A 53,819-nucleotide genomic window follows, 5' to 3' on the forward strand; every position below is an offset into this window, starting at 1 on the left:
TTTCACAGAAAGTATAGTTAGTGATATAATTATAGCACAAGACAATAGGAAGTGGACGCTTTGCGATTTATTCATTGGTCGGGCATTCATCCCTAAGTTATAGAACGTTAGGGAATTCTGCCCGACATTCGGTTAAAAAAGTTTCTGAAGTAATAGGGTAAATAGTTGGCAACAAAATCGATTAAGCTTCGGGTTTCAGTAGGGTTTACCCAAGGAGTAAAGTAGTTCTGTACTATATTTATTGTGAACATAAAAACGACTAAAGGGATAAAAAGCCGCTTTATTCTTTCCTTAGAGTACTGACGAAGAGATCTCCGTGATAAAGAAATACCGGCACTGTACCCTGCTATCAGAAACAGTAGAGGCATATGCCAGGCTCCAACTTCTATGAGATAGATCTGTAATAACTGGGCGTTTACGCTGGTTGTAGATACATCGGAAAATGGAGGGATAAACATCATCAACCAAACGACATGAAAGGGAATAAGATTAATGATTATTAAGCTTCTAAGCCAGTCAAAGTCGTAGAGTCGTTTTATCATAAGCATTAAATTTGTAAAAAGTATACAAAAGGAGAGAAGTCAGCACAGCCAGCAAAAAAGCTCTTGTCTTGATCATTTAGCTTTATAGAAAACTTGTCAATATCAGGAGTCTCAAACACTGATTCTTTCCTTTAAAAAAATCCAAATCCAAACTCCGAACTCCGAACTCCGAACTCCGAACTCCGAACTCCGAAATCAGTCTGGTTAGTGTTCGTCACATAAACAGGCCAATAACCGCTAAAATCAAAATTAGGTTAGGATTAAGGAGAAAGATTTGTGAGTCGTCAATCAGCCCCAAGTTTGCAACCCTTATTGGGTGGTATTATTGCTGCGTTATTAGTAGTAATTAGTTTCAACTCATTTGTTGTGATTAACCCTGGACAAGCAGGGGTTTTAAGTGTTTTAGGAAAAGCTCAAAATGGAGCATTATTAGAAGGATTACATTTTAAACCCCCTTTAGTGTCTGCCGTGGATGTTTATGATGTTACTGTACAGAAGTTTGAAGTTCCGGCACAGAGTGCAACCAAAGATTTGCAAGATTTAAGCGCAAGTTTTGCCATCAACTTTCGTCTTGATCCTGTGCAAGTTGTAGAAATTAGACGTACCCAAGGAACCCTACAAAATATTGTTTCTAAAATTGTTGCCCCTCAAACCCAAGAATCATTTAAAATAGCAGCAGCAAAACGGACCGTAGAACAGGCCATTACCCAAAGAAGTGAACTAAAAGAAGACTTTGATAATGCCCTCAATTCTCGCTTAGAAAAATACGGTATTATTGTCCTAGATACCAGTGTTATCGATCTCAATTTTTCCCCTGAATTTGCCAAAGCAGTAGAAGATAAGCAGATCGCTGAACAAAAAGCACAACGGGCTGTTTATATTGCCCAAGAAGCCGAACAAGAGGCGCAAGCTGATGTTAACCGCGCTAAAGGTAAAGCCGAAGCTCAACGATTGTTAGCAGAAACTTTAAAAGCTCAAGGGGGTGAATTAGTGCTACAAAAAGAAGCGATCGAAGCCTGGAAAACTGGTGGCGCACAAATGCCGAAAGTTTTAGTCATGGGGGGAGATAGTAATAGTAGTGTTCCATTTCTTTTCAATTTAAAAGACTTAGCTAGTGAGTAAACAGTGAGCAGTAATCAGTTATCAGTGATCAGTTTTTTGAATTATGACGCAAGTAAACATCATAAATAAACTGTGAATGTGTCGGGTGGGCAATATTCAGAAAAATACTCTAATAACTATCTAGAAAATACCTGAAAAATTGCCCACCAAATTTTCATTTTACTTCACAATAGATAATTGATAAAAATTAAAACAAATTAAATTCTAAATTATAAATTTACTTTCATTTTCTATGAAAAATTTTGCTATTAATGTAGATAATATTAGCTTTAGTTGGCACGAAAAAGCCCCCGTTTTAAACTCTTGCTCATTGGCCGTCCCAGAAGGAGAATTTTGGATGCTTTTGGGAGCAAACGGTAGTGGTAAGTCAACCCTGTTGAGATTATTAACTAATTTACTAACCCCCCAAAATGGAACCATTACCATGACTCCTCCAGTGGGTTTTGTCTTCCAAAACCCCGATCGCCAGTTAGTAATGCCCACAGTTGGGGCCGATATTGCCTTTGGTTTAGTAGAAGAACAATTACCCCCTCTAGAGGTACGTTATCGTGTACGAGAGGCTCTAAGTGCAGTTAACCTATTAGAATTAGAGAGAAGACCTATTTACGCCCTCAGTGGTGGACAAAAACAGCGTATCGCTATTGCCGGAGCGATCGCTCGTCATTGTTCGGTATTGTTATTAGATGAACCCACAGCACTACTCGATCCTGATACGCAAATCGAATTAGTGGAACAAGTGCAAAATTTAGTCAAGAGTCGAGGCATTACAGCCCTATGGGTGACACATCGTTTAGAAGAATTAAACTACTGTGATGGGGCTTTTTTATTGGAAGGAGGAAAGGTTGTACAACAGGGAGATCCCCAACTTATTAAAGCAAAAATTTCTCATTAAAATTCCTTGTCTATGTCAGAAAAAGAACCAACACCATCATCTGTTGAGGAATCAGTAACCTCTACGAATATCCGAAGGGAAGCAAGAGAAAAAAGAGTCCAAACTGTTCTAAAATTTTTAAAAATGTTGGGGCTACCAGTTTCGGTAACTGGAGTCACAGGGACAATTATATTACTGCAAAATGGTCAATACAAATTAGCTGTTATTACAATTGTGATTAGTGTATTGGCTTTAGTTATAGCGATATGGGGAAATTTTTTCTTACGAGTAATAAATCGTACTTTAGACTTAATAGAAGAAGAGTTAGAGAACATAGAAGAACCCATAGCACAATGGATTGTTAAGCAATTCAAAACTATTCCTGTACGGTTATGGTGGCAATTCAATCTAAAGTTCAAGGATCGATATTATGAGAGTTTAATTGATACCTTTAGAGAACTAAAAATAGAAGGGTTTAGGATTGGTTTACCAGCATTAGATTTAGAAGATATTTTTGTTTCTTTGCGAGTTAAAACAGGAACACCTGATAAAATTCGAGGCAGAATTATTACAAGACAATCAGATAATGAACAAAGAGAAATTTGGGAATTTTTAAAGAATAATCAGGGGAAATTTCGAGCCTATCGCCGTTTAGCTGTGATTGCTTCTCCCGGCTCAGGAAAAACCACTCTTCTCAAGCATTTAACCCTAACCTATGCCAAAAAGCAACATAACAAATATCAAGCACCCAATTTCATTCCTGTATTATTATATCTGCGAGATATTCGTCATCAACTTGTCACAGAAAATCCTCCTTCACTGTCACAATTGATTCGAGAACATATTGAAAATCTGCCCTCAGAACCTCCTTTAACCTTACCCCCTAATTGGATTGAGGATCAGTTAAGATTAGGAAAATGCCTAGTCATGCTCGATGGACTTGATGAGGTTGCCAACGCCCATGAAAGAAATGCGGTAAGTGCCTGGGTTAACCAGCAGATGAAGGTGTATCGGCAAACAGTTTTCATAGTCACTTCTCGGCCTCATGGGTTCCAAAGTGCGCCAATAGAGCGAGTGGGAACTGTCTTAGAAGTGCTTCCCTTCAACCCACAGCAGGTAGAAGACTTTATTCGTAGTCTGTATCAGCAAAATGAAATTATGAGAACCGGACGGGAAACCCCTGCGGTACTCAGAGAAGCAGAAACCTTATCTGATGATTTAATTACCCGAATTCAAGAGAAACCTGCGATCGCCGATATGGCCAGAAATCCTCTTCTAGTGACCATGATTGCTACAGTACATTATTGTGGCAGTGCTTTGCCCGGTCGTCGTGTGGAACTGTATCAGAAAATTTGTGATTTACTATTGGGTGCGCGACAACAAGCGAAAAAAATAAAAGTGCCATTGACGGGGGAACAAAATAAGTCTGTCTTGCAAGTTTTGGCCTTATCTTTAATGCAAGCAAAAACCCGCGAATTTTCTTTAGAGTTAGGAACAGAAATCATACAAGAAGAACTAGGAAAGGTTGCTGGAAATACCTTAACAGGGAAAGAATTTCTCAAACAAATTAAAGAAATAAGTGGCTTATTAGTGGAAAAAGAACTGAAAACTTATGAATTTGCTCACTTAAGTTTCCAAGAATACCTCGCTGCCTCAGAAATTAAAGAATTGCAACAAGAATCTATATTAATTGACAACTTTCAAGATCCTTGGTGGGCCGAAACAATTCGTCTCTATGCTGCCCAAACTAATGCCACTTCTTTGATTCAAGCAGGGATTAAAACCCCAACAGTTCACTCATTAGTGTTAGCTTTAGACTGTAAGGAAGAACGTTTAAAAGTTGACCCAGAAATCAGAGAACAATTAGACACCATTTTAGAACAAGGGTTAGAATCTAATAACCCTGAAATTGCCACCTTGGCTGCACAAGTTAAATTATCACGACGACTGAGTAATTTAACGACTATGGACGATAATCTTTATATTGATTCTTTCTACATTACCTGTGCAGAGTATCAACTTTTCATGGATGACGATGACTTATTCTATTCAGGAGAGCATTTTGCCCCTGGAAGTGCTAAACAACCCATTACCGAAGTCAGTTGGCTGAATGGGATGCGTTTTTGTCTCTGGTTAACTGCTAAAGCACCATCCTTGACTCGTAAGAGTGCGTCTGAGTCTACTGTTTTCTTTTTCAGACTGCCAACCTTGGAGGAAGTGCAAAATTATCACCCCAGAGAACATGAAGACTTAGGCTGTTTAACCCTAGAGGAAACTGGGGACAGTCATCAGCAAAATCAGGGTATTCGTCTCGTTAAAACCCCAATACGACCTTCTCTGTATGGAGTGGAAACATTCAGTTTCAATGGATTTGAAGGTGTTACCGCTAACGCACAAGGACAAGAAAGTCAACGTCGGCGTGAAATTTATTGGTATTTTACTGAGAATTTAGGAAAAGAGGTCGATTTGGAGCTAGTATATATTCCTGGGGGAGCCTTTACAATGGGTTCTCCTGAAACTGAAAAAGGAAGTCTTAATCGTGAACGTCCTCAACATCAAGTTACTGTTTCTCCATTCTTTATGGGGAAATATCCTGTAACTCAGGCACAATGGAGAGCGATCGCTTCTCGAACAGATTTAAAGGTAGAAATCGACTTAAAACCTAATCCCTCTTATTTTAAAGGGGATGAGCGCCCTGTGGAAACAGTTTATTGGTATGAAGCGGTAGAGTTTTGTCAAAGATTATCTAAGCTAACAGGAAGAGACTATAGACTACCCAGTGAAGCCGAATGGGAATATGCTTGTCGAGCCGTGAGAAAACCCCTAAACCTAGAACAAGGCGAATCTTATCCTCCGTTTCATTTTGGAGATACCATCACCGATCAATTAGCTAATTATTCTGCTTCTAATACTTACGCCAATGAACCCAAGGGAAAAGATAGAAGAGAAACTACCCCTGTTGGTCAATTCCCCCCCAATGCTTTTGGATTATACGATATGCACGGAAATGTTTGGGAATGGTGTTTAGATCCTTGGCATGATGATTACAACGGCGCACCCTCTGATGGTAGCGTCTGGGGTGGGCAAAACCGAACTAATAACTCTACTTCTGTTCATCGTTTATTTGTAAACAATATTCAAAAACAATTGACAAAAGAACGATATTATGCAGGTCGCGGCGGTTCGTTCAACAATGGTCCGCGCTATTGCCGGTCTGCGTCTCGCGACTACGACGGCGCGTGCGTTAACGTCCTCGGTTTTCGTGTTGTGTGTGTTCTCCCCAGGACTGGAAATCAGTGAAAAGTTATCAGTTATCAGTTATCAGTGAGGAATTATGAATAGTATAGTAGATGATAGCAATTTTCATTTGCATAGATTACAAACTCAAAGAAAAATACTCCCCACACTTCCCACCCCTCCTACACTCCCCACCCTCACTAAACCAAGTTCCTTGTATTACCAGACTAGATAGGGTAATTTCTGTGCCGTCTCTTTAATCTGGTTAGGGTTTTGAATTAACTGTCCACAACTGTCCCATGTACCTTCAAGAAGCATCATTCGGGAACCTTCTCCCATAGAAATGTCTCCTAACCAATCATCGCATTTGACTTGCTTAGCTGCTAAATCTAGGGTAATTTCAGCCTGGGGGTTATTTTTTAGTTGGCTTTGTAAACTTTTGACAGCTTCAGGTGATGCAGTCACACAGGGAACCCCATTAGCGATACAGTTACCAAAAAATATTTCAGCAAAACTTTCGCCGATAATGGCTTTAATTCCCCAACGTATAATAGCTTGAGGTGCGTGTTCCCTAGATGAGCCACAGCCAAAATTCGCATTGACGACCAAAATGTTAGCCCCTTGATATTGAGGCTGATCAAAAGGGTGTTCCCCTTTCAGTTGACTGCGATCATCAGCAAACACCTGTTCTCCTAAACCGTCAAAGGTGACACAACGTAAAAACCTTGCGGGTACAATGCGATCTGTATCGATATCATCTCCTGTTAGGGGAATACCTCGCCCTGAAATTAACTTGACTTGGTTCATTAAGACTTGCCTGTTCCTTAACTTTAGCTCTATTTCTATGATAAGCCTTAAGTTCCTGACCAACAGCAAAGGTTAGGGAAAATTAATTTCTAATTATATTTTTTGAATTATCTTAACCAAAATAATCTCTCAAAGCATAAGCGACTTGTTCTTGTTCTTCGGGAGAAATATCGGGGAACATTGGTAAGGATAAAACTTCATTTGCTGCTTGTTCTGTAACAGGAAAAGCTCCCTTTTGATAACCTAAATTTTGATAAACTTTTTGTAAATGTAAAGGAATGGGATAATAAATCATGGAAATAATACCATTTTCCTGTAGCTTCGCTCTCAAGTCATCCCTTGTTGTTTTTTCTTGATTAGTCTTATTTTTTACTAAGATCGTGTATTGATTCCAAACATGATAACCTCCCTGAATTTCTTGGGGAAGTTGTATCTCTGAAATACCAGCTAATAATTGATGGTATCGTTGAGCAATTTCTCGTCTTTGTTTATTCCACTGATCGAGATAACGTAACTTAACTTGTAAAATAGCTGCTTGGATACTATCAAGACGACTATTAATACCAACAACATCGTGATAATATCGTTGTGCCGAGCCATGTTCTTTAATGACTCGAATGCTTTCAGCGATCGCAGGATCATTAGTTGTCACTGCACCACCATCGCCACAAGTTCCTAAATTTTTAGTGGGAAAGAAGCTAAAACAACCAACATGACCAATATTTCCCGTGATATCCTCTTGCCATTTTGCCCCTGTACTTTGAGCGCAGTCTTCGATCACGTACAAATTATGTTTTTCAGCAACATCCATTAAATCAGCCATATTAACCGGTTGGCCAAAGAGATGAACCGGTATAATAGCTTTGGTTTGGGGGGTAATAGCTGCTTCTATGGCTTCAATATCGATGTTAAAGGTATCCCGTTCGATATCCACAAAAACAGGTTTTGCCCCCACTAAACTAACGGTTTCTGCCGTAGCAATAAAAGTGAAGGATGTGGTAATCACTTCATCCCCTGCACCAATATTTAAAGCACGTAAGGCTAAATAAAGCGCATCGGTTCCTGAGTTACAACCAATACAATAAGAACTACCCACATATTCAGCTAGTTGTTGTTCAAAGTCGCTAACAATTGCACCACCGATATAACGACCGGAACGGACAACTTCGAGGACAGCACGATCAATTTCTTCACTAATAAGCTTATATTGACGGACTAAATCTACAGGGGGGATGGTATTCACTGGCATTTTAACAGCATTTTTTAACTGAGTTTATCAAAGGGATGGTTAAAGAAGCAAGTAACAGGGAGATGAGGTTGACTGGGTGATTGGGTGACGGGGAGATAGGGAGATGGGGAAACGGGGAGACGGGGAGACGGGGAGACTGGGGGAGTAAAATATTAATATTGTTTCTAATCTTCCCACACTTCCCACACTCCTCATATCACCTATTATTAACCTTTCGGGGCAAACTTCAAAGAAACGCCATTCATGCAATAACGTTGTCCTGTGGGTTTTGGTCCATCCCCAAATACATGGCCTAAATGACCACCACAACGGCTACAATGTACCTCAACTCTTGTCATAAATAAAGTACGATCAACTGACGTTTCAATGGCACCTTCAATGGGTTGATAAAAGCTTGGCCAACCTGTTCCACTGTTATATTTAGTGTCAGAGGTAAATAAGGGTTGTCCACAACCGGAACAGTTATAGGTTCCTTCTCCATATTCTTTATCGAGAGGACTGGTTCCTGCTCTTTCTGTACCATGTTTCCGCAAAACATTAAACTGTTCTGGGGTTAACATTTCTTTCCATTCTTGTTCGGTTTTGTTAACTTCAAATTTTTTTTCTGAGGTTTTCATGATCTTTTTTTCTAAATAATTAACAACAAATGTCTAGTTTTTTAAACAGTAATCCATTGATCACTGTTCACTGCTAACTGTAAACTGTTCTTACTATTCTATCTCAATGCTAGTAGGTGATTCTTCTTCAGAAGGTTGAGAAGAAACGGGTTTACGATAGTCCATATAAAGGCGATCGCGCCAGAGGAAGAAAGCATCATAAGCAGTATTATCTGCTAACCCAGGAATTCCTTTCCCTTTGAGGTTATCAGGAATATCTAAATAGTCACCGCCAGGTTGTTTTAAAATAATACTTAATCCTGCTACGGCTAAATCAGCTAACGTGATTTCATCTCCCACTAAATAGGGTTGATGCTCTAAAATAAGACTGAGTGCTTCTAAGTCTTGTTTCAATGCTTTGGTAGCTTCTTTAACTGCATCAGGTCCAACCCCAACTCCTGTTCCTAAAGCACTCAAAAGATCCCCAGGAACCGCACTAATAATATTTTTTACCAAGTCAGGTACTTCTTTTGGTAAAACAGAACTACGAAAATTTGGGTTTTGATTTAACGCCCCAATTAAGGCGAGTCTTCCTTTAGTTCCGATAGATTCATCTGCCCATTCTTCTATTAATAAACATTGTCCCCGTTTAAGAGGATCAGCAGGAATTATGGGTTTTTCTGGGTATTTTCTATCTAAATAAAAGGCAATTTCAGTAGAGTCAGCAACAATAGTTTCTCCATCTTTTAAGACAGGAACTTGTCTTTGTCCTGACATTTTATATAAGTCTAATTGTCCCACTCCTGGGGTAACTTCAATTTTCCGATATTCTAACCCTTTATAATCAAGAATTAAGCGCACTTTCTCGGAATATTGAGAAACCTCAAACTGATACAGTTCTAACATTAGGTGTCCTCTCTCCAATTGTCGTTATCAATCTGTTTATACTGTAACGTTTTTTTACAATTCTATCACCAAAAATACTATTTTGTTGCAAATCTGCTATGTAATATTATGTTTTTAAGCAAAAAGGACTAATACTAAATTCGGTTCTCAGGTGAGATTAAGATTCACCCATTAGGATGACTCATTAGGGGGGCGCATGATTCATCAATGTAGCCCTAAACTATAACGTAGGCCAATGAAGAGGATATCATGGTGAATCTTACCTTACCCAGATGGTTACAGCCAACTTTCGACCTTAATAAGCGATCGCAAATTACTGGTGATCGTTGCTTCAAAGAAAAGCTCGTTGATCCTTTTCCCCCTGAAGAAAAAGATTTATCCCAACCAACTCCTTCATTGAGTTATTTAGATGATTATATTCACCAATATTTTTGATTTTGGTTCTCTGGAATTAAGCGTGATCGCACCTTAAATTTAATTGAAGGGGCGATTTATCTTATTTTTTGCTTATCTTGTCTTAGTATATCAAGAATAATGACCAGCATCATCTTTTTACAGAAAAGTCAGCAACAAATTGAGCAATGGGAAGTTGGCGAGCAATTTATTGTAGTATCATAAGAAGATAGAAGATTGTATATACATTATAATTATAGCTAATTATAGCTAATTATAGCTAAACAAATGAAAATAACAGAAATATTTACCACTGATCATCATTTTGAACAAGCTAGGTTTACAATTCTTTTACCACTTAATAAATGATTGCAGTTTAACTTTAATTAGCACTCAAGAAAATAGCGATCGCTATCTATTAGTAAAGGGAGATCGCCACATTTCTCAACTTAAGAATTAGCTTCTACCGAGGATATTGAGTCATTAATTCTCGAACTTGTTCAGCATGATAAGAACTACGGGTTAAGGGAGAGGAAACCACTTGTAAAAAGCCGATAGATTCCCCAAATGTTTGCCACGCTGCAAAGGTTTCGGGGGGAACAAACTCTTTTACCCCTAAATGTTTAGCAGAGGGTTGCAAATACTGTCCTATGGTCAAAATATCACAATCAACGGCCCGTAAATCTTCCATAACTTGACGCACTTCTGCATCTGTTTCTCCTAACCCCACCATAATACCGGACTTGGTATAGAGTTTCGGGGCTAAGGTTTTGGCCTGTTGCAATAAAGTAAGTGATCGCTGATAATCTCCTTGAGGACGAACCCGACGATAAAAACGGGGAACTGTTTCCGTATTATGGTTGAGAACTTCGGGTTTAGCTGCTAATATAATTCCTAATGGGTCCCAGTTACCGCATAAATCGGGAATTAACACCTCAATGGTGGTTTTTGGGGAAACTTGACGAATACCTTCGATACAACGTACAAATTGAGAAGCCCCTCCATCCGGTAAATCATCACGGTTAACGGAGGTAATGACGACGTGATTGAGACGTAAACGACGTACTGCTTCAGCTAGGTTTAAGGGTTCCTGGGGGTCTAGGGGTTGGGGTTTCTTTTCAAAATCAATATCACAGTAAGGACAAGCGCGAGTACAAGCTGGCCCCATAATCAAAAAGGTTGCTGTCCCTGCATGGAAACATTCCCCAATATTAGGACAAGAAGCTTCTTCACAGACTGTATTTAAGCCTAAATCTCTTAATATCTCTTTAACGCTACCAACCCTTTGCCATTGAGGGGCTTTTACCCGTAACCACTGCGGTTTAACCGTCATCTTTACCTAATCTCTATATCTAATCATTTAAACTTATCTTATCATTTACTAGACAGAGAGTCTCCCCACCCATACCTGTTTCAACAGAGATTGAAAGTTAACCCATTATTATTGCGATGTGACTGCTATCACAGGGAATTATTGAGGATACTATTATCATGTTATTGATCGTGATTATAAACTTAAGTAAAGATTAAGAGTGTATTATTAAATGTTTACTTTTGACAATGTTTAACCTTTTCTCTGTACGAGCAAAATTAACTTTATCTATAACATTGATTATCTTAGGAATAACTGGTGGATTAACCTTTCTCTCTGTTCACAAAGATCAAAAGTCTCACGAACATGATATGACAGAAAAAGGGGAATTATTTTTAGATTCTATCGATGTTTTATTGCGTAACTCTCTCTATTCTTTGGATGTAAATACGGTTGTTAGATCAGTAGAACAATTCAGAGAACATCAAACTTTGATCGAAACGGTCTGTGTTTTTGATGCTGATGGTAGACTGTTAATAGAATCAACACAAGGCAATTTAACCTTAGAAGCTCAACCCGATATTTTTGGAGTAGAAATTATCAATCATCAAGGATACATTTATCAACAATATGATGATTATTTGTTGGCAGCTAAACCAATTAGATTTGGAGAAAAAACGGTAGGTGGTATTGCAATTAAACTTTCAAAAAATAATTTGCAAGAAAAAATTAATACTGTGCGCGTTCAGGGTTTATTAATTGCTATTTTTGCTGTTTCTGGTGGTGTTATTATTACTTTGTTTATTAGTTATTCTGTAACTGTTCCTCTCAATCAGTTAGTTAAAGCAACTAAACGTATTACTGAAGGGGATCTCAGTTATCGAATTGATTTAAAGAATAAGAGTGAGTTCTCTTTGTTGGCTAAAGAATTCAATAAAATGAGTGATTGGCTAGAAGAAACATTACAAAAATATCAAGAAAGTAATACACAATTGCAACATGATTTGTTCCACGATAACTTAACTGGGTTGTCTAATCGTGTTCATATTATTCAGGAAATTGAGAAGGCAATTAACAGGAAAAAAGGTAATAATGATTATAATTTTTCTCTTCTTTTTTTAGACTGCGATCGCTTTAAAGTGATTAATGATAGTTTGGGTCATGATGTAGGAGACCAAGTTTTAGTTAATCTTGCTGAAAGACTCAATTTATGTATTAGAAAGGATGATATTGCTGCCCGTTTAGGAGGAGACGAATTTGTTATTTTGATTAACAATATCAGTGATGTTGAGCAAGTAACACAAATTGCTGATCGCATTTTAGAAAAGATGAGTCAACCTTTAATATTAGATAATCAACAATTAGTAATTACCATGAGTATTGGGGTTGTCATGAGTCAGGAAAACTATAAAGATGCCGATGATTTGCTAAGGGATGCAGATGTTACAATGTATCATGCTAAACAAAAAGGAAAGGCTCAATATGCTATTTTTAAGCCGATCATGCACACCGAAGCATTAGAAAGATTAAAAGTAGAAAATGGACTGAGAAAAGCCTTAGAAAAAAAAGAATTTCATCTTTATTATCAACCTATAATTTCTCTTACAACATCTCAATTAATTGGCTTTGAAGCATTATTAAGATGGCACCATCCCACTCAAGGTTGGATTTCTCCGGGTAGCTTTATTCCTGTTGCGGAAGAAACAGGGTTAATTGTTCCTTTGGGAGAGTGGGTTTTGCAAGAAGCTTGTCGTCAAATTAGTGTCTGGCAAAGTCATTTTACTTTCTCTAAACCCTTAAAAATTAGTGTTAATATTTCCAGTTATCAACTTAATCAATCTGAGTTTGTTGCACAAGTACAAAGAGTTTTAAAAGAGACTGAAATTAAAGCTAGTCAATTAAATTTAGAAATAACAGAAACCGTAATTATGGATAATATTGAATCTGTTTGTTTTAAGTTACAGTGCTTACAAAAACTCGGAGTTAAAGTATCTATTGATGATTTTGGTACGGGTTATTCTTCCCTTAATTATCTACAACAATTACCTATAGATATTTTAAAAATAGATCGTAGTTTTGTGAGTAGACTAGAATCTCATCCTACTGAGTTTCGGATCATTGAAGCTATTATTAAACTCGGTAATATATTAGGGATGGAAACCTTAGCAGAAGGAATTGAAACTTTAGAGCAATATAACTTAATTAAATCTTTAGGAGTTAATTATGCTCAAGGATATCTATTTTCTAAACCTCTAAATGTGAACTCGGTTGAACAAATTCTTTACTCTTTATTTGAATCTGCTTCTTTAGCTTGGAAAAGTGATGATTACCTTCCTTCAATATTTCGGTAAAACCATTAGCTTATTAACAGTACCAATACTGATTAGTTGTCAGCAAAAATCTCTTGAGACTCCTACCCCAAATCTTACTTTCAAACCTTCCTCTAGCTCTGTTATTTTAGGAGAAATTTCTGATGATCCAACGGAAGTTTTTGAAAGCTTTCAACCATTAGCTGATTATCTAACTAAACAATTAAGTGGAGAGGAAAATATAACCGCAAAAGTTGAAGTTGCTCCGAATATGGAGACGATGGCAAAATGGCTAAAATCTGGCAAAGTAGAATTATATTTTGATAGTCCTTATCCTGCTTTTTTAGTTAGTGAAGCATCCGATGCTGAAGTAATTTTAAGTCGCTGGAAAGGAGGGGTTTCTGCTTATAATAGTGTGATTATTACCCTTCGTGATCAAGGGATGAAAGAGATCAATGATCTACGGGGGAAAACTATTGCTTTTGAAGAAAATTTTTCCACATCAGGATATATGCTTCCCTATAGTTATTTAAAACAACAAGGGTTAAATTTGATAGAAAAAACCTCTGATAATCAATGGATTTCTGAAAATGAAATTGGTTATGTTTTTAGTGGCAATGATAATAATTCTTTACAATGGTTAGTTAGTGGCCGTGTTGCTGCAATGGCTATGGGTTCGGTTGATTTTGAAAAATTGCCAGCAGAAACCCGCGAACAATTTATCATTATTGGTGAAACAAGATCAGTTCCTCGTCATATGGTTGTTATTTCTCCTACTTTATCTAAACATAAAATAAGGAAGCTGAAAAAAATTCTTTTAGAAATGAATGAAAGCAAGTCAGGAGCAAATATTTTAGAGCAATTTGAGGAAAGCACAAAATTTGCTGAAATACCCAAACATAAAAGCGATATTTTTCAAGAAATTCGTCCTCTTATCAATGCTAATCTTAAAAACATTGAGGAGTAATTAATCAATTTAACTGGTAACTGATAACTGATAACCAATAACTGATAATATAGTGTGAAAAATTCTAAGGATTTATATGGCTTTTACTCAAAATCCGATCAAGTTTGGAACCGATGGCTGGCGTGGGGTAATAGCAGCCGACTTTACCTTTGAAAGAGTGGCACTGCTGGCTCCTTTGTGCGCTAAGATTTTAGAAGAAAATTACGGCACTTCTAGCAGCGAGCGCAAAATTATTGTTGGTTATGATCGCCGTTTCTTGGCAGAAGAGTTTGCTGAGGTGACTGCCAACGCAATCATCGAAGCAGGTTACGATGTTATTTTATCGGAGTCTTATGCCCCTACTCCGGCTTTTAGTTGGGCAGCCAAAGTGCAAAACGCATTAGGGGCGATCGTTTTAACAGCTAGTCATAACCCGGCCAAGTATCTAGGGTTAAAGGTGAAAGGGGCTTTCGGGGGATCAGTAGCACCAGCAATTACCCAACAAATAGAGGAATTGCTTCCTAACCCACCTCAGTTTTCCGCCTCCCCTGGCAGTTTAAGCCATTTTGACCCCTGGGAAAGCTACTGTCAAGGCCTACGTCAAAAAGTAGATATCAACGCCATTCAAGGGGCAATTAAAGCGGGGAAATTAAGAGTTTTTGCCGATGTGATGCACGGGGCTGCGGCCAGTGGTTTGGAAAGGCTGTTGGGTTGCCCTATCGAAGAGATTAATGGCGATCGCGATCCCTTGTTTGAAGGGGGCGCGCCTGAACCGTTACCCCGTTATCTCAGTAAGTTATTCCATACCATAAAAACCGCTATAAGTCAAGGGGATAATAGTTTAAGAGTAGGGTTAGTTTTTGACGGAGATAGCGATCGCATTGCTGCGGTGGATGGACAGGGAAACTTCCTTAGTTCTCAGATTTTAATTCCCATCTTAATCGATCATTTAGCTAAGCGAAAAGGGTTTACAGGAGAGATTATTAAAACGGTCAGTGGTTCTGATTTAATTCCCCGTTTAGCTGACGTTTATAATTTGCCTATTCATGAGACTCCTATTGGTTATAAATATATCGCTGATCGGATGTTAAATGCTGAGGTTTTAATTGGTGGTGAAGAATCAGGAGGAATTGGTTACGGAACCCATATTCCTGAAAGGGATGCCCTTTTGTCTGCATTATATGTTTTAGAAGCAGTTGTGGAAAGTGGTAAAGATTTAGGTCAATACTATAGTCAACTACAAGAAAAAACAGACTTTTTTAATGCTTATAATCGCATCGATTTGCCTTTAGCTAATATGGAAGTTAGAGCTAAATTATTACACCATTTAGAGACGAAACCATTAACAGAGATTGCTGGTCAAAATGTAGAAATTTGTGATACAAAAGACGGTTATAAACATCGTTTAACCGATGGAAGTTGGTTACTAATTCGCTTTAGTGGAACGGAACCTGTTTTAAGATTATACTGCGAATCTTTGACCATGAAACAAGTTCATCAAACTTTAAACTGGGCAAAAAATTGGGCTAATTCTATTTAAGCTTTTCAGGTTTTTAACTATTAGGGATAATTACTAAATTATCCCTATAAATCTATTTAAAATTCGTCGTTAATGACGGAGTTTTCAGCAGTCCAAACCACATTATCACCTTGTCCCCAGAAACCGTCGTATTTAGTTAATTTTAAATCTCCATACACTTTAGTTTGACAAGCTAAACGAAGATTTTTTTCTAAAGAATGGGGAGGTAGAGAACGTCTTGTTTTATCTTTCCAGTTAGCTTCAGACACTGTACCTTCTATTTCTAAAGAACAAGTACCACAGGTTCCAATACCCCGACAATTGATAATTTTCGCTTGACCATTATAGAGATCAATATTGTTCTTAAGAAGAACACGGCGTAAATTTTCCCCTTGATTACAGGTTATAATTTTTCCTTGTGCTGTAATTTTAAACATAGAATGATAAACTATTATGTTTTTATCCTAATTATACCCTATTTTAATCAATAAAAATCAACATCGTCGGGTGGGCAAATCAAAACTTATAGTCGTTTCAAATAAGTTTGAAACAGAGTAGTGTGAGCAGGATGCTCACTATGTTTACAATATAGTAGCCACGTTTTGTCTCATTTATATTTGAATTAACTATATCTAAATCTATTGTAATACTAGAAATTTTTGACCACCTAAAAAACTTAAATCAATCATCTTTTAAGTAATAAAGATAATACAATTAAAATAATTACTATAACCCCAAGACTCAGTAACATTTTTGTAGTTCTATTGCTTTTAGTTAAAATTTCTGAATAAGATAATTGATGATTTTGAATCAGCACAAAAGAATGAGGACTAAACATAAAAGGTAGGAAACGACTCAAAAGTAAACGAGCAAAAAAGTTAACACTCCATAATCTTTTTTGTAAAATATCTTGATTATATTGCCAAGGATAACTAATCTGAACTAAACGAATTAATGCTTTAATATCTTTCTGTCGTCGCTTTTGATAAATGGGAAGTGCTTGAGAAAGATTATCTTGAGTTTCTGTTAATATTTCCTGGAAAATATAAACATCTTCTAATGCAGAATTAACCCCTTGTGCAAGATCAGGAGGAAAACAATGGACAGCATCCCCTAATAAGATAACAGCAGTTCCCTGATTATTATCAGGTTTTCCCCAGATTTTATAGACTCCCGAACAATATTGAGGGATGGGAAATGTTCCTCCTTGACTAAAGGTAAATCTTTCTATTTCTTCATGAGAAAGAATTTTTTCTATAGGAATTTGAGGAAAAGCTTTTTGAAAATATTGTCCAACATCTTCGGGTGTTTTTAATTGCCAAATGTGATGATCTGCATAAGTAATAATATTAGCCGTTCTGGTTTTATTAGGATTTTTAAAGGGTAATAAACCCAAAGAAATAGCCTTATTTTTTTCTTTAAAACTTGAACGAATAGCATAGGCAATTGTTGATGTGCTGATATCGTTTTCTTCTTCTGACAAGGGAAATTGAGGGGGCAAAGTAAGCACTTTATACCTCATTCCAGAACTAGGAGAAGGAAACCTTTGCATCTCAAATAAGTGGGATTTATCTTCACTTTTTTGAAGAGTTTGACGGACAAGAGAATTTAATCCATCACCTCCTATTAATAAAGTAGGAGTCAAGGTTATTGGTTGATTATCTTCACTTTGAGTAATGATTTTTAAATGGTTTTTGATAATTTTAATTTCCAGACAATTGGTGTTAAATAAGACTTGAATACTATCTTGCCAATACTGTTTTATTTCTTGATAAAATAATTGTATCAACTCAGATCTAGGTAAGAAATAGGCTGTTTTTCTCTCAGGATCAATAATCGGTAGTTTTTTGGTTTTGCGTGTTGTGTCGGGTTTAATTACTGTTAAGTAAAAGTCTGTATTGGCAACACTCAAATCAGCTACTTTATCTGTAAGATTTAATGAATCTGTTAATTTTTGTCCTCTACCATCAATTTGATAACTAAAAGATTTATCGGGTTCATAATAATCAGAAGAGGGTATTTTCTCAATGACTGTAATATTTTTCCAGCCTCTTTTTGCTAACATTAATGCTGTACCTAAACCTGTAGGTCCGCCACCAATAATAACAACACTTTTTTTGTCAAAGTTACTCATAATCGATAATATTTATTCCCTAAAATACAGTTAACTATAACATATTATTAAAAGCCCGTCGTTAACGCCGGTGTCTTATTCTTTTAAATTTTTTATGCTATTATCTATAATAGTAAGGTATTATGGGAGTTTTCTGTGTCTTCAAAACCCAAAAAGTCTTTAGATATAATTAGATTGGGCCAGTTTATGAAATGGCAAAACTTAGTACAGAGTGGTGGTGAAGCAAAAATAAGAATTCAAGGGGGAGAAGTGATGGTTAATGGTTGTGTTGAGACAAGAAGGGGACGACAATTAATCAGTGGAGATAAAGTAACTTTTAATGGTAAGCATTACGAAGTCAATTTATAGTAAGCTGTTAAGCAGTTAAATCACTCCGCAGTGACTGACAATGAGACAGTGAGGGGGTTTTAAGGTTTGTTTACTAATTTGTCAATACGTTGTTTAAATTCCTATTAGCTTAAGGGTTCGCCTCGTTTTTCTAAGAGAAATTTGTTAATAACTTAAATATTAAATATTTCTTTGTTATACTACTGCAATAAGTAGTTATATGATCTAAAAATATGTCTAATTTAGGTTCTATTTTGAATAAGTTTCTATTTAAAAATAAGGTTAACTTTCGGGACATTAGAGATATTTAAAAATGGCTATTCATAGGGCTATTATTATTTTTCTGTGTGAGTATTTTTAGTCAATATACTTTACAAGCTCAGAATAATTCTAACTATGCTATTAGTATGCAAGCTGACTTTAATCGGCCAGAATTTTATCCCCTTAACCAATCAATAAACCGTGACCAATATCAACCAGTCGCTGAATGGACAGGGCGATTAATTTTACCAACTCAAGAAGAAATCGTTGCTAAACAATCACAATGGGTAGAAAAAGATTGGGTTAAAATTGAACTACATAATACCCCACAAACCTTTCAACAATTAAGAGGAAAAATTGTAACTTTAACTTGGCAAGAGACACCCCAAGTGAATTATGTAGAGAAAGTTACTACAGATATAAAATTCAACGATAGAGCCAGAAAAGCTTATCAAAAGGGAGATGTTGTCCCTTCTCGTCTCAATGGAAGGAAACAAGTCGGCCCTTTACAATCCTTAGCCGGCGCACGTCAATACGATGATTTAATAGTAAAATTAACAGGAAATGTAGAACCTGTTTTAAACGATGATTTATTGACAGAAAAAGTAGAAGAAACACTGATTAAAATTGAAAGAGAACCTATACAAATAACTGGTCGCTATTATGGATTAGTAAAAATAGAAGGAGAAGCTAAAAACATTAATAGAAAACCCTCAGAAGATTGTCCAGGAGAAAAACCATGTTCAGGAGAATATTATCAAGTTCGTCACTACAATAGAGTTTCACAACGCTTTGATGGCCCTGTTGAAACAATCAGAATTCCCCAGCAACCTCGAGGTAATAATGGACGGTTTATTTCCACCCCTCGTTATCTGGAAAACGCCGAAACTGGAAAAGAGGGATGGTATATTTATGGGGCTCAAGATAAACAAGGAATTTTTACCGTACAGTCCTTAAAACCAAGAGCTTTAGTGCAACTAAAACCCGAAAGAGTTGAATTAAATCTACAGCCTGGACAACGTTATATTGCCCGAGAAAATTGGCAAAATACTCCAGAAAGAAAAGGGTCTTTTCAAAGTGTTTTAATTGCGCCTTCTGACCAGAATAGAGAACAAGCAATAAATGAATGGAAAGAAGGAGACTATGGCTTAGTAATTCATGCTTTTGGAGGAATTGGAGGAGATAATGGGGAAAGAATATCTGGTGGAACAGTAACCGGACATTTTTCTTATGGAGTGGCAAAAGTTGTTAAAGACTTTTTTACATCGGAGTTACAATTTGACATTATTTATTATCAAGTTTATGCCCAAAATCCACAAGGGATAATCTCTGGAAAGATTGACTGGTCAGCTTATTCAGGAGATTTACAAAGAGGATGGGTTGCTTCTCGCCCCTTGTCTGATGTTATTGTTAAGTTAGATGTTTTATCCGATTTTACAATAGCTAATCAAACCCTTTCTTTTGGGAGACAGCTATTAGAATCTATAGAAATAATGATGGCACGTTATCGCACAGGAGATGGCACTGGAGTTTCTTCTGTTACTCCTTCTACCTCTTGTGTTCAAGACTCTAGTCAGGCACTATATATTGCCATGCAAAAGTTAAAACAACAGGTCATTTCTTCTCCTGAATTAATGAATTGGTTAAAAGAAAATCCCTCACAAATAGAAAATTCATTATTTGGGCAACTCAAACAACTGCTTCAAAACTTAAATAAAATTTTAGTTCCCTCTGGGGTTATTCGGGCTGACTGGCAGCAAAACGCCGAAGTTTTAGCAGGAGTAGCCGGGGGAGAACGTTTAACCACAGGTGAAACTATCTTATCTGGACTGCGAAGTTGGCGAACTATGTTGCCCCGTCGCGCCCATGATGAAATGAGTTCTATTTTTTTACACAATAATGCCAGTTTATGGTTTTTGAGAACTAATCAAATTCTAGGCTGGGATGCAACTATTTTGCCCCTAGCTCCCACTTTCCTTTTTGGTCAAATTCCCTTATTTTCAACTGTATTCACGAGAGTCATTTCAGCCCTGACTTATCCTCTTTCTCCTGAAGATTGGTATCTTAGTTTAGGACTTTTATTAAGTTATGGCATAATTGTTCTTTCTCTTGGCTTTAAAAGCGGTTTTTTGACCTGGAAATTAGTTGATATTTCCCCTAAAAAATGTTTTCAAATTCTACAACTTTTCTTTTTGCCAGCCTTCATAGAAGAATTGGTGTTTCGGGTTATTTTACTCCCCCATTCCTTTGAAGGAGTTTATGGCATAGAATGGCTGTTTTGGGTAACTTTAAGTCTAAGTTCATTTATCGTTTATCATCCCCTCAACGCTTTATTATTCTATCCCCAAGGGAGAAATGTATTTAGAAAACCAATCTTCTTATTCTTTGCTGGGTTATTAGGGATTATTTGTGCTATCAGTTACACAATAACCGCTTCTTTATGGCCTCCCGTGGTCATTCATTGGTTGATTGTGGTGATTTGGTTATTTTTCCTGAGTGGAGAACAAAAATTGACGATAAATTAATAACAATTAACAACAATTAACTTTCTTGAGTTGCTGTAACGGAAGACTTATGCTTTGCAGATAATAAGGTCGTCCACTTAGTTGTCAAGAGTCGGGGAACTAACAAACAAAATAGACTATTTAACAGTAACATCACCCATAATTGGAGATTGCTCATTTCCATAAGATAAAAGCCTCTTCTTTTGTTTATTTTTTCGCATCCCTAATTATGCCTAATATTGTTGAAAAAAGAAATAGCATTAAGTTTTAAATTTCTTGTTAGACAGATAAGTTTTTCTCAAGTTACAAAATATTAAGGTTTTATACCTCTGGAATTCAATAAAACTTTACGTTTTTTTCTAGCAATTTCTTGTAAGTCAATAATTCGATCAGTTTCATCAACTATTTCCCCGGTTAATACTTCTAAAACATCCTCTAAGGTTACTACTCCTGCAACTCCACCATATTCATCTAAAACAACCATTAAATGCTCACAAGTATCTTGAAAAGTCTTGAGTAACTTATCCGCTTTAATGGTTTCAGGAACATAATAAACTTGACGAAGTAACTGATTAATTTTCTTATTTTCTTTTCCTCTAATAATAGCTGTAAGTAATTCATCTTTAAGACAATATCCAATTACTTTATCGATAGATTCTTCAATAACTAAAATGCGACTATGTTCAGAATTAATAATTTCTTCTTGAGACTCTATTAAAGTTAATTCTCCTGGTAAAAAAGTGACAATTACTCTAGGAGTCATTAACTCGCTTGCGGTTAAATCATTGAGTTGAAATACTCGTTGAATCATTTCTGCTTCATCGTCTTCGATCACTCCTTCTTTATGACCAATCATAGTTAAAAAACGGATTTCTGTTTCATTGGTAGTCGGTAATTTTCCCTGTTTAGTAAAAGGAGAAGTTATTTGTTCCATTAACCAAACTAGAGGGGTAAAAATGACTGTCAAAAATTGTACAGGAATGGCAACAGATAGAGCGATGGGTTCAGAATACCTTTCCCCAATAGTTTTCGGAATAATCTCACCGCAGACAATAATTAGAAAAGTTAAAACGCTAGAAAATAATCCTAACCAAGCATCTCCTAAAACACTAGCAGCCAAGCTACCAATAACAATACTGCCTACAATATTAAAAATGTTATTTAGGATAACAATAGTAGCAATAGGACGGTTCATTTTACTGCGAATTGACTGTAAAACTATTGCTGTTTTTTTCTTAGACTGTGCTAACTGTTTAACTCGAACCCGTGAAACAGAAAATAAAGCAGTTTCTGCACAAGCACAAATTGCTGAACCAGTTAAGACAATTAAAACCACAAAAATAATATTAAACATAATAATTTTATTTTAAAGCATTTTCCATAATTTTATCTCGAATCATTAAAGCTGTTGCAGGAGCTAATAAAATACCGTTACGATAATGACCAGTAGCTAATAATACACCAGGATAGTTAGGAACTTCTTTAATAATAGGTGCTGCTTCTCCATCGGGACGAGGACGTTTTCCCGACCAAGTATTAACAATTTTTCCTTTTCTCAATTCAGGAAAGACAGAAAAAACTTGTTTTTTTGCCTGTTCTAAAAACTCAATATTTGGCTTTACCTCTCCCCTTTGATTAGGAAATTCTAAGGTTGCACCTATCCAATATTCTTGATTATTAATAGGAACAATATGGATGTCTTCCCCAGTAATCACAGGTTGAAAATTTACATTTCCTAAAGTATGATTCAACTTAATTTGTAATGCTTGTCCAAGAACAGGTTTAATTTTAACCATAGGTTGCAGGTGATCAATCAAAGGAGTCGAACCCAAACCAGCACAAATAATTAACCAATCCGTTTCTAGGGTCTGGTATGACGTTTTTATATGGTACGATTGACCATTATTTGCACTATCTATACCCATTGAAGTAATATTTTCAACTTTGACTCCAAACTGACAATTTACACCGTTTTGAGAGGCAGCTAAAACAAGAGATTCAGTTAAAATAGTCGGGTTAATTTGTTTATCATTAGGGGAATAAATTGCCCCAATCACACGATCATTTTGTACTTGAGGACAGCGTTTTAATAACTCATTTCGATCCCAAATTTCCAGAGGGTATCCGTTATCATGACGAAATTTTTGTAATTTATCCCATCTTTCTAAGGGATCATCAGCAAACCGTAACATTAAAATACCCTGATGGTTAACAGGAATTTTCTTACCTGTTAACCCTTCTAACTCAGGAATTAAAGTTGTATAACGTTCTAAACTAAGCTGCCTAAGTTTCCAACCCCTTCCCCTTTTTTTCTGGCTAATAATAGCCATTAAAACCCCTAAAGCTGCCCCTGTTGAACCAGAAGCAGGTTTTTTTTCATCAATTAGGGTAATATCTAAACCCTTAATTAAACTTAGTTCGTAGGCAATAGACGATCCAATTACACCGGCACCAATAATAGTAATACGAGTCATATAATTAATAATCTAAAAGCTGAAATAAGTAGAGGGCATAATAATTATGCCCCCCAAAATATTACATTTAAAATGACCTTAACTACTGGGAAGTAAATCTAAGAACCCTTGTAAATGCTCAACTGCTTCACGATATTGGCGTTGTGCAGCCACTGCATTACGTTCCTTAGCTGCAGCATCCAAGCGTTCAAAGTCGCTGAATAAAGCCTTAGATAAATTTCTCGCTTCCTTTTGATCTTTTGGTAACAAAGAACGAGTTAAACTACTCATTTCTTGACGAAGACCCCCTAAAGGCCCGTGAATATAAGTACGGGTATCGATCCAATTTTGATCCGCAATAAAACCTTTGAGAATGTTTAAATTTTCCTTTGCTTCCTCAATGGGTTCAACCAGAATCTGTAATTGTTCAATTTTTTCGGGAGAATAGGTAGTGGGAATAGAGGCTTTCGGACCCCCACAACTAACACAGAAGATGGCCACAGCCACCAATAATAAAGAGAGAATAGACCGAATACGTGGCATATTTCTAAGTTTTGTTAATGATATTAAGTAGACTCCTCCGTTAATTCTCTCAAGAATTGAGTAAATTGGTCAATGTTTTTATTAGAAAAAATGTACTAATTAAGCAAGTCTGTCCAGGTTTGTATAGGTTTTACTTACATCTTGCATCAGAACAGGAATACTTAATAATTAGAGGCAGAAGGCAGGGTGCAGGAAGCAGGAGGGAATAAAAAAGTTGAAAAATAAGATTATTTAGCTTTTAAATGTCTTATAACTTACTATATAACGTGATATATAAGTATTAATCCTTCTGCCTCCTGCCTTTCAACTCCTGCCTCAAAGAAAACTAGGCTTTTATTTGAAGGTGCAAGATGTCGGTTTTAGGAAGCAGACTGATTAAGTGTAGGATCATTAAACTTCTTCACTTGTTGACGAACCAAATGGCAAAAATGAGCAATAGGAGGAATAGTAATGCGATCGCTGGTAGAAACTAAAACCACTTGACGAGTTAATTGTTGAAGAGGTTTTGGGTTAGACTCATCTACAATAGGAAGCAAAGGACGCACCGATAAACTCTCATCTTTACTGCTTTCTATTAAAGCAGTTTCTGGTAACAAAGCGACGATTTCTCCTTGTCTAACCACCCCTCGAAAAGCATCTAGGGTATTCAATTCCATCACTGCATTGATAGTTAAATTGTGCATTGAACACCATTCCTGTAGCAATCTTTGCATTCCATAACCATCTTTAAAAACTACTTGCGGATACTTCATTAATTCTGTATAGGGAACTTCTTTATAGCTAGTTAAAGGATGATCCGCAGCCATTAAAACATCAATCTTCTCTTCATATAATAAATCAACAGTCATCTCAGAGCTAGTGGTTAAAAAACGATTATTCATGACGATCGCAATATCCACTAAACCATCTCTTAACACCTTTAATGTGCGATCGCTACCTAAGGCCGTCACCCTTAATTGTACTTGAGGATAATCTACACAAAATTTTTGTAAAATTGGCGGTAAGAAATGGGAGCAAACCGAATGAATGGCTGCTACGCATAATTCTGGTTGTTTTCCTGCTTGTAAATCTTTGATTTCTTGCCCAACCGTTGCCCATTCTTGACAAATTTTTCTCGCTCTTGGCAACAATTTTTCCCCTGCTACCGTCAATCTTGCTTGAGCTGAGCGGTGAAACAATAAAGCCCCTAAGTTCGCTTCTAGGGCTTGTATTTGTCGGCTGATAGTGGATTGGGTAATGCTACACTTAGTTGCTGCCTGTCCAAAACTACCCGTCTCTGCGATCACCAAGAATGCTTGTAGTTGCTCAATTCGCATTGATAAGGCTTTAGGTATCTTCAACTCTTGATAATATCTTATTTTGGCAGTTTATTTCGTAGAATTTGATACTAAACTAATGAATAGTTGATTATTTTTTTTCTATGCAGTTTTTATTAGTATTTTTAGGAGGGGGTTTAGGGAGTTGTTGTCGTTATCTTATTAGTAAAATAATTAACGAACAAATAGAAACAATTTTCCCGTGGGGAACCTTAACAGTTAATTTAATCGGTTGTTTAATTATTGGTATTATAATTGGTTTAATTGAAAAATTCCCAATCCATCCTTATTGGATACTATTTCTAGTAACAGGATTTTGTGGAGGTTTTACTACTTTTTCTTCTTTTTCTTTAGAAAATAATTTACTCTTAAGAGATCAAAAACACACCTTATTATTAGTTTATACAATGTTTAGTTTATTGTGGGGATTTGCTGCTACTTTTCTCGGACTAATACTTATCAAAAGATTTTAGTTATATAGCTCATCATTAATCAGTTGACTGTTGAAGTTATCAAACTTTCTTTTGCCAAATTGTCCACAAGTACCCCAAGATAAAAGGTAACCATAAAACTAATCTTTCTTGACTATTTAAAAACCAACTTGTATCTCCTAATGCTTGACGATATTGTAAAACAAAATAAATAAAACTCGATAAACTAATTAAACGAACTCCTAAATTTTGATTGACTACAGCAAAAGGAATAATCCAAGTAAAATACCAAGCATGAATAACAGGAGAAACTATATATAAGAAAAAAAAGTATCCTAAACTAAATTGGCGAAAAGTTCTTGTTTGAGTTAATAACCAAATGATAGCAATAACTAAGGGAATAGCATAAATCCAATTCCATTGATGGGAATTTTGCCAAACTAAAGCTAATAAATAGGGAAAAAATTCGGCACTTTTTCCATAGGAAACGAAGTTAGAACTAGTAGGAATCAAAGGACATTCTTCTAGAGAACAAAAAGGAATTGCGCTTAAAACTAATGGCAATAATCCACTCATTAATACTAAACTAGCGAAGAAAAAATTAATCCGACGAAAAGCTTGATAAACTAAAAAGCCTAAAATCGGCAAAGATATCCATTTTACTGCAATACTAATCCCGACGAAAACACCAGATGAAACCCATCTCCAAGAAAAATCATGATTGTGATTAGAATCAAAAATTAACCAAGAAATTACTAAAGGCAAAATAAACCAACTATCATAGTGAGACCCTCCAGCAAAAGAATAAATCACTAAAGGATTCCAAGCATAAAGTAGGGTTCTTCTCTCACCAAAACGACGAGCTAACAACCAACAAATAAACAAATCAGCAACAATAAATCCCAATTTGAAAATCATTACACTGGGACTAATTGTCGCTAAAAAACGAAATCCCCATTGTGCAATAGGGGGATAGATAGCAGAGGTATCAAGATGATTAATTAGAGACCACCATTCTGTTCGATAGGGTATTAATTCAACTGCATCGGGAGCAAAATGATAGGGACTAATTCCTAATGTTTGTAAATATCCTTCCCAAAGATATCTCCAAATATCATCACCTGGATACATGGGAAGTAGCAATAAACGAGTCAATATTGTAACTGTCCAAAACCAAACCTTTGAAAGATTAGTAATTCCCCAAGACAAAAAAAATCCCAATCCCATAATTCCTATCCCTTGCAAAAATGGAGGAACAGTTTCTATTTTGAGAAAATCCCCATTAGGAATAATTAAAATTGTTCCTAAAAGCAAAAAAATAGACGAAAAGAATAATAAAAATTTAGATGAATTAAAGTTCAGTTTATCTCTTAAATATAAATTTCCTAGGGTCGTCAAAATAATAATTCCGGCTTTAATACTTCCAGAAATCGTTCCCGAAATTTTTGATTTCCCTCCTTTTCGAGGATAGTAATTTACAGGAATTTCACAAATATTTAGATTAGATTGAACGGCTTTTACTTGCATTTCCACCGTCCAACCAAATCCCCTATCTTCCATGGAAAAACTTTCTAATGCAGAACGGCGAATTAAGCGTAAAGGCCCTAAATCATGGTACGAATAACCCCATCCTAATTGAATCAGAAAACTAGCCAATCGGTTACCAAATTTTTGTACCGGTGTCATGACTTGACAACCCTTCACTGTGGCAGTGCGATCGCCTAAAATAAGGTCATAGGTTTTTTGTTTGGGCCAAAATTCCTCAAGTTGTGTTATGTCATCACTCCCATCTCCATCACAGAACAAAATCCACTCAATTTCAGGTGGTAAATTCTGTAAACCTGTCCAACAAGCTTGTCCGTATCCAACAATTGGTTCAGAGATGACTTCAACTCCTGCTTTTTCCGCTAAAGTTGCACTGCGATCACTGCTACCATTATCAATAATCCGAATTTTCTGCAATCCTAAATCATGTAGAGAGTTAATAACATTAATGATAGTTGCTTCTTCATTACGAACGGGGATAATAACTAGAATATTAACTAACCCTTTAGCTTTCTGGGAATTTGAATTAATGTTACTCATCTTATTTTTTTTATTTAGTTTTAAGTATAATGCTATAAAATAATGATTATTTTATCATTTTCTCAACTAAAATTAAGATTTTTCGTTTTAACAAAATTATTGGCAGAAGTCCCCAGCTATAAATTCTCAAAGAAATATTGATATGTTAGGTGGGGATGAATGACAATCAAAAAAATAAACAACACAACCTCCGAGCCATCTTATCTTTGTGCTATAATATTAGCAATCGTGCAAGTAGATGATAATGTACAAGGCATATAAATTTAGAATCTATCCTGATACTAAGCAACAGCAAGCATTAGCGAAGGCTTTTGGTTGTTGTAGATGGTATTGGAATTATTCTTTAGATTTATGCCAGAAAACTTATCAAAAGACGGGTAAAAGTTTGAGCAGGGGAGCTATTCAAGGTCTTTTACCAGGACTTAAAAAAGAATATCCTTGGCTCAGTGATGCTTACTCTCAGTGTTTACAATTTGTAGCTTTAAATCTCTCACGAGCTTACCAAAATTTCTTTGAGAAAAGAGCGAAGTTACCTCGATTCAAATCAAAGCATGGTAGGCAATCCATGAGTTATCCTGCTAATGTTAAGTTTGAAGGTGATTACCTTAAACTAAATCGAAAGATAGGTAAAATTTATTGTCGTCGTCACCGAGATTTTGAGGGAACTATTAAGACAGTTACTATCTCAAAAAACAGTGATGGCAAATACTATGCTTCGGTTACAGTTGATGATGGTCTAGAGAAACCAGAAACCTCAACAGAAGGCAAAGCAGTAGGAATAGATTTAGGATTAACTGATTTTGCTGTGACCAGTGATGGTTCCAAATTTGATAATCCTAGACATTTAGCTAAACATCAACAGAACTTAAAGCGTAAGCAACAAAAATTATCTCGTAAACAAAAGGGGAGTAATACTAGGCAAAAAGCTAGACGGTTAGTAGCTAAAGTCCATTCCAAAATCTCTAGATGTCGAGAAGATTTTTTACACAAACTATCCCGTAAGATAGTCAACGAAAACCAAGTTATTGCTGTAGAAAATCTCAATGTCAAGGGAATGGTGAAAAATCATAACTTAGCTAAAGCTATTAGTGACTGTGGTTGGGGAATGTTTTGTACAATGCTCAAATACAAAGCAGAAAACGAAGGAAAAACTTATATTGAAGTTGATAGATTTTTCCCTAGTTCTAAGACTTGTCATGTATGTCTAAATCAAGTAGATAGCTTACCTCTTGAGATTAGAAACTGGACTTGTGAGCATTGTCACACAAACCATGACCGTGACATAAACGCATCAATAAATATTAGAAATGAAGCCTTACGGATATTGTCGTTAGGGACTAGCGATACTGCTAATGGAGGGAATGTAAGACGGCTAGGAGGTAAGATTTCTTACCTCTTAGACGCAATTCCCAATGAGATTGGAAACCCCAACTATATTGCTTGCAATTAGTTGGGGTAGTTCACATAGTTAGTAAGGAACGAACTTAGAGTAGAGGATTATGAACAAGGGAGTAATACCAATTATTTTTTTGCTTATAGCATGGGGAATTGCTAGTTGTGGAGCAGTTGACAAGGAAGCGCAAAGCGAAAGTTCTCCCATTGATAAAAGTCAGATTGAAACAATTGTCAATGGTAATCCTTTTGATTATCAAGATTATGCTACGGTTTTAGAAACATATGTGGACGAGGGTGGACTAGTGGATTATGAGGGGTTACAGGCTAATCGAGAACAACTAGATCGCTTTAATCGCTCTTTGGGAGAAGTTTCCCCCGCAGTTTACAATAGCTGGAGTCAAGAGGAAAAACTAGCTTTCTTAATTAATGCCTACAATTCATTTACCTTAGAGTCAATTATCGACCAAAATCCCCTCAAAGACAGTATCCGCAAGATTCCTGGTGTGTGGAAAAGACGCAAATTTTCCCTCGCTCAAACTGAAAAAACTCTAGACAATATCGAACACGATATCATTCGCCAAGAGTTTAATGAGCCGAGAATTCATGCTGCTTTGGTTTGTGCTGCAATTAGCTGTCCACCCCTGCGTAATGAGCCTTATGTTCCCGAACGGTTAGACGCACAATTGGCAGAGCAGTCCCAAAAATGGATTGCTAGTCCTCATGGTTTTCAGATAGATCGACAAAATAATCGCGTTTCTATTTCGGCAATTTTTAAATGGTTTGGTGAAGATTGGCTCGAAACCTACAGTAGTGACGAAAAATTTGCTGGTAGCGAGCGCGAAAAAGCAGCACTTAATTTTATCAGTCAATATGTCCCTCCCGAAATTAGGACCTATTTGGCACAAGGCAATTATCGAATTAACTATTTAGATTATGACTGGTCTTTAAATAAACAAAATTAATCCAGCTGTAAATTTTCCGTTGCTGGACACGGAACTTATAGCATTTCCCATACTCATGAGGTGAGCTACAGAGCTTTTGCTTTTAATATTCTGCAAGGTTTATAAAAGAAAAATAGGGTCATTTATTTATTTGTAAAAAATGAAAGCTATGATGACGATTAATGAACTCAAAAATATTTGGTTAAATTTAGTCAGTTATAACCACTCAAACTTAGTATTTTGCCAAGAAAGCTGGAGTGAAATTGAAACAGCTTATGGACAATTATCAAGATATTATCATAATCTTAGTCATCTCATTCATCTCCTTAATTTAGCCTTTCAGTATCAAAATAATATCCAAGATTTTGATACCTTATTATTTTCAATATTTTATCATGACATTGTTTATCAAATTCCTGGAGAAAATAATGAATTAAAAAGTGCTGACATAGCAAAAAAAAGATTATTAATGATCAATTATCCGACTCAAAAAATCAAAAAGTGCTTTTCGCAAATTATTGCCACAAAAAATCATAGTGCAAAAAAAGAACTAGATATAAATTGGTTATTAGATTTAGATTTAGCTATCTTAGGGACACAGAGAAATCAATACATAGAATATACAAAAAAAATTAGACAAGAATATGCAATCTACCCTGACAAAATTTATAATCAGGGAAGAAGCAAAATTTTAAATACATTTCTTCAGCAAAAGACCTTATATAAAACTCAATTATGTCAGGAAAGATTTGAACAGACAGCTAGAAATAATCTAATCTGGGAACTTGAATTATTATCCATTATTGAATGAGAATAAATAGTTTCTAACCGTCAGTATTCTTTAATTAATTCAAGGTAGTTAATTGAGCATCTTTGTAATAATGACTCAAAATCTGATCATAACGAATACCTTGTTGAGCTAAATAATGGGTTCCCCATTGACTTAAGCCAATACCATGACCATAACCCCTCCCTTCAATAGTAAAAGTTCCGCGATTATTAGAGATAGTAAATAAGGTGCTTTTGAGCTTTAAAGCCCTACGTAGCTCATCATCAGTAATGTTACGAGAACCCCCACTACCGACAATTTTCATAGTAATAATGCGTCCATGAGGCGTAATTTTTTCAGGAATAAGCGATCGCACCGAACCCACGCCACCGATGAGACGACCCATTTCCCTAGCACTAAAGGTTTTATTCCATTGAAACACAGGAGCTAATTGATCATAATCTACCACACCCCGTAAATAGGGCAGAGGAGAACTCCAAACATCCTCAACATTTTCTGTATGACCCCCAGAAGAAGAATGGAAGGCTGATAAAATCACTTTACCCTTGTAAGTCAAAACTTGTCCTAAAGTAGCCTTAACCGCCTCATGAGTGGTGACAAATTCCGTTTGCAACCCCTTATATACCTGGGTGTTAGTAGTCGTATCTAAATCATAATAACGATTAGTCGCCCGAGACGCTTTGTAGAGAGCATAGGTTCGAGCTACCACTGCTTGAGATTTTAAAGCTTCTTGGGGCCAGGTGGGATAAGCTTCAGCACCAACCACACTGTACAGATATTCCTCTATATCTACCAAATTAAGAGCAGTTACCCCTTTTCCTTGACGAATCACCCGAACCTTGCCCCGATACCAGCGATCGCCGATCCAGATCACCCCATCGTCCTTGGGTTCGATGATCAGATGACTAGAGTTCCATTGATTGAGGTTAACCCCACTGCCTCCAGGTTTCACCGTAAAGCCATCCAGAGCCGCTAAATTGCCCATTGCTCGCCCTCCAGCGTCTCGGACAATGGCCTGGGTTGAACTGCCCACCTGCACAGCACTAACGCCCTTTTTGATAGCAATACGGAGTTCTTGGGCAGCTTGTGCCGGGAGACAGAATATAAGCCAAACTAACCCCATTAGTCCACCATATTTCGCCAAAGTTAGCCAGAATGTCTGGGTAGCCTTTCCCTGACTGTTGACCTGTTTATGTACTTTCATCACTGTTTTCCTCACACACACCTTACAAAATAGGGAAATCACATTGTATTATAGCTTTAGAGAATATCAAAAATAACCATATAATGTCCGCTTTATCCCGTCATTATCGTTTAAAACAGGGGAAAACCCAAGATAAGGCCAGACTGTTGAAATTTATGCAACTGACATATCAAGAGTTATTTCCCGAACAGTCTAATTTTAGTCATTTAAGCAAGACTATTGACCAATATTTATCATCAAAAACCCCTATTTGGTGGCTAGAATATCAACCCAACAAGGAAACAAAATCAGACATGATTGCTTGTCTCTGGATGGGAACCGCCATCGATCAAGTCAATGGTCATCAGTACGGACACATCTTTTTAATCTATGTTAAACCGAACCATCGTCGTCAAGGGTTAGCCACAACCTTGATCCAACAGGGACAACAATGGGTTAAGCAGCAAGGCTATGATCAAATTGGCCTACAGGTGTTTAAACGCAACCAAGCAGCCCTGAAACTGTATACCAAATTAGGCTTTTCCCCTCAATCTTATTTAATGTTTAAATCTGGAAATATCAACGAATAAAGACATTTTTTAAGCAATAGCTAATCCTACCATTATTAATCAAGTCAGTGATTTGTTCCAAAATTCGTTATGATGCTTTAACAAGTCGCTAACTGTGAGAAGTGAGACGGAAATGAATAAACACGATCTTTTAAAATCAAAATCCCCTTTAAGAAAAACCCTGGTCAAACAAGGTATTAGCTTGGTGAGTGGACTGGGTATTTTAACCAGTGGAGTCGGTTTCAACGGAGCGATCGCCCTATCAGAAACCTTGGTCATTCCCGAAACTCCGACCCCCACCGTTAAACCAGAACCCGTTTCCCCACCTCCTGTAAAAGTGCCGAAGGTTTCTCCCTCGGTTGCTCCGGTTCCTTCTAGTAATACCAACTCTGTACTAAGACGGACTTCTAATAAACCTAATCAACCCAAACTGTCACCGAAACCCTCAGTTTCCCGTACTCGTGACACCGCTAAACCAAAAGTTAAATTATCAGCCCCAAAAATATTAGATCCGCAAACCTCGAAAAGCGAACCCCCTAAAACCTTAAGACAAGCACTTACTCAACCCCAAACTATTCAATTATCCCCTTCTGTTACCACTAAGGGGAAACATAGTTATATTGATCCCAAAAACTACAGTAACCCCAGTCCAACGGTGACAACACCCAGTAAAGTTGTCTTAACCGAACGTTCCACCGGCTGTAAAACCGTTGCCCAAAATGGTCAGTTATCCAGAGGTAGTTGTGGTGCAGTGGCCACTCAAAAACCAAAAGTACAAGCCCCTCGACAGTTACCCTCTCGTCGTGTTACCTTAGCCTCTCGTCAAACCAAAAAAAACACTCAGGCAGCTAAACCAGTTAGAGCTAGATCTGCTCCAAGAGTCGAACCGTTGCGCTTAAAACGTAGCCCCATTGCCTCAGAACAAGTGTTTAACTTACAACCGATGCAACGTCGGGGTCTATCCATTGCTTTAGAACCCTTACCCCGTTATAACCGCGCTGCTTCGATGTATGCGCCCACTGCACCCCAAGCACGGAAAACAGATTTAATCTTTCCCTTACCCATAGCGGCCACCATGACATCTGCTTTTGGTTGGCGGATACACCCCATTGCTGGAACCCGAAGAATGCACAACGGGACTGATTTTGGCGCACCAGAAGGAACTCCCGTATTAGCTGCTTATTCTGGGGAAGTTTCCCACGCTGACTGGTCTGGGGGTTATGGTTTAATGGTAACTCTACGTCACCTAGAAGGCACTCAAGAATCTCGTTATGCTCACCTTTCCGATATCTACGTACAACCTGGAGAATGGGTGGAACAAGGGACAGTTATTGGACGACTTGGTAATACAGGATATTCCACTGGCCCACACCTTCACTTTGAATGGCGACACCTCACGGAACAAGGATGGGTTGCTGTGGATGCTGGTCTTCATTTGGAGTACGCTATGGATAATTTAATCCGTGCTATGCAGTACGCTCAAGCCAGCGAAAACCCTGAAGGTTAAAGATAAAGTGGGGAGAGTAGAAACAATTTTCAATTGGGTCTATCAAAATCTCGGTTGAATGAGGGTGGGGAGTGTGGGAAGGGTGGGAAGTGTGGGAAGACTAGAACAATATTAATATTTTGCTTCCCCATCTCCCAGTCTCCCTGTCTCCCCCATCTCCCAGTCTCCCAGTCTCCCAGTCTCCCAGTCTCCCAGTCTCCCAGTCTCCCAGTCTCCCAGTCTCCCAATCTACCCGAACTCAAACTAAGCTGCTGCTTCTAAACTAGATTCGTCAATTTTTTCAAGATGACGGCTAGTTTTTGGAGGAATAGGTAAATCTTGTCCTTTATGAAAGTCTTCTTGTACTTTATGGGTTAAACGGGGAGAAATTTGACGAACAATTTGAGTTAATAAGCGATCGCCTGTTTTTTTAATTACAGATAAGGGCAACTTATAAATAAACTGAGGAAACTGTACCGCTACATCCATCGCTAAATTCCATTCTACTTTCGTAATAATCTCTGGAACTTCTGATTTTTTCTGTTTTTTAAAGGCTTTTTCTATACCTGAACCAGCTAAATGGCTAGGAATTTCTGTAAGGGACATGGAAGCTTTATAATCTACTTCATAACCCAAATAAGGTTCATCGGGAATAGGAATACTGTGCATATCATAAACCCCGTTGATGGAAGGTTCTAAGACAACTGCTAACTTGGGTTCTACGTCATAGCCAAAGGACCCAAACCGTCCCACCGTTAAAATATAACCGTTATCCCCTATGGCTTCCGTTTTCATGGGTGCAGCACAACGACAAAACCATCCCTGATGAGCATTGAGATAGTTGGCCACTGTATCAGCGTCACTATACATTTCCATATACCCCACAAATTGGGTCTTAAAATGGATGGGATTGGTTTCTAAGGATTCAATGAGTCGTTGCTCTTCAAGATTGTCTAAAGATACCTCTGAAACCTGACTGGGATGATTATTGCGCCATTGACATTGCATAACGATTTCTTAAAAAGTTAGTTTACAGTGATTTTTTGCTGGTTATGGGGTCGTCAGACTCCTAATAAGGTTACGAAATTTACGAAACTTCATACAATAAAGAAAAGTTAAAGTATCTCAGTATCTATTTTAAATCAAGTCAAAGGAGTGTGACGATGAAAGCATTCGTAGCAGGTGCCACCGGAGAGACAGGTCGTAGAATTGTCCAGGAATTGGTCAATCGTCAAATTTCTGTCAAAGCATTAGTGCGAGATCAAGACAAAGCAAAGACCATTTTGCCCCCTGAGGCCGAGTTAGTCGTCGGTGATGTCCTAGATGTGGACAGTTTAACCAGAGCGATGACGGGATGTACTGTCTTACTCTGTGCCACTGGTGCAAGACCGAGTTTTGATCCTAGCGGACCTTATCAGGTGGACTACGAAGGAACAAAAAATTTAGTCAACGTCGCTAAAGGGCAAGGAATAGAACAGTTTGTTTTGGTTTCTTCCCTTTGTGTTTCCCAATTTTTTCATCCCCTTAACCTTTTTTGGTTAGTCTTATACTGGAAAAAACAAGCAGAAAACTATCTGGAAAATAGTGGTTTACAGTACACTATTGTCCGTCCTGGTGGTCTTAAGAACGAAGATAACTCAGATCCCATTTTGGTGTCATCCGCAGATACTCTGTTTGAAGGCAGTATTCCTAGAATAAAAGTCGCTCAAGTTTGCGTAGATTCTCTGTTTAAAGATGATTATCAGCAAGGCATTCTAGAGATTATTACTCAACCCACTACAGTTTAATACTAAATCCGATTATCAATCTTTTAGAAGAGATATAGCAGTCAGGAATGATTCATGAGATATTTTTTTCTTATTTCCTGTTCCCTATTGCCTGTTCCCTGTTCCCTTATACTTAGACTTAATTCTCACAACTGATAACTGACTGCTATAGTAGGGTTTTCAAGTGTTAACCTATCAAGTTTTTAAGAGAGAGTATCTCAAGCGGATTTTGTTTAAAATCATTGTTTGTTCTTTATTTAATTATTATTAGATTATTTGTCATGAAATATCGAAGATTTGGCCGCACAGAATTAGAAATGCCTGTTTTTTCCTGTGGAGGAATGCGTTATCAACATAAGTGGCAAGATGTTCCTGAAAAGGAAATTCCTGAAGATAATCAACGTAATTTAGAGGCCACTATTAAACAGTCTTTAGAAGTTGGTATTAATCATGTTGAAACGGCAAGAGGTTATGGAACATCAGAAATGCAATTAGGTAAAGTCTTGCCTAAACTTCCTCGAGAAAAGTTAATTGTTCAAACTAAAGTTTCTCCTAAGGAAGACCCTAAAGAATTTCGACGACAATTTAACCAATCTTTAAATTTTTTGCAACTCGACTATGTTGATTTATTGGGATTACATGGCATTAATACAGATGAAATTCTGGACTATTGTGTTCGTCCTGGGGGCTGTTTAGACGAAGCACGAAAATTACAGGAACAGGGGAAAGTTCGTTTTATTGGCTTTTCAACTCATGGACCAACTGATATTATCAAGAAGACCATAGAAACCGATTGTTTTGATTATGTTAATCTCCATTGGTACTATATTAACCAAGTTAATTGGCCAGCTATAGAAGCAGCTAAAAAACATGATATGGGTGTGTTTATTATTAGTCCTTCTGATAAGGGCGGAAAACTTTATAATCCCCCTAAAAAATTGGTTGAATTATGTCAACCTTTGAGTCCGATGGTATTTAATAATTTGTTTTGTTTATCTCATCCAGAAGTTCACACCCTCAGTTTAGGGGCTGCTCGTCCAACAGATTTTGATGAACATTTAAAAACCCTTTCCTTATTAGATGATCCTCAACCCATACTAAAGCCCATCATAGCTAGATTAGAAGAAGAAGCTATGAAAGTTTTAGGAGAAAATTGGTTTAAAAGTTGGGAGCAAGGTTTACCCACTCATCAAGAAACACCAGGAAATATTAACATCAGAACAATATTATGGCTCAGGAATTTAGCCCTAGCTTATGATATGAATGAATATGGAAAAATGAGATATAATTTATTAGGTAATGGCGGTCATTGGTTCCCTGGTAAAAATGCTGAAAATGTCAATCAATTAGATTTATCTAACTGTTTAGTTGATAGTCCTCACAGAGAAAAAATTCCTAATTTATTAGCAGAAGCTCATGAATTATTAGGGGGACAATCTGTACAAAGATTATCCCAAAGTTAGAGTATTTTTTACTCAGATATGGTAGGGTGAGTTTTGCTCACCCTACCATTAAATTTAGTATTAACATTTATTGAAGAATATGGAGAATCAAGTAATACTGATAAAAATATCAGTAAGTTAGTCATGGAGGTTATAACAAAAATTAGAGAAGATAAAGAAAAAGGGAAAGTTCTAAGTACAAAAGAAATCGGGGATACAGGAGAAGCTTTAGTAATTCAGCACGAAAAAAATCGGTTACATAAACATGGTCGAGATGATCTAGTTCACTTAGTTGTTAAAATACCTGAAAACTTAGCAGTAGGCTACGATATCAAATCTTACGAAGTAAACAACGAAGAATTAAGATATATTGAAGTGAAAACTACAACAAGTATTGGAAAGCTGGCAACTAAATCATTTTGTATGTCGACCAATGAATGGAGAACAGCAAAAAGTGCAAGGGAGAAATACTACATTTATAGACTTATGATATCAAAAAAAGACATCTCCTTGTTTATCATTCAAGATCCTGTAGGCAAGGAAAGACAAGACCTTCTAAACATGATTCCACGCAACGGTGCTGATATTACCTATCAGGAAAGTGCTGGCTATTGGGAGGAACTTTTGGCATGAAAAAAAAACAGATTTATACCATAGCATCTTTATTTAGTGGTTGCGGAGGGATGGACTTGGGTGCTGAAGGAGGATTTCAATTTCTCCATAAAAACTATAAAAAACTTCCAATTAAAATTGTATATTCTCTGGATTGGGAGCCATCAGCAGCTAAAATTTATGATGCTAATTTTAGTCTTAAATGTCATGTAGCAGATATTAGAAATGTGCCATCAAAACAGATTCCAAACCATGATATTTTGACTGGAGGATTTCCCTGCCAATCATTTTCTGTAGTAGCCCAAAATCCAAAACGTTTAGGATACAAAGATGAAAAAGGTAAACTATTTTTTGAAATGTGCCGAGTTATTCGCTCCAAAAAACCAAAAGTTTTCATTGCTGAAAACGTTAAAGGCATATTGTCAGCGAATAAGAAGGAAGCTTTTCCTTTAATAGTAAAAGAATTTGAAAATTGTGGTTACTATGTTACTTATGCAACTCTCAATTCTTCCCATTTTGGAGTGCCACAAAAACGAGAGCGCGTCTTTATAATTGGCTTTAAAAATAAGTCCGTTTTTGATGATTTTAAATTTCCAGAACCTACAACTTTTAATAAGCCTCCAATCCTAGCACAAGTATTAGAAAATGAAAGCGAGATAGACAACAAATACTATTTTAGTGAAAGAGCGATCGCCGGACTTCAAAAAACAAAACACTTTACTTCAATGAATAAAGGGCGTGTGCAATCTCTTGATAAACCATGTAATACACTGGGAGCGCATCTTGCTAAAGTTAGCATCAACAGCACTGACCCAATACTATTAATTAATAATCGCTATAGAATGTTTACCCCAAGAGAAGTGGCACGTATTCAATCGTTTCCAGAGAGTTTTAAACTACCAGGAGCTAAGACTGCTCTTTATAGAGCTTTGGGAAATGCGGTTCCACCCGTATTAATGTGGGAGGTAACCAATAGTGTTATTGAAGCGATGATACAAGTAAAGAACTTAGAACAAAAGAGACCAAGATATAAACAACTAGAGCTAGACTTACTAGTTTAACTAATTGAATCTTGTTTATACGAGTATCATAAATATTAGAATAAGATTATATCAATTAATTTTTGCTATTAGAATTTTAAGACTGTGATGATGCGCAGTAAATGGGAACTATTCAAGATGAGTAAATAAACAAAAGCTGTTTAATGGTTGCTGTGGTTTGCTATGCCATAGCACAACAGAAAGGTTAGTATAGAGGAGTTAATTTCTCGTTTTGTTGAATCTCTTACAAAAATAACTTTATGGAAATTTCTGTATCTAATAAGGCAAGTCGTCCTCTTCCTTGGATTTTAGCCGTTATGACCGGTGGACTACTCTTCGTTGGGGGATTAACCTACAGAATGGCTACAACCCCCGTTTCCGAGAGTAAACTCGAGAAAATGACCGTTAAGGCCCAACGGGAAAGCCTGGCAGTAGATATCGAAGCCAGTGGAGTCGTAGAACCCATCGAAAGTGTTAATATTAGCCCCAAAAATCCGGGGCGTTTAGTGCAGTTGCGAGTTGAACAGGGGATGAGAGTCAAAGAGGGGCAGATTTTAGCCCTTATGGAACACACAGAAATTAAAGCGGAAGGCAAATATGCTGAAGCTAATTATAAGCAGGCTTTAGCAGAATTAGAAGCTGCTAAAGTTCGTATTCCCAGTGAAATTCAACAGGCTCAAACTCGTTATATCCAGGCACAAACGCAACTAGAACAAGCAAAAGCCAGCTTGAAACGAGCAACAGCAAGAATTCCCCGAGAAATTGAGCAAATTCAAGCCCAAATTATCTCTGCACGGTCTGGACTACAATTAGCTGAGTCTCGTGTTCAAGATAATCGAAAATTATTAGATGAAGGAGCCATCACGAAGGATAGATATCGTGAACTCGTCAATGCTTATGATAGTGCCTTAGCTAACTTTATTGAGCTTCAGAACAAACTAGAACAAGCAAAAAACACACAAAACCCAGAAATTGACCAATTGAGACAAGAAGCCCTGCAAGCTCAAGCCGCAATGGCTGAGGCGCAGATTCAAGTCGAAGAGCGCAAACAAACTGCTCAAATTGAAATAGCCAGTTTAGAAGCGGCGGCTGAGGCGGCTAAAGCCCAAGTGGAACAAGTGGTGATTCAATTCCAAGATACGGCCATTCGCGCCCCGTTTGATGGCACTGTTACGCAAAAATACGCTAATCCAGGGGCGTTTGTCACTCCTACCACCTCTGCATCTAGCACTGCTTCGGCTACCTCTAGTTCTATTGTTGCCCTAGCCCGAGGATTAAAAGTAGTGGCTAAAGTGCCTGAAGTAGATATCGCCATGATTCAACAAGGGCAGCCGGTAATTATTACCGCCGATGCTTTTCCCAACGAAGTTTTTCAAGGAAAGGTGGTTTTAATGGCTCCAGAAGCGGTTGTAGAGGCAAATGTGACCTCATTTGAAGTGACTATTGCCATAGGGCCGACAGGGCAAGAAAAATTATTATCCCGTATGAATGTGGATGTGAAATTTCTAGGACAAGAAATTAGCAATGCTTTGGTGGTTCCTACTGTTTCCATTGTTACCAAAAATGGCGAAACGGGGGTCATGGTCGCAGATGAGAACGAAAAACCTAAATTTAAACCGGTTACTATCGGTCAAGTTTTAGATGAAAAAACCCAGATTCTTTCGGGTTTGAGCTCTGGAGAAAGGGTTTTTATTGACTTACCCGAAGATAAGTAAATTTAATCATTATTTTAATACTAATATGAATTTTTTAGACAGTGTTAAAATGGCAACTTCTATGTTGGCTGCCAATAAGTTACGCACCAGCTTAACTATGTTAGGGATGATTATTGGTAATGCTTCGGTTGTTGCTACTATTGGTATTGGTCAAGGGGCGGAAAATTTAGCTACTGAGCAGTTAAATGAATTAGGACCAAAAGTTATTTTTGTGGTTCCTGGTACTCGTAAAGCTCGCCGTGCTACCCTTGATTTACCGAAAACTTTAGTCTGGGAAGATGCCCAGGCAATCGCTAAACAAGTTCCTACTGTAAGTACAGTTGCCCCGGAAAGAAATCAACGACAATTAATTAATTATAAAAGCGAAAATACCAGTGTTTTATTAATCGGAACAACGCCAAGTTATCCTCAAGTTAGGAGTTTTCCTGTAGAAAAAGGTCGGTTTCTTAATGAGATTGACCTGCAAAGAAATAAACGGGTTGCTGTTATTGGACAGGATGTTGTTGATCGTTTTTTTACAGTTACCAACCCTATTGGGGAATCTATTAGAATTAAAAATATTCCTTTTGAAATTATTGGTGTAATGTCTCCAAAAGGCTCTTTAATTGGCACTAATTTGGATGAAACGGTGTTAATTCCTCTGACTACTATGACTAATCAAATTGTTGGGAAGACATCTCCTTATGGTACCCAAGTAAGTTGGATTAATGTAGAAGCTAAGGATGTTGAGAGTATTTCTGCTGCTAAATTTCAAATTGAAAATTTATTGAGATTAAGGCATAAAATTACTGATGAGGATGATTTTGGGGTAGAAACTTCAAAACAAATGTTAGATATTGTGGGAAGTATTGCTCTGGGTTTAACGGTAATGTTGGCTTTTTTAGCAGGAATTTCCCTTATTGTTGGGGGTATTGGGGTGATGAATATTATGTTAGTTTCTGTTAGTGAAAGAACGTCGGAAATTGGACTCAGAAAAGCGTTAGGAGCTAGTCAAAGTGATATTTTAGGACAGTTCTTAATTGAGGCGGTTATTATTGCTGTTTCTGGGGGAGTTATCGGTATTTTAACGGGAGTTGGTTTAGTAACATTTGTCGGTTTAGTTTCTCCTTTATCTCCTACTATTTCTTCTGCTTCTATCACTATTTCTCTGGTTGTTTCTGGTGGTATTGGTTTAGGGTTTGGGGTTATTCCTGCACAAAAAGCAGCTAAACTTGATCCTATTGTTGCCTTACGAGGTTCTGTTTAAATGGTGTTATAGTAGTGTGAGCATCCTGCTCACTTGCTGGAATCAAAGGAATCGCAGAAATTACTGGGATCACTTGAATTGCTGGAAATACAGTAGACATAGCAAGCAATATGCTTGCACTACCTCTAATCTAATGCGCTAAGGTGGGCAAGTAAAAAACTTATCCTAAATATTGATAATGCTGTCAACTTTGCCCACCCTACAGTTAGCTTACCAACCAGCTTCTGCTTGACTTAAAACATAAGTAGCTACATTTTCAATTTGTTCAGCATTTAAACGCCCTTTAAACGCAGGCATAGCAGCTTTACCATTGGTAACTTGATAGACAATTTTTTCTAGGGTATCTACTCCATTTTTTGCTAGAGCATCTTTGTTTAAAGCTTTGCTAGGTCCTGCCACCAAGTTCCCTCCACCTGCGTGACAAGAAGCACAGTTAGCGGTAAAAACAGTTTTACCCGCAGCAGCATCACCAGCTAAGGCAGGGGAAACGAAACTGAAACAGAAAAAGGCAAAAAGCAATAAAATCAGTGATAATAATCTCTTCATTGTGTTCTCCGTACAAAGACCAATCCGTGCTCGATTATCTCTATATTTTCTGAGTCTGTCAAAAGACGGCTTGTCAAACTTCCAACGTTCATTTTGCTTAAAGCCAGCCCTCAAAAATAGCAAAATAATTTTCTTTTGTCCAAAGACAGCTTGTCAAACTTCTCAATTTTACTTATAATTCAGTAGTGGACAAAAATACTGACAACATATATTTCAGTCTTAAAGAATTAATGGGAACCACCAAAATGTCTAAAAAATTAGGTTTACTTATCGCTACTGTTGCTCTCGTAATCTCCAGTTTCTTCGTCGCTGTTAACCCTGCTTCTGCTGCAACCGTTGAAGTTAAAATGGGTGCTGACTCTGGTATGTTAGCTTTTGAACCCAAAAAAGTTGAAATCAGCGCAGGAGACACCATAAAGTGGGTTAACAACAAACTAGCTCCCCATAACGTTGTTGTTGAAGGACAAGCTTCTCTTTCCCACAAAAACCTTGTTTTTGCTCCTGGCGAAAGCTATGAAAGCACCTTCAATGAGCCTGGAGAATATACTTACTACTGTGAACCCCACCGTGGTGCTGGCATGGTTGGTAAAGTAATTGTCAAGTAGTTTTCATTATTCTTAACAATCTAACGCCTTGGCCTGCGAATTCCATTCGTAGGCATTTTTATTGCTGAAATTCCGAAAGACGCTGCATCAAAAATTGAGCCTGTTGCGTGATTATATGCCATTCTTGATCATCTAAAGCATGACGAGGAAATAACTGACTGGATAAACCTACTGCTATCGCTCCTGCTTCGATAAAATAGGCTGCATTATCTAAGGTAACGCCTCCGGTGGGAATTAAAGGGATGGAACCCATCGGACCTTGCAGACCTTTGATATAGGCAATACCGCCAATAGCCTGCACTGGAAAGACTTTAACACAACTGGCTCCGGCTTGCCAAGCGGTGATAATTTCTGTGGGGGATAAGGCCCCTGGAATGATGGGAATATCATGGTTTATCGCCGTTTTAATCAGAGTTTGATTAACATGGGGAGTAAAACAAAATTGAATACCTGCTGCGATCGCTTCTTTTAATTCTTCTAAGGTTAAAATGGTGCCGGTACCAATGATACAGTGAGGTAAATCCTGTTTTAATTGTTTAATAATTTCACCTGGTTGGTAACTATTCCAAGTAATTTCTATAATATCCATACCTCCTGCTGCCACTGCTTTAGCCATGTCAATACCTTGCTGTATATTATCGGTGCGAATAACAGCAATAGCACGATATTGTCTTAATAATTTTCGCCAAGACTGTGAGGAATTTAAGTCTTTATTTGCTTCCATAATTTTACCTCAATTTATTTTAATTAATAACTAAATTATCTCGATGAACAATGGTTTCTGCTCCATGATAACCCAATAATTCAGGTATTTTATCCGAATGATTTCCTTTGATTTTTTTTATTTCTTCCTGACTATAATTAACAATACCTCTGGCAATTTCTTGGCCATTTTCATTACATAATTGAACCGCTTCTAACGAGTCAAACTCACCTTCAACTTTAATGATTCCTGCTGCTAACAGAGATTTCCCTTTTTGAGAAATGGCCTTGACTGCACCCCGATCAAGATACAATTTTCCTCTCGGTAATAAACCATAAGCAATCCACCTTTTACGGGCATTATCATTATTTAATTGTGCCTCAAATTTAGTGCCAATATCTTCACCTTTAAGAATTTTCAATAAGTTTTCTGATCTTTTTCCGTGAGTTATGACTGTGGTAACACCTGCGGATGTTGCCAGTCTTGCTGCTGTTAGTTTAGTTGACATTCCTCCTGTTCCCCATTGAGATCCTTTTCCTCCTGCTTTAATTTCTAATTTATCTAATTCTAAACGATTAACAACTTTGATAGGTTGTGCGTCAGGAAAAGTTCGAGGATCAGCGGAATAAAGTCGATCAACATCGGTTAAAATAAACAACCAATGGGCATTAATTAAACTAGCAACTAAAGCAGAAAGAGTATCATTATCTCCAAATTTTAACTCTTCAATAGCAACGGTATCATTTTCATTGACAATAGGAATAACTCCTAATTCAAACAACGCATGAAAAGTATTTTTAGCATTCACATAACAACTCCTTTCCATTAATTCTCTACGGGTTAGTAAAACCTGGGCAATGGGTTGATTTAAAGCTGTAAAAAGGTCATCATAAACTCTAATTAGTCTCCCTTGTCCTACGGCTGCAATAGCTTGTTTAATGACTATTTTCTTTGGTCTTTCTGTTAATTTAAGACGACTACAACCCACTCCCACTGCACCGGATGAAACTAAGACGACATTATAGCCGAATTGTCGTAATTCTGTTAATGTTTCTACCAATGCAGCAATGGTAGATAAAGCTAATTTTCCTGTTTCTGGTTGAGCAAGACTAGAGGTTCCAACTTTGACAACAATCGTTTGGGAGGGTGTCATATAATTCAGCAATAAGTAGTAATAAAAAGTGTTATTGTGCAGCCTTTAAAGCTGCCCCAATTAAACCAACTTTGGGATTTAAGATGATATGAATCGGCATTTCAGTTAGTAGTGAACTCATGCGTCCTTTAGCTTTAAAGGATTCTATAAAAGTTCCTGTTTGCATTAATGGTAATATTTTGGGTGCAATTCCTCCTGCTATATATAATCCTCCATAGGGTAATAATTTTAATGCTAAATTTCCTGCTTCTGCACCGTAATTTGAAATAAATATATCCATCGTTTGTTGACATAAACTATCACTATTTCCTAAAGCAGCTTTGGACACTTCAGCAGAAAGATCAATATTTTTTTCAATTTCCCAGTTTTGACATATTTCCTTGAATTTATCTGATTCTTTTTCGGGATACTTATGGCGTAAAAATTGATAAATTGCACTAATTCCCATGCCAGATACAACTCTTTCTATAGAAACTCTGGATAAATTATATTTTTTTTGAATATAGGTTAATAATTCAAATTCTAATTCGTTTCGTGGGGCAAAGTCTGCATGAGATCCTTCAGTGGAAAAGACACTATAATTACCATTTTCTGAAGGGGTTAAAAAACATTCTCCTAAACCGGTTCCGGCACCTAATACTCCTATAGGTGTATTGGGTTTTGTTTCTGCTATTTGTAAAGTGTGTAAATCATTTTTTTCTAACCCTAAAATACCGTAACCAATAGCAGCAAAATCATTAATTAGAGTAACTCTTTCTAAAGATAGTTGTTTTTCTAGGCGATCACCTGTTAATTCTGGCCAGTTTAAATTTGTTAATTTTGAGGTATTGTTAACAACGGGTCCAGCGATCCCAAAACACCCATTTTTAACTTTAATTTCTTCTTTTAATTCTTGTTTAGCTTCTTGATAAAAATCTTGAATAATGGGGACGAGATCATCGTATTTTTGACTGAGATAAGAGTTTTCATATAAAGTAGTTTGTTGAGGTAAACTTTTACCTTTGTTAGAATTTTCCGAACTAACTAAACGTAAAATAGTTTTAGTTCCACCAATATCGCCAGCGAGTAACATAGACATACTTAATTTAACCTCTATCTGCGTCTGTTCTTAGTTTAATCAAAATGGGTTATTCTGTAAAATAGTCGTTATCTATTTTTTTGATAGCATAAGATTCAACCATCGAAACCCCTACATTATAATCAATTAACAATTCACCTAGTCTTTCCCCATCGATTAAAATAATTTTACTGTCGATCATAGTAGTATATTCTTTAGCTTCTTTACTAAAATTAGAAGTGGTAATAAATATCCCTTTTTTTGCTTGTCTTCTTAATAATGCACCAGCAAACCTTTGTATTTCTGGCCTCCCCACTGTATTCTCCCAACGTTTAGCTTGAATATAAATAATATCTAACCCTAATCTATCCTCTTTGATAATACCATCGATGCCTCCATCATTAACTTGTCCTACAGCTTCACCTGCTTCTTTTCTTGAACCTCCGTATCTCATAGCAATTAATAAATCAATAACTAATTTTTCAAAAAAATTGGTAGAATATTGTTTAATAGTTTCTAATAGTTCTTTTTTTAGTTGTTCTTTTATTCCCAAATAAATCTTTTCCAGTTGTTCTTCTGGTGTTTTATTTTCTTATATTTCATCTAACTGTTTATTTACATCAGAATATGAAACATTATTATTTGGTTCTTTATTACTATTTTGAAAATCAACAAACTCAGGAAAACGCTTCAGGAATTTAACATTTATTTCTTGAATACTGTTATTTTTTAAAAGGCATATCTTGTATATTTCCACAGACTGAACAAGTTTTAGAACTAGGAAACCACCTATCTACTATGGTTAACAAAAAACCAAAACATTCTTGTTTATAACTCAACAATTCTCGAAAACGATACAACCCTAAACTAGATAAGGCATCAGATAACTTATGATTAGCCATTATGCCTTTTATGTTTAAATCCTCTATGAGAATATGTTGATAAGTTTTAGCTAATAATGTGGTGGTTTTTTAGGGTGTCTAGAACTTATTTATAGATTCTTCTGTGATACTTTCTCTAGCTTGGTTTTCGCTTATATGAGAAAATATGAACCTAGGAAGTCTCCTTTACGAATCTCAATAATCCTTTTTATTCTAGCACTTGATGTTAAAGTAAGTCAATGCTTAACTGGTTAAGATTTAAAGAGAATTCCTAGACATTAATGTATAGTTTTGTCTAGGAATGTCTAGATTTTTGTCTTCTAGAAAAAGCTCCAGTAGTCAATGAGTATGGATTAATTTACCTTCATCAGGAATAGAGATTTGTAGCCTTGTCTTTTTGCGGTTGACTTGCGCTTTTACCTAACCTTCACTTACCAGTACTTCTAAACATTGAATGGCTTGATCCATTGCTATGGGAATATGCTGTGGTGGAACACTGACACTGAATGCTTCTTTCAAGAGTTTAACAATTTGATCCATTTCTGAAGCACGAGTAAAGGAAAAAGGAAAATTTTAGCTTAGTTTTCTACGTCAAAAAGAGAACGTGGTCATTCTATTCTTCAAAATGAGAATTGCTGACCAATCTCAAAACCTCTTTATTTAATTCTCAACAAGGCAGTAGAGACGTTGCACAAAACACCTCTACTACAGGGAGTAAAATCTCAATAACTATTCAATTAACTTAAAGACAAAAATGAAAAGCCTCCGGGCGTCTTGCCGTGTTTCGACTCCAAAGGCGTTTTCATATCACTCTTACTCCTCACACACAAACATAATCTATCAAGTTAAATAGTGGCCTGCAATCTACACTATGACACTTTATAAATTGTCACAATCATCAATGGCAATTTTCAAAATTGCGGTTGGGAAAGTGTGGTCAATACTACTCGGATAAGCTTGAAAACTTTATGAAATGCCTAGTCTGGGTGGTTTGGGGAGGAATGATTATTCTCACTATCTGAAGCTGATTAGTCTTTTTCAGCACTGAATATTGCTAGGTTAAGCTTTATAATTGGGAATACTATTAATAAGGAGTCCTACTCAGTCATACTAAATCCGCTTGCCATATCCCCTTTTAAAGTCCATAGCTTACAACTTGAAAATCCTTCTGCCTACTGCCTTCTGCCCCCTGCCTCTTCTAAAAAATAAAATGGGTTTGAGAAACGGATTTAGTATCAGTTGTCAACAAGACAGGAAGAAATGAGCAAATCTTCCCAGAATGTACTGCCAAAGTTGGACACTCAAAGATAGTCAAATTTTATTGCTTTTATTCTTTGCACCTATGATTTTTTTTAAGTTTCTTTCGCCTTTTTTGTTCAATGTAGTAGGGGGAATAACCCCCATTTTATTATCTTTATTTTGGTTCATTTCTCCTAGCTTTTCCGCCGAAAATATTGTCTTAAAAGCGGGATTCTTGAATCATAAAATTCCAGTTAAAGACTTACAAACGTTTGTAGAAACACAAGAAATATCTCCTAGTTTACAACCTTATAAGTTTTTATTAACCAGTGAATTTAGACAAGTTTTATCTCAAAATTTTAAAATTGATCATTTAATTGCAGAACGATTTTTAAATGATCTTTTAAAAAGCGATGATGGTCAAAGAGTATTAAAACAACTTAGTCAAGCATTACCTGATAGTGATTATACGCAACTAGAACAAACATTAAGAACACTTTTAAAACAAACTAATAACTTAAACTTTATCAATTTTTTGCGAGTTTATCCACAAGAAACTGTTACTGTTGATATATCAAGAATTGCAATATTGGGCTTCAAAGTAAATGAGTCTTTTTTACACAGTAGATTGATTAATTCTCAAGTCAAAAAAGGTTTAAAAGACGATTCACCAATAGATAATTTACCAACATTTGATCCGACAGTATCAGGGGAACAAAATATATTTCGAGAAAATACTGTTCTCTATGATCGTAGTAGAAACCGTTATATTGCTCTGGATATTTACACTGCAAAAAAAACTCGTGGGCCTTTAGTGATTATGTCTCATGGTTTTGCCTCAGATCGTCGCTTTTTGCGCTATTTAGCCAAACATTTGACTTCTTATGGCATTACTGTGGTTTCTGTAGAACATCCTGGAAGTGACATTCACGCCCTAATTAAAACAGCAACAGGAATAAACTCAAGTCAAATTTTACCATCAGAAGAATTTATTGATCGACCTCAAGATATTAGTTTTGTTTTAAATCAATTAACCCTTTTAAATGAAAAAAATAGCAAATTCAAAGGAAAACTTAATACAAAAAAAGTCAGTATGATCGGTCATTCTTTTGGGGGTTATACAGCTTTAGCATTAGGGGGTGCATCCTTAGATTTGAAAACCTTGAGAAGTTTTTGTCAAGATAATTCTCCTTTGCGGCGATCGCCGGCTGACTGGTTACAATGTGCTGCCGGAAAATTGCCTTATCCTCAAAGAAATTTTAAGGATAATCGTATTAAACAAATTATCGTTTTTAATCCCATTATTGGGGAACTTTTTGGTAAAAATTTATCTCAAATTAAAGTGCCAACCTTAATGTTATCTAGTTCTGATGACGGTATTACTCCGACTATTTCCCATCAATTAAAACCCTTTCAACAACTTTCTACAGAAAAATATATAATCATGGCTATGGGAGGAACTCACATGAGTATTACTGATATGAATAGTATGAACAGTATGATGGGACAGAGTACCCTCGTCAAAGAAGTAATGGGGAAAAAAGCTGAACCAGTTCGTCAGTTAGTACGGGGAGTTAGTTTAGCATTTATTCAACAATTAACCCCCGAAAAATCTAGGTACAAAGTATTTTTAAAACCTAATTATATTGAATCTTTATCTCAGGAAAATTTCAACTTTCGTCTCGGTACAGAACTACCCATGACGGTGAAAACCTGGATTAATGTTACTAATATCAAGGCACCAAAAGCCGATCTATGGTTTCTCAAGTCAAAATTAGTTCCTATACAGAACATTAAACACCATTTTATTAATGCACGACAAATTTTATTACAACCTCAATACAGCACAGAAAAACTCAATGACTTATTTACAGGGTTACTTAATCATTATGATGATCAGTTTAATGAATGGAGTTGAGGGGAGTCTGGGGAAACAATTACCTGGACTTATCTAATGTTTTTAGGAGTAGCGATCGCAAGGTCATTTTATCTTTTTCCCAAACTCCTGACTTACTCAACCGAAATATTGATACACTCAATTAAAGACGGCTAGGAAACAGTTTCTAAGGAAGCCTTCGGGTCAGAAATACTAGAGGAAGGAGCTTGAAATTCTCCTTTAACAACGTACTCTAAACGTAACTTTAACCATGTAATAAAGTCAGCATTTTCAGAAATAATAGCAGCACAAGGTTGAGGACATTTTGCTTTAATTTCAGCAAATTCTGGGGCTTCAATAAAAGCTGGTTGCTTCACTAACCAAAAGTCAATTTCTTGATTTTTGTCTTCGTAGTGTCTTTTTCTTTCTCTCAAGACTTCATCAAGGGGTTCTTCTTCTAACAAGAAGCGTTGGCTGGCTAAAACGTAATAATAGGTGGTCATTGCTCAATCATTAATTGCTATTTACCCAATTACTATTATTGAACCCAAGGGGACATTATAGGTCAGGGTTTATTAATAATTAAGAATTTAGAATTCTCCTCTCATGGCCAGTTTCATCTCTCGAACCGCTCTCTCCATCCCCACTAACACCGCACGACTGACGATGGTATGACCAATATTTAACTCTTCCATTCCTGGTAAACAAGCCACAGGATAGACATTGATATAGGTTAACCCATGACCGGCATTGACCCGTAAACCTAAGCTTAATGCTTGTTCGCAACCTAATTTTAATGATTCTAATTCTTTTTGGCGTATTTCTGATTTTGGTGCATCTGCATATTTTCCTGTGTGCAGTTCGATAAATTTCGCTTGAGTATCAGCAGAGGCTTTAATTTGTGCCTCATCTGCGTCAATAAAGAGGCTCACAGGGATGTTTGCGCTTTGGAGGCGATCAACTACATTTTTCAGTTTTTCCAAGCTTCCAGCTATGTCTAAGCCCCCTTCTGTGGTAACTTCTTCCCGTTTCTCTGGGACAAGGGTAACATAGTCTGGTTTTACATCCAGAGCGATGGCCACCATTTCTTCAGTGGCCGCCATTTCCAGGTTGAGATGGGTGCGAACCGTTTCTCTGAGTAAGCGAATGTCTCTATCTTGCATATGACGGCGATCTTCTCTCAAATGCGCCGTGATACCGTTTGCTCCCCCTAACTCTGCTAATACTGCCGCAGCGATGGGATCGGGTTCAATGGTTCGTCTGGCCTGGCGGACAGTTGCAACATGATCAATATTAACACCAAGGGTGAGCAATTTTGTGTCTCCTCATAACTAGAGAATTTTATGTTTTTATTACTGAAATTGTACAATATATCAAGAAGTTAATGAAGAGAAAAAATGCCTAGTTATCCTGGACTCTCAAGCGAAGCCTTTCGTCATCCTCTAGATACACAAGCAGAACAAACCTTAAGAAGTGTTCCTGGTTTTGACATGGTTGCTACTAGCTTTATGGAGTATCTTTATGAACGAACCCAGCAAATTTCTTTGATGAGAAATAGTATTAAAGTTGGTTTTTAGAATGATGATGAAAATGGTGGGAGGAAGTCATAAATACGCCCATGAATGTCATTTAGATGAGTTTTTAAAACAAGCAGAAGAGTATCAAAAATTAGATGAAGATGATCTCAATCAACTGTATAAGTTTTTGATTTATAATGGTGGCAATAATGTCTTTTTAAGCCATCCTTTTCCTGTTGATAGGGTTCATTATTTAAAATACTGGGCTAATTCTGATGAGTATCAAAACATTCGTGCAGGGAATTATAAAACATCTCAAAAAAGCGAGACTGTAACAGTAGATAAAAATGAAGAAGCAGAAAATTTAAGGAAACAAATAGAAGAATTACAACAAGAAATTGAAAGAATTAAAAATCAAGGAAATAATCAAGGGTAACTTTAAGTTGTTGTGCATTTAAACCGCATATTATGAAGTTAAGCAAAAAATTAGTAACATTTGTCCCCGTCTCCCCGTGAGTCTAGTATAGTAATTTAGATGCTTAGCTTAGCAGCTTATTATATTTATGGTGTGAGTGTCTAATAATTATTGTTGAAATCATGATTAACTATCTTCTTCTGCTGCTTCAAAATCAATACGTTGATAAACATCTTGTAAAGAGATTTCCCAATTAACTGAACCTAATTTTAAGATAGCTTCTTCTCCTATATAAAAATTAACTAACCAATTATTATTTTCTTGTTTAATATATTGAGTAATTGAGTAACGATCTTGCTCAACTAAAATATATTCTTGAAACGTAGGAAGGGAACGATAATATTCAAATTTATCACCTCGATCATAAGCTTCTGTAGAAGAAGAAAGGACTTCGATAATAATTTGTGGATTAATCACATTAGACTTACTTTTACCGTGATAAATCGGTTTATCTTTAATGACCATTACATCAGGATAAGTATAAATATTGTGTTCAGATAGCCATAATTTTACACTTTCTATATAAACATAATAATCTTGATTATCGATGTTTAAAGGAAATAGTTTGTAAATATTTCCAGCAATTTGATTGTGATTAGTTGTTCCACCTACCATTGGAATAATTTCTCCATTGCGATATTCATTTTTCTCTTGAGATTTTTCTTCTAATTCCAGATATTCTTCTGGAGTATAGTAACGCTGTTTAGGTTTAGTTTGTAATTGCATTTTTTAATACCTCTCAATAATTCAATTATAGCATTATTTTGTACTTAAAGATTCCGAAATTGACGCAAAGCAACACTTGAACCTTGATTCCACCCTAACTCAACATATTCAGGTAAGATATTTTTAACATCAAAATTAGGAAATAATCGACTCTTTTCACTGCCTTGATATTTGTTTTCTTCTAACACATAAATGTTTAAAAATCCTTGACGATAAATCCATAATTCAGGAACTTTAATCATTTCATAAGCACTAATATCTGTGATGGAAGTAAAATCAACTTCAATCGCTAAATCTGGGGCTGGATCAACAGTTAAATCAATTTTATTTTTACCTAAAATAGCTTGTCTATTGTTAATATAAAAACAGGTATCTGGTTCCACTCCTGCTAGTGGTGGTATTTTTAAAGTAATAGGGTCAAAACATTCCCAATCTAAATCTTTTTTATCTAAAATAATTTTAACTAAATTTCTGAGTAGATCGATACGTTTTCCGTGACTGGGTAAAGGAGACATAAGACGAATTTCTTGGTTGTTAAAATTAAAAGAAAGTTTAGGAATAGAGGTTTCTTGTCTTAAATTCAGTAATCTTTGATAATCTTCCCATGTCTGATCCCGAAAAATAACCGTGTTACCAGGGGATAAAGTTAAAGTGTCTTCACTAATAGTAATTAGCATTATGAACCTTAAATAAACTTAGATGAATACTATTATAATTAGGTTAACGGTAGTTGACCCTTTTTTAACCAATTAAAAATGTAGGGTGGATTAGAGAAACATAATCCACCATTAAACTTATCAATTAATTAGTCAAGATTTGGTGCAAAACTTCTGGTAGAAAAAGTTCAAGAAAAAATAACTGAACTTCCCCCCACGAAAAACGACAAAAGCCTTATCTAAAGGTAGTTGTAGCGATTTTTGTACTACCCGTTACTGGGTACAATCTCTCTGAAGATTATATGAAGTGGGTTTGAGTAAACTGCACCTATGTAGT

At 36.6% G+C, this 53,819-nt stretch carries 47 protein-coding genes and 3 pseudogenes; 25 read left to right on the forward strand and 25 right to left on the reverse strand.

Annotation, left to right across the window (positions count from 1 at the left end; all coding sequences use genetic code 11):
* Positions 1–107: 107 nt before the first annotated feature.
* Positions 108–548 carry an acyltransferase family protein gene (locus QNJ66_RS26185; RefSeq protein WP_366146282.1) on the reverse strand — a complete coding sequence of 147 codons (441 nt, stop codon included), beginning with the start codon at positions 546–548 and terminating at the stop codon, positions 108–110.
* 270 nt (positions 549–818) lie between these two features.
* Here QNJ66_RS26185 and QNJ66_RS12510 point away from each other — a divergent pair, with 270 nt between their 5' ends.
* From QNJ66_RS12510 to QNJ66_RS12525, 4 genes and pseudogenes are all read left to right on the forward strand, one after another.
* On the forward strand, positions 819–1,664 hold the full coding sequence (locus tag QNJ66_RS12510) for a prohibitin family protein (RefSeq protein ID WP_300507219.1): 846 nt from the start codon (positions 819–821) through the stop codon (positions 1,662–1,664).
* Between the two features lie 232 nt (positions 1,665–1,896).
* Positions 1,897–2,556, forward strand: a complete 660-nt coding sequence (locus tag QNJ66_RS12515) for an energy-coupling factor ABC transporter ATP-binding protein (protein WP_300507222.1) — start codon at positions 1,897–1,899, stop codon at positions 2,554–2,556.
* Positions 2,557–2,679: 123 nt separating this feature from the next.
* A pseudogene (locus tag QNJ66_RS12520) lies at positions 2,680–3,663 on the forward strand (NACHT domain-containing protein); the annotation flags it as partial.
* Positions 3,664–4,905: 1,242 nt separating this feature from the next.
* Positions 4,906–5,835: pseudogene (locus QNJ66_RS12525) on the forward strand (formylglycine-generating enzyme family protein); the annotation flags it as partial.
* Positions 5,836–5,991: 156 nt separating this feature from the next.
* Here QNJ66_RS12525 and leuD read toward each other — a convergent pair.
* From leuD to QNJ66_RS12545, 4 genes are all read right to left on the reverse strand, one after another.
* Entirely contained in the window at positions 5,992–6,579 is a 588-nt protein-coding gene (gene leuD / locus QNJ66_RS12530) for a 3-isopropylmalate dehydratase small subunit (RefSeq protein WP_300507224.1), read from the reverse strand.
* Between the two features lie 112 nt (positions 6,580–6,691).
* The gene (locus QNJ66_RS12535; protein WP_300507227.1) at positions 6,692–7,828 is read right to left on the reverse strand and encodes a DegT/DnrJ/EryC1/StrS aminotransferase family protein; all 1,137 of its coding nucleotides are present in this window, start codon (positions 7,826–7,828) and stop codon (positions 6,692–6,694) included.
* 206 nt (positions 7,829–8,034) lie between these two features.
* Positions 8,035–8,445, reverse strand: a complete 411-nt coding sequence (msrB, locus tag QNJ66_RS12540; protein ID WP_300507230.1) for a peptide-methionine (R)-S-oxide reductase MsrB — start codon at positions 8,443–8,445, stop codon at positions 8,035–8,037.
* Between the two features lie 93 nt (positions 8,446–8,538).
* Entirely contained in the window at positions 8,539–9,330 is a 792-nt protein-coding gene (locus QNJ66_RS12545; protein ID WP_300507232.1) for a glutathione S-transferase family protein, read from the reverse strand.
* Between the two features lie 249 nt (positions 9,331–9,579).
* Between QNJ66_RS12545 and QNJ66_RS12550 the strand changes: the two genes are divergently transcribed.
* Positions 9,580–9,765: an elongation factor G gene (locus QNJ66_RS12550; RefSeq protein WP_300507234.1), complete on the forward strand. Its 186-nt coding sequence runs from the start codon at positions 9,580–9,582 to the stop codon at positions 9,763–9,765.
* Positions 9,766–10,186: 421 nt separating this feature from the next.
* Here the strand turns inward: QNJ66_RS12550 and lipA are convergent, their stop codons facing one another.
* Positions 10,187–11,056, reverse strand: a complete 870-nt coding sequence (gene lipA, locus QNJ66_RS12555; protein WP_300507236.1) for a lipoyl synthase — start codon at positions 11,054–11,056, stop codon at positions 10,187–10,189.
* A gap of 227 nt (positions 11,057–11,283) precedes the next feature.
* Between lipA and QNJ66_RS12560 the strand changes: the two genes are divergently transcribed.
* The 3 genes from QNJ66_RS12560 (at position 11,284) to QNJ66_RS12570 (ending at position 15,830) form a co-directional block, all read left to right on the forward strand.
* Positions 11,284–13,386: an EAL domain-containing protein gene (locus QNJ66_RS12560; RefSeq protein ID WP_300507239.1), complete on the forward strand. Its 2,103-nt coding sequence runs from the start codon at positions 11,284–11,286 to the stop codon at positions 13,384–13,386.
* Positions 13,358–14,311, forward strand: a complete 954-nt coding sequence (locus QNJ66_RS12565; RefSeq protein WP_300507242.1) for a phosphate/phosphite/phosphonate ABC transporter substrate-binding protein — start codon at positions 13,358–13,360, stop codon at positions 14,309–14,311. The genes QNJ66_RS12560 and QNJ66_RS12565 overlap by 29 nt, the downstream gene beginning before the upstream one ends.
* 76 nt (positions 14,312–14,387) lie before the next feature.
* The gene (locus tag QNJ66_RS12570) at positions 14,388–15,830 is read left to right on the forward strand and encodes a phosphoglucomutase/phosphomannomutase family protein (protein WP_300507245.1); all 1,443 of its coding nucleotides are present in this window, start codon (positions 14,388–14,390) and stop codon (positions 15,828–15,830) included.
* A gap of 56 nt (positions 15,831–15,886) precedes the next feature.
* Here QNJ66_RS12570 and QNJ66_RS12575 read toward each other — a convergent pair whose 3' ends face one another.
* Together QNJ66_RS12575 and QNJ66_RS12580 are read right to left on the reverse strand one after the other, a co-directional pair.
* A complete protein-coding gene (locus tag QNJ66_RS12575) occupies positions 15,887–16,246 on the reverse strand; it encodes a 2Fe-2S iron-sulfur cluster-binding protein (RefSeq protein ID WP_300507248.1) in 360 nt (119 codons plus the stop codon).
* 248 nt (positions 16,247–16,494) lie between these two features.
* Entirely contained in the window at positions 16,495–17,943 is a 1,449-nt protein-coding gene (locus QNJ66_RS12580; protein ID WP_300507251.1) for an NAD(P)/FAD-dependent oxidoreductase, read from the reverse strand.
* 135 nt (positions 17,944–18,078) lie between these two features.
* On the opposite strand from QNJ66_RS12580, the gene QNJ66_RS12585 reads away from it, so the two are divergent.
* A complete protein-coding gene (locus tag QNJ66_RS12585) occupies positions 18,079–18,291 on the forward strand; it encodes an RNA-binding S4 domain-containing protein (protein WP_300507254.1) in 213 nt (70 codons plus the stop codon).
* 326 nt (positions 18,292–18,617) lie between these two features.
* Positions 18,618–21,056 (forward strand): CPBP family glutamic-type intramembrane protease, encoded by a 2,439-nt coding sequence (locus QNJ66_RS12590; protein ID WP_300507257.1) that lies wholly within the window; start codon positions 18,618–18,620, stop codon positions 21,054–21,056.
* Positions 21,057–21,348: 292 nt separating this feature from the next.
* Here the strand turns inward: QNJ66_RS12590 and QNJ66_RS12595 are convergent, their stop codons facing one another.
* From QNJ66_RS12595 to QNJ66_RS12610, 4 genes are all read right to left on the reverse strand, one after another.
* Positions 21,349–22,389 carry a hemolysin family protein gene (locus tag QNJ66_RS12595; RefSeq protein WP_300507260.1) on the reverse strand — a complete coding sequence of 347 codons (1,041 nt, stop codon included), beginning with the start codon at positions 22,387–22,389 and terminating at the stop codon, positions 21,349–21,351.
* Positions 22,390–22,396: 7 nt separating this feature from the next.
* Positions 22,397–23,509, reverse strand: a complete 1,113-nt coding sequence (locus tag QNJ66_RS12600; protein WP_300507262.1) for an FAD-dependent oxidoreductase — start codon at positions 23,507–23,509, stop codon at positions 22,397–22,399.
* Between the two features lie 78 nt (positions 23,510–23,587).
* Positions 23,588–24,031, reverse strand: coding sequence for a photosystem II protein PsbQ (gene psbQ / locus QNJ66_RS12605; RefSeq protein WP_300507264.1), 444 nt, complete (start codon positions 24,029–24,031; stop codon positions 23,588–23,590).
* 359 nt (positions 24,032–24,390) lie between these two features.
* The gene (locus tag QNJ66_RS12610; protein WP_300507336.1) at positions 24,391–25,347 is read right to left on the reverse strand and encodes a LysR family transcriptional regulator; all 957 of its coding nucleotides are present in this window, start codon (positions 25,345–25,347) and stop codon (positions 24,391–24,393) included.
* A gap of 104 nt (positions 25,348–25,451) precedes the next feature.
* On the opposite strand from QNJ66_RS12610, the gene crcB reads away from it, so the two are divergent.
* Entirely contained in the window at positions 25,452–25,820 is a 369-nt protein-coding gene (gene crcB / locus QNJ66_RS12615; RefSeq protein ID WP_300507267.1) for a fluoride efflux transporter CrcB, read from the forward strand.
* 39 nt (positions 25,821–25,859) lie between these two features.
* Here the strand turns inward: crcB and QNJ66_RS12620 are convergent, their stop codons facing one another.
* Positions 25,860–27,863: a glycosyltransferase family 2 protein gene (locus tag QNJ66_RS12620; protein ID WP_300507269.1), complete on the reverse strand. Its 2,004-nt coding sequence runs from the start codon at positions 27,861–27,863 to the stop codon at positions 25,860–25,862.
* A 244-nt stretch (positions 27,864–28,107) separates the two neighbouring features.
* On the opposite strand from QNJ66_RS12620, the gene QNJ66_RS12625 reads away from it, so the two are divergent.
* The 3 genes from QNJ66_RS12625 to QNJ66_RS12635 all read left to right on the forward strand — a co-directional run bounded on the left by QNJ66_RS12625 (position 28,108) and on the right by QNJ66_RS12635 (position 31,010).
* Positions 28,108–29,313, forward strand: coding sequence for an RNA-guided endonuclease TnpB family protein (locus tag QNJ66_RS12625; RefSeq protein WP_300507271.1), 1,206 nt, complete (start codon positions 28,108–28,110; stop codon positions 29,311–29,313).
* Positions 29,314–29,362: 49 nt separating this feature from the next.
* Positions 29,363–30,220, forward strand: coding sequence for a DUF547 domain-containing protein (locus QNJ66_RS12630; RefSeq protein WP_300507273.1), 858 nt, complete (start codon positions 29,363–29,365; stop codon positions 30,218–30,220).
* Positions 30,221–30,368: 148 nt separating this feature from the next.
* On the forward strand, positions 30,369–31,010 hold the full coding sequence (locus QNJ66_RS12635; protein WP_300507275.1) for a hypothetical protein: 642 nt from the start codon (positions 30,369–30,371) through the stop codon (positions 31,008–31,010).
* 34 nt (positions 31,011–31,044) lie between these two features.
* Here QNJ66_RS12635 and QNJ66_RS12640 read toward each other — a convergent pair whose 3' ends face one another.
* Positions 31,045–32,193, reverse strand: a complete 1,149-nt coding sequence (locus QNJ66_RS12640; protein ID WP_300507278.1) for a SpoIID/LytB domain-containing protein — start codon at positions 32,191–32,193, stop codon at positions 31,045–31,047.
* Between the two features lie 83 nt (positions 32,194–32,276).
* On the opposite strand from QNJ66_RS12640, the gene QNJ66_RS12645 reads away from it, so the two are divergent.
* Positions 32,277–32,762: an N-acetyltransferase gene (locus QNJ66_RS12645; RefSeq protein ID WP_300507281.1), complete on the forward strand. Its 486-nt coding sequence runs from the start codon at positions 32,277–32,279 to the stop codon at positions 32,760–32,762.
* 112 nt (positions 32,763–32,874) lie between these two features.
* On the forward strand, positions 32,875–34,248 hold the full coding sequence (locus tag QNJ66_RS12650; protein ID WP_300507284.1) for a M23 family metallopeptidase: 1,374 nt from the start codon (positions 32,875–32,877) through the stop codon (positions 34,246–34,248).
* 243 nt (positions 34,249–34,491) lie between these two features.
* Here the strand turns inward: QNJ66_RS12650 and QNJ66_RS12655 are convergent, their stop codons facing one another.
* Complete coding sequence (locus QNJ66_RS12655) at positions 34,492–35,235, reverse strand: DUF1997 domain-containing protein (RefSeq protein ID WP_300507287.1); 744 nt, start codon at positions 35,233–35,235, stop codon at positions 34,492–34,494.
* A gap of 155 nt (positions 35,236–35,390) precedes the next feature.
* On the opposite strand from QNJ66_RS12655, the gene QNJ66_RS12660 reads away from it, so the two are divergent.
* The 6 genes from QNJ66_RS12660 (at position 35,391) to QNJ66_RS12685 (ending at position 42,048) form a co-directional block, all read left to right on the forward strand.
* Positions 35,391–36,014 (forward strand): SDR family oxidoreductase, encoded by a 624-nt coding sequence (locus QNJ66_RS12660; protein WP_300507290.1) that lies wholly within the window; start codon positions 35,391–35,393, stop codon positions 36,012–36,014.
* Positions 36,015–36,274: 260 nt separating this feature from the next.
* On the forward strand, positions 36,275–37,456 hold the full coding sequence (locus QNJ66_RS12665) for an aldo/keto reductase (RefSeq protein WP_300507292.1): 1,182 nt from the start codon (positions 36,275–36,277) through the stop codon (positions 37,454–37,456).
* Positions 37,457–37,489: 33 nt separating this feature from the next.
* The gene (locus QNJ66_RS12670; RefSeq protein ID WP_300507295.1) at positions 37,490–38,068 is read left to right on the forward strand and encodes a DUF3883 domain-containing protein; all 579 of its coding nucleotides are present in this window, start codon (positions 37,490–37,492) and stop codon (positions 38,066–38,068) included.
* On the forward strand, positions 38,065–39,108 hold the full coding sequence (gene dcm / locus QNJ66_RS12675) for a DNA (cytosine-5-)-methyltransferase (RefSeq protein WP_300507298.1): 1,044 nt from the start codon (positions 38,065–38,067) through the stop codon (positions 39,106–39,108). The genes QNJ66_RS12670 and dcm overlap by 4 nt, the downstream gene beginning before the upstream one ends.
* Before the next feature lie 239 nt (positions 39,109–39,347).
* Positions 39,348–40,802 carry an efflux RND transporter periplasmic adaptor subunit gene (locus tag QNJ66_RS12680; RefSeq protein WP_300507300.1) on the forward strand — a complete coding sequence of 485 codons (1,455 nt, stop codon included), beginning with the start codon at positions 39,348–39,350 and terminating at the stop codon, positions 40,800–40,802.
* Positions 40,803–40,827: 25 nt separating this feature from the next.
* On the forward strand, positions 40,828–42,048 hold the full coding sequence (locus tag QNJ66_RS12685) for an ABC transporter permease (RefSeq protein ID WP_300507303.1): 1,221 nt from the start codon (positions 40,828–40,830) through the stop codon (positions 42,046–42,048).
* 210 nt (positions 42,049–42,258) lie between these two features.
* On the opposite strand, the gene petJ is transcribed toward QNJ66_RS12685, so the two are convergent.
* Positions 42,259–42,594: a cytochrome c6 PetJ gene (petJ, locus tag QNJ66_RS12690; protein ID WP_300507306.1), complete on the reverse strand. Its 336-nt coding sequence runs from the start codon at positions 42,592–42,594 to the stop codon at positions 42,259–42,261.
* A 245-nt stretch (positions 42,595–42,839) separates the two neighbouring features.
* Here petJ and petE point away from each other — a divergent pair, with 245 nt between their 5' ends.
* Positions 42,840–43,199 carry a plastocyanin gene (petE, locus tag QNJ66_RS12695; RefSeq protein WP_300507309.1) on the forward strand — a complete coding sequence of 120 codons (360 nt, stop codon included), beginning with the start codon at positions 42,840–42,842 and terminating at the stop codon, positions 43,197–43,199.
* A gap of 58 nt (positions 43,200–43,257) precedes the next feature.
* On the opposite strand, the gene QNJ66_RS12700 is transcribed toward petE, so the two are convergent.
* From QNJ66_RS12700 to QNJ66_RS12720, 5 genes are all read right to left on the reverse strand, one after another.
* The gene (locus tag QNJ66_RS12700) at positions 43,258–43,923 is read right to left on the reverse strand and encodes a bifunctional 4-hydroxy-2-oxoglutarate aldolase/2-dehydro-3-deoxy-phosphogluconate aldolase (RefSeq protein WP_300507312.1); all 666 of its coding nucleotides are present in this window, start codon (positions 43,921–43,923) and stop codon (positions 43,258–43,260) included.
* 19 nt (positions 43,924–43,942) lie between these two features.
* Complete coding sequence (gene proB / locus QNJ66_RS12705; protein WP_300507314.1) at positions 43,943–45,055, reverse strand: glutamate 5-kinase; 1,113 nt, start codon at positions 45,053–45,055, stop codon at positions 43,943–43,945.
* Between the two features lie 31 nt (positions 45,056–45,086).
* A complete protein-coding gene (locus QNJ66_RS12710; RefSeq protein ID WP_300507317.1) occupies positions 45,087–46,133 on the reverse strand; it encodes a glucokinase in 1,047 nt (348 codons plus the stop codon).
* A gap of 49 nt (positions 46,134–46,182) precedes the next feature.
* The gene (locus tag QNJ66_RS12715) at positions 46,183–46,665 is read right to left on the reverse strand and encodes a restriction endonuclease (protein WP_300507320.1); all 483 of its coding nucleotides are present in this window, start codon (positions 46,663–46,665) and stop codon (positions 46,183–46,185) included.
* 169 nt (positions 46,666–46,834) lie between these two features.
* Positions 46,835–47,014: a zinc ribbon domain-containing protein gene (locus QNJ66_RS12720; protein WP_300507323.1), complete on the reverse strand. Its 180-nt coding sequence runs from the start codon at positions 47,012–47,014 to the stop codon at positions 46,835–46,837.
* 1,258 nt (positions 47,015–48,272) lie between these two features.
* Between QNJ66_RS12720 and QNJ66_RS12725 the strand changes: the two genes are divergently transcribed.
* Positions 48,273–50,150, forward strand: coding sequence for an alpha/beta hydrolase (locus QNJ66_RS12725; protein WP_300507325.1), 1,878 nt, complete (start codon positions 48,273–48,275; stop codon positions 50,148–50,150).
* A 131-nt stretch (positions 50,151–50,281) separates the two neighbouring features.
* On the opposite strand, the gene QNJ66_RS12730 is transcribed toward QNJ66_RS12725, so the two are convergent.
* Both QNJ66_RS12730 and QNJ66_RS12735 read right to left on the reverse strand, forming a co-directional pair.
* A complete protein-coding gene (locus QNJ66_RS12730; protein WP_300507328.1) occupies positions 50,282–50,611 on the reverse strand; it encodes an MgPME-cyclase complex family protein in 330 nt (109 codons plus the stop codon).
* Positions 50,612–50,698: 87 nt separating this feature from the next.
* Positions 50,699–51,421, reverse strand: a complete 723-nt coding sequence (locus QNJ66_RS12735; RefSeq protein ID WP_300507331.1) for a pyridoxine 5'-phosphate synthase — start codon at positions 51,419–51,421, stop codon at positions 50,699–50,701.
* An 84-nt stretch (positions 51,422–51,505) separates the two neighbouring features.
* Between QNJ66_RS12735 and QNJ66_RS12740 the strand changes: the two are divergent.
* Positions 51,506–52,061: pseudogene (locus QNJ66_RS12740) on the forward strand (hypothetical protein).
* 165 nt (positions 52,062–52,226) lie between these two features.
* On the opposite strand, the gene QNJ66_RS12745 reads toward QNJ66_RS12740, so the two are convergent.
* Positions 52,227–52,826, reverse strand: coding sequence for a Uma2 family endonuclease (locus QNJ66_RS12745; protein WP_300507334.1), 600 nt, complete (start codon positions 52,824–52,826; stop codon positions 52,227–52,229).
* 44 nt (positions 52,827–52,870) lie between these two features.
* The gene (locus QNJ66_RS12750) at positions 52,871–53,506 is read right to left on the reverse strand and encodes a Uma2 family endonuclease (protein WP_300507339.1); all 636 of its coding nucleotides are present in this window, start codon (positions 53,504–53,506) and stop codon (positions 52,871–52,873) included.
* Positions 53,507–53,819: the final 313 nt, after the last annotated feature.

Source organism: Crocosphaera sp., from assembly GCF_030064895.1.
GTDB lineage: Bacteria > Cyanobacteriota > Cyanobacteriia > Cyanobacteriales > Microcystaceae > Crocosphaera.

Coding starts and splice junctions, on each gene's coding strand:
- QNJ66_RS26185 (WP_366146282.1), bottom strand. CDS start 548: ATGCTTATGATAAAACGACTCTACGACTTTGACTGGCTTAGAAGCTTA.
- QNJ66_RS12515 (WP_300507222.1), top strand. CDS start 1,897: ATGAAAAATTTTGCTATTAATGTAGATAATATTAGCTTTAGTTGGCAC.
- leuD (WP_300507224.1), bottom strand. CDS start 6,579: ATGAACCAAGTCAAGTTAATTTCAGGGCGAGGTATTCCCCTAACAGGA.
- QNJ66_RS12535 (WP_300507227.1), bottom strand. CDS start 7,828: ATGCCAGTGAATACCATCCCCCCTGTAGATTTAGTCCGTCAATATAAG.
- msrB (WP_300507230.1), bottom strand. CDS start 8,445: ATGAAAACCTCAGAAAAAAAATTTGAAGTTAACAAAACCGAACAAGAA.
- QNJ66_RS12545 (WP_300507232.1), bottom strand. CDS start 9,330: ATGTTAGAACTGTATCAGTTTGAGGTTTCTCAATATTCCGAGAAAGTG.
- QNJ66_RS12550 (WP_300507234.1), top strand. CDS start 9,580: ATGGTGAATCTTACCTTACCCAGATGGTTACAGCCAACTTTCGACCTT.
- lipA (WP_300507236.1), bottom strand. CDS start 11,056: ATGACGGTTAAACCGCAGTGGTTACGGGTAAAAGCCCCTCAATGGCAA.
- QNJ66_RS12560 (WP_300507239.1), top strand. CDS start 11,284: ATGTTTAACCTTTTCTCTGTACGAGCAAAATTAACTTTATCTATAACA.
- QNJ66_RS12565 (WP_300507242.1), top strand. CDS start 13,358: ATGATTACCTTCCTTCAATATTTCGGTAAAACCATTAGCTTATTAACA.
- QNJ66_RS12570 (WP_300507245.1), top strand. CDS start 14,388: ATGGCTTTTACTCAAAATCCGATCAAGTTTGGAACCGATGGCTGGCGT.
- QNJ66_RS12575 (WP_300507248.1), bottom strand. CDS start 16,246: ATGTTTAAAATTACAGCACAAGGAAAAATTATAACCTGTAATCAAGGG.
- QNJ66_RS12580 (WP_300507251.1), bottom strand. CDS start 17,943: ATGAGTAACTTTGACAAAAAAAGTGTTGTTATTATTGGTGGCGGACCT.
- QNJ66_RS12595 (WP_300507260.1), bottom strand. CDS start 22,389: ATGTTTAATATTATTTTTGTGGTTTTAATTGTCTTAACTGGTTCAGCA.
- QNJ66_RS12600 (WP_300507262.1), bottom strand. CDS start 23,509: ATGACTCGTATTACTATTATTGGTGCCGGTGTAATTGGATCGTCTATT.
- psbQ (WP_300507264.1), bottom strand. CDS start 24,031: ATGCCACGTATTCGGTCTATTCTCTCTTTATTATTGGTGGCTGTGGCC.
- QNJ66_RS12610 (WP_300507336.1), bottom strand. CDS start 25,347: ATGCGAATTGAGCAACTACAAGCATTCTTGGTGATCGCAGAGACGGGT.
- crcB (WP_300507267.1), top strand. CDS start 25,452: ATGCAGTTTTTATTAGTATTTTTAGGAGGGGGTTTAGGGAGTTGTTGT.
- QNJ66_RS12620 (WP_300507269.1), bottom strand. CDS start 27,863: ATGAGTAACATTAATTCAAATTCCCAGAAAGCTAAAGGGTTAGTTAAT.
- QNJ66_RS12625 (WP_300507271.1), top strand. CDS start 28,108: ATGTACAAGGCATATAAATTTAGAATCTATCCTGATACTAAGCAACAG.
- QNJ66_RS12630 (WP_300507273.1), top strand. CDS start 29,363: ATGAACAAGGGAGTAATACCAATTATTTTTTTGCTTATAGCATGGGGA.
- QNJ66_RS12635 (WP_300507275.1), top strand. CDS start 30,369: ATGATGACGATTAATGAACTCAAAAATATTTGGTTAAATTTAGTCAGT.
- QNJ66_RS12640 (WP_300507278.1), bottom strand. CDS start 32,193: ATGAAAGTACATAAACAGGTCAACAGTCAGGGAAAGGCTACCCAGACA.
- QNJ66_RS12645 (WP_300507281.1), top strand. CDS start 32,277: ATGTCCGCTTTATCCCGTCATTATCGTTTAAAACAGGGGAAAACCCAA.
- QNJ66_RS12650 (WP_300507284.1), top strand. CDS start 32,875: ATGAATAAACACGATCTTTTAAAATCAAAATCCCCTTTAAGAAAAACC.
- QNJ66_RS12655 (WP_300507287.1), bottom strand. CDS start 35,235: ATGCAATGTCAATGGCGCAATAATCATCCCAGTCAGGTTTCAGAGGTA.
- QNJ66_RS12660 (WP_300507290.1), top strand. CDS start 35,391: ATGAAAGCATTCGTAGCAGGTGCCACCGGAGAGACAGGTCGTAGAATT.
- QNJ66_RS12665 (WP_300507292.1), top strand. CDS start 36,275: ATGAAATATCGAAGATTTGGCCGCACAGAATTAGAAATGCCTGTTTTT.
- dcm (WP_300507298.1), top strand. CDS start 38,065: ATGAAAAAAAAACAGATTTATACCATAGCATCTTTATTTAGTGGTTGC.
- QNJ66_RS12680 (WP_300507300.1), top strand. CDS start 39,348: ATGGAAATTTCTGTATCTAATAAGGCAAGTCGTCCTCTTCCTTGGATT.
- QNJ66_RS12685 (WP_300507303.1), top strand. CDS start 40,828: ATGAATTTTTTAGACAGTGTTAAAATGGCAACTTCTATGTTGGCTGCC.
- petJ (WP_300507306.1), bottom strand. CDS start 42,594: ATGAAGAGATTATTATCACTGATTTTATTGCTTTTTGCCTTTTTCTGT.
- petE (WP_300507309.1), top strand. CDS start 42,840: ATGTCTAAAAAATTAGGTTTACTTATCGCTACTGTTGCTCTCGTAATC.
- QNJ66_RS12700 (WP_300507312.1), bottom strand. CDS start 43,923: ATGGAAGCAAATAAAGACTTAAATTCCTCACAGTCTTGGCGAAAATTA.
- proB (WP_300507314.1), bottom strand. CDS start 45,055: ATGACACCCTCCCAAACGATTGTTGTCAAAGTTGGAACCTCTAGTCTT.
- QNJ66_RS12710 (WP_300507317.1), bottom strand. CDS start 46,133: ATGTCTATGTTACTCGCTGGCGATATTGGTGGAACTAAAACTATTTTA.
- QNJ66_RS12720 (WP_300507323.1), bottom strand. CDS start 47,014: ATGGCTAATCATAAGTTATCTGATGCCTTATCTAGTTTAGGGTTGTAT.
- QNJ66_RS12725 (WP_300507325.1), top strand. CDS start 48,273: ATGTACTGCCAAAGTTGGACACTCAAAGATAGTCAAATTTTATTGCTT.
- QNJ66_RS12730 (WP_300507328.1), bottom strand. CDS start 50,611: ATGACCACCTATTATTACGTTTTAGCCAGCCAACGCTTCTTGTTAGAA.
- QNJ66_RS12745 (WP_300507334.1), bottom strand. CDS start 52,826: ATGCAATTACAAACTAAACCTAAACAGCGTTACTATACTCCAGAAGAA.